At 63.7% G+C, this 56439-nt stretch carries 52 protein-coding genes and 2 pseudogenes (2 of these 54 running past the window's edge); 31 read left to right on the top strand and 23 right to left on the bottom strand.

What is annotated here, in order from left to right:
* The 4 genes from purH to htpX form a co-directional block, all read right to left on the bottom strand.
* Positions 1–1482: the 5' portion of a bifunctional phosphoribosylaminoimidazolecarboxamide formyltransferase/IMP cyclohydrolase gene (gene purH, locus AC1DXM_RS19550; protein WP_477235313.1), read on the bottom strand. 135 nt of this gene lie to the left of the window's left edge; 1482 of the gene's 1617 nt are visible here — the first part of the coding sequence; it begins with the start codon at positions 1480–1482; its stop codon lies off the left edge, out of view.
* 106 nt (positions 1483–1588) lie between these two features.
* Positions 1589–3313: a heparinase II/III family protein gene (locus AC1DXM_RS19545; protein WP_477235311.1), complete on the bottom strand. Its 1725-nt coding sequence runs from the start codon at positions 3311–3313 to the stop codon at positions 1589–1591.
* Between the two features lie 287 nt (positions 3314–3600).
* Entirely contained in the window at positions 3601–4986 is a 1386-nt protein-coding gene (locus AC1DXM_RS19540) for an RsmB/NOP family class I SAM-dependent RNA methyltransferase (RefSeq protein WP_477235309.1), read from the bottom strand.
* Entirely contained in the window at positions 4977–6002 is a 1026-nt protein-coding gene (gene htpX / locus AC1DXM_RS19535; RefSeq protein WP_477235307.1) for a zinc metalloprotease HtpX, read from the bottom strand. The genes AC1DXM_RS19540 and htpX overlap by 10 nt, the downstream gene beginning before the upstream one ends.
* 105 nt (positions 6003–6107) lie before the next feature.
* Between htpX and AC1DXM_RS19530 the strand changes: the two genes are divergently transcribed.
* Positions 6108–6329 carry a DUF1674 domain-containing protein gene (locus AC1DXM_RS19530; RefSeq protein WP_477235305.1) on the top strand — a complete coding sequence of 74 codons (222 nt, stop codon included), beginning with the start codon at positions 6108–6110 and terminating at the stop codon, positions 6327–6329.
* A gap of 153 nt (positions 6330–6482) precedes the next feature.
* Here the strand turns inward: AC1DXM_RS19530 and AC1DXM_RS19525 are convergent, their stop codons facing one another.
* Entirely contained in the window at positions 6483–7148 is a 666-nt protein-coding gene (locus AC1DXM_RS19525) for an HAD-IA family hydrolase (RefSeq protein WP_477235303.1), read from the bottom strand.
* Positions 7149–7328: 180 nt separating this feature from the next.
* Here AC1DXM_RS19525 and AC1DXM_RS19520 point away from each other — a divergent pair, with 180 nt between their 5' ends.
* The 3 genes from AC1DXM_RS19520 to AC1DXM_RS19510 all read left to right on the top strand — a co-directional run bounded on the left by AC1DXM_RS19520 (position 7329) and on the right by AC1DXM_RS19510 (position 11593).
* A complete protein-coding gene (locus tag AC1DXM_RS19520) occupies positions 7329–8198 on the top strand; it encodes a transglutaminase-like domain-containing protein (RefSeq protein WP_477235301.1) in 870 nt (289 codons plus the stop codon).
* 294 nt (positions 8199–8492) lie between these two features.
* Positions 8493–9968 (top strand): TadE/TadG family type IV pilus assembly protein, encoded by a 1476-nt coding sequence (locus AC1DXM_RS19515; RefSeq protein ID WP_477235299.1) that lies wholly within the window; start codon positions 8493–8495, stop codon positions 9966–9968.
* Positions 9969–10324: 356 nt separating this feature from the next.
* Entirely contained in the window at positions 10325–11593 is a 1269-nt protein-coding gene (locus AC1DXM_RS19510; RefSeq protein WP_477235297.1) for a class I SAM-dependent methyltransferase, read from the top strand.
* A 30-nt stretch (positions 11594–11623) separates the two neighbouring features.
* Here AC1DXM_RS19510 and AC1DXM_RS19505 read toward each other — a convergent pair whose 3' ends face one another.
* Both AC1DXM_RS19505 and acs read right to left on the bottom strand, forming a co-directional pair.
* Positions 11624–12367: an MOSC domain-containing protein gene (locus AC1DXM_RS19505; protein WP_477235295.1), complete on the bottom strand. Its 744-nt coding sequence runs from the start codon at positions 12365–12367 to the stop codon at positions 11624–11626.
* Positions 12368–12375: 8 nt separating this feature from the next.
* Entirely contained in the window at positions 12376–14331 is a 1956-nt protein-coding gene (gene acs, locus AC1DXM_RS19500; RefSeq protein ID WP_477235293.1) for an acetate--CoA ligase, read from the bottom strand.
* 303 nt (positions 14332–14634) lie between these two features.
* Between acs and AC1DXM_RS19495 the strand changes: the two genes are divergently transcribed.
* Complete coding sequence (locus AC1DXM_RS19495; protein WP_477235292.1) at positions 14635–14907, top strand: usg protein; 273 nt, start codon at positions 14635–14637, stop codon at positions 14905–14907.
* Positions 14908–14940: 33 nt separating this feature from the next.
* Here AC1DXM_RS19495 and AC1DXM_RS19490 read toward each other — a convergent pair whose 3' ends face one another.
* From AC1DXM_RS19490 to AC1DXM_RS19480, 3 genes are all read right to left on the bottom strand, one after another.
* Complete coding sequence (locus AC1DXM_RS19490; protein WP_477235290.1) at positions 14941–15975, bottom strand: aldo/keto reductase; 1035 nt, start codon at positions 15973–15975, stop codon at positions 14941–14943.
* A 44-nt stretch (positions 15976–16019) separates the two neighbouring features.
* Positions 16020–17309 (bottom strand): SGNH/GDSL hydrolase family protein, encoded by a 1290-nt coding sequence (locus tag AC1DXM_RS19485; RefSeq protein WP_477235288.1) that lies wholly within the window; start codon positions 17307–17309, stop codon positions 16020–16022.
* A 77-nt stretch (positions 17310–17386) separates the two neighbouring features.
* Positions 17387–18580 (bottom strand): MFS transporter, encoded by a 1194-nt coding sequence (locus AC1DXM_RS19480; protein ID WP_477235286.1) that lies wholly within the window; start codon positions 18578–18580, stop codon positions 17387–17389.
* Positions 18581–18706: 126 nt separating this feature from the next.
* Here AC1DXM_RS19480 and AC1DXM_RS19475 point away from each other — a divergent pair, with 126 nt between their 5' ends.
* Entirely contained in the window at positions 18707–19615 is a 909-nt protein-coding gene (locus tag AC1DXM_RS19475; protein ID WP_477235284.1) for a LysR family transcriptional regulator, read from the top strand.
* Positions 19616–19664: 49 nt separating this feature from the next.
* Here AC1DXM_RS19475 and AC1DXM_RS19470 read toward each other — a convergent pair whose 3' ends face one another.
* From AC1DXM_RS19470 to AC1DXM_RS19455, 4 genes are all read right to left on the bottom strand, one after another.
* Positions 19665–20714 carry an aldo/keto reductase gene (locus AC1DXM_RS19470; RefSeq protein ID WP_477235282.1) on the bottom strand — a complete coding sequence of 350 codons (1050 nt, stop codon included), beginning with the start codon at positions 20712–20714 and terminating at the stop codon, positions 19665–19667.
* 135 nt (positions 20715–20849) lie between these two features.
* Positions 20850–21251, bottom strand: a complete 402-nt coding sequence (locus AC1DXM_RS19465) for a PIN domain-containing protein (RefSeq protein WP_477235280.1) — start codon at positions 21249–21251, stop codon at positions 20850–20852.
* The gene (locus tag AC1DXM_RS19460) at positions 21251–21505 is read right to left on the bottom strand and encodes a type II toxin-antitoxin system Phd/YefM family antitoxin (RefSeq protein WP_477235278.1); all 255 of its coding nucleotides are present in this window, start codon (positions 21503–21505) and stop codon (positions 21251–21253) included. Before AC1DXM_RS19460 ends, AC1DXM_RS19465 begins: the two co-directional genes overlap by 1 nt.
* A gap of 70 nt (positions 21506–21575) precedes the next feature.
* On the bottom strand, positions 21576–22238 hold the full coding sequence (locus tag AC1DXM_RS19455) for a YggS family pyridoxal phosphate-dependent enzyme (protein WP_477235276.1): 663 nt from the start codon (positions 22236–22238) through the stop codon (positions 21576–21578).
* Positions 22239–22386: 148 nt separating this feature from the next.
* Between AC1DXM_RS19455 and leuS the strand changes: the two genes are divergently transcribed.
* Together leuS and lptE are read left to right on the top strand one after the other, a co-directional pair.
* Complete coding sequence (gene leuS, locus AC1DXM_RS19450) at positions 22387–25014, top strand: leucine--tRNA ligase (RefSeq protein ID WP_477235274.1); 2628 nt, start codon at positions 22387–22389, stop codon at positions 25012–25014.
* Positions 25001–25576, top strand: a complete 576-nt coding sequence (lptE, locus tag AC1DXM_RS19445; protein WP_477235272.1) for an LPS assembly lipoprotein LptE — start codon at positions 25001–25003, stop codon at positions 25574–25576. The genes leuS and lptE overlap by 14 nt, the downstream gene beginning before the upstream one ends.
* Before the next feature lie 218 nt (positions 25577–25794).
* Here the strand turns inward: lptE and fsa are convergent, their stop codons facing one another.
* Complete coding sequence (gene fsa, locus AC1DXM_RS19440; RefSeq protein WP_477235270.1) at positions 25795–26451, bottom strand: fructose-6-phosphate aldolase; 657 nt, start codon at positions 26449–26451, stop codon at positions 25795–25797.
* A 90-nt stretch (positions 26452–26541) separates the two neighbouring features.
* On the opposite strand from fsa, the gene AC1DXM_RS19435 reads away from it, so the two are divergent.
* The 8 genes from AC1DXM_RS19435 (at position 26542) to AC1DXM_RS19400 (ending at position 35366) form a co-directional block, all read left to right on the top strand.
* A complete protein-coding gene (locus tag AC1DXM_RS19435) occupies positions 26542–28725 on the top strand; it encodes a primosomal protein N' (RefSeq protein ID WP_477235268.1) in 2184 nt (727 codons plus the stop codon).
* A gap of 37 nt (positions 28726–28762) precedes the next feature.
* Complete coding sequence (locus tag AC1DXM_RS19430; RefSeq protein ID WP_477235266.1) at positions 28763–29458, top strand: aspartate/glutamate racemase family protein; 696 nt, start codon at positions 28763–28765, stop codon at positions 29456–29458.
* Between the two features lie 95 nt (positions 29459–29553).
* Positions 29554–29949, top strand: coding sequence for an AGROH133_08824 family phage infection protein (locus AC1DXM_RS19425; protein ID WP_112559758.1), 396 nt, complete (start codon positions 29554–29556; stop codon positions 29947–29949).
* A gap of 247 nt (positions 29950–30196) precedes the next feature.
* Positions 30197–30757, top strand: coding sequence for a F0F1 ATP synthase subunit delta (locus tag AC1DXM_RS19420; RefSeq protein WP_142869119.1), 561 nt, complete (start codon positions 30197–30199; stop codon positions 30755–30757).
* Complete coding sequence (gene atpA, locus AC1DXM_RS19415) at positions 30757–32286, top strand: F0F1 ATP synthase subunit alpha (protein ID WP_023822025.1); 1530 nt, start codon at positions 30757–30759, stop codon at positions 32284–32286. The genes AC1DXM_RS19420 and atpA overlap by 1 nt, the downstream gene beginning before the upstream one ends.
* A 31-nt stretch (positions 32287–32317) precedes the next feature.
* Entirely contained in the window at positions 32318–33202 is an 885-nt protein-coding gene (locus AC1DXM_RS19410) for a F0F1 ATP synthase subunit gamma (protein ID WP_436262367.1), read from the top strand.
* A 70-nt stretch (positions 33203–33272) separates the two neighbouring features.
* Positions 33273–34856 (top strand): F0F1 ATP synthase subunit beta, encoded by a 1584-nt coding sequence (gene atpD, locus AC1DXM_RS19405; protein WP_477235263.1) that lies wholly within the window; start codon positions 33273–33275, stop codon positions 34854–34856.
* Between the two features lie 102 nt (positions 34857–34958).
* Positions 34959–35366 (top strand): F0F1 ATP synthase subunit epsilon, encoded by a 408-nt coding sequence (locus AC1DXM_RS19400; RefSeq protein ID WP_454572870.1) that lies wholly within the window; start codon positions 34959–34961, stop codon positions 35364–35366.
* A gap of 57 nt (positions 35367–35423) precedes the next feature.
* Here AC1DXM_RS19400 and AC1DXM_RS19395 read toward each other — a convergent pair.
* Positions 35424–35603: pseudogene (locus AC1DXM_RS19395) on the bottom strand (ABC transporter permease); the annotation flags it as partial.
* A gap of 122 nt (positions 35604–35725) precedes the next feature.
* Here AC1DXM_RS19395 and lepB point away from each other — a divergent pair.
* Positions 35726–36700, top strand: a complete 975-nt coding sequence (gene lepB, locus AC1DXM_RS19390; protein WP_477235260.1) for a signal peptidase I — start codon at positions 35726–35728, stop codon at positions 36698–36700.
* A 21-nt stretch (positions 36701–36721) separates the two neighbouring features.
* On the opposite strand, the gene AC1DXM_RS19385 is transcribed toward lepB, so the two are convergent.
* Entirely contained in the window at positions 36722–38224 is a 1503-nt protein-coding gene (locus tag AC1DXM_RS19385) for a mannitol dehydrogenase family protein (protein WP_477235258.1), read from the bottom strand.
* 173 nt (positions 38225–38397) lie between these two features.
* Here AC1DXM_RS19385 and uxaC point away from each other — a divergent pair, with 173 nt between their 5' ends.
* The 9 genes from uxaC (at position 38398) to recQ (ending at position 47634) form a co-directional block, all read left to right on the top strand.
* On the top strand, positions 38398–39807 hold the full coding sequence (gene uxaC / locus AC1DXM_RS19380; RefSeq protein ID WP_477235256.1) for a glucuronate isomerase: 1410 nt from the start codon (positions 38398–38400) through the stop codon (positions 39805–39807).
* Positions 39808–39844: 37 nt separating this feature from the next.
* Positions 39845–40822 (top strand): TRAP transporter substrate-binding protein, encoded by a 978-nt coding sequence (locus AC1DXM_RS19375; protein WP_477235254.1) that lies wholly within the window; start codon positions 39845–39847, stop codon positions 40820–40822.
* Between the two features lie 67 nt (positions 40823–40889).
* Positions 40890–41453, top strand: coding sequence for a TRAP transporter small permease (locus AC1DXM_RS19370; protein WP_477235252.1), 564 nt, complete (start codon positions 40890–40892; stop codon positions 41451–41453).
* Complete coding sequence (locus tag AC1DXM_RS19365; protein ID WP_203280293.1) at positions 41454–42734, top strand: TRAP transporter large permease; 1281 nt, start codon at positions 41454–41456, stop codon at positions 42732–42734.
* Positions 42735–42767: 33 nt separating this feature from the next.
* Entirely contained in the window at positions 42768–43544 is a 777-nt protein-coding gene (locus AC1DXM_RS19360; RefSeq protein WP_477235250.1) for a FadR/GntR family transcriptional regulator, read from the top strand.
* A gap of 20 nt (positions 43545–43564) precedes the next feature.
* The gene (gene kduI / locus AC1DXM_RS19355; protein WP_477235248.1) at positions 43565–44422 is read left to right on the top strand and encodes a 5-dehydro-4-deoxy-D-glucuronate isomerase; all 858 of its coding nucleotides are present in this window, start codon (positions 43565–43567) and stop codon (positions 44420–44422) included.
* Positions 44419–45186, top strand: a complete 768-nt coding sequence (gene kduD, locus AC1DXM_RS19350; protein ID WP_477235246.1) for a 2-dehydro-3-deoxy-D-gluconate 5-dehydrogenase KduD — start codon at positions 44419–44421, stop codon at positions 45184–45186. The genes kduI and kduD overlap by 4 nt, the downstream gene beginning before the upstream one ends.
* 10 nt (positions 45187–45196) lie before the next feature.
* A complete protein-coding gene (locus AC1DXM_RS19345; protein WP_477235244.1) occupies positions 45197–45535 on the top strand; it encodes a cupin domain-containing protein in 339 nt (112 codons plus the stop codon).
* Positions 45536–45795: 260 nt separating this feature from the next.
* A complete protein-coding gene (gene recQ / locus AC1DXM_RS19340) occupies positions 45796–47634 on the top strand; it encodes a DNA helicase RecQ (protein ID WP_477235621.1) in 1839 nt (612 codons plus the stop codon).
* A gap of 119 nt (positions 47635–47753) precedes the next feature.
* Here the strand turns inward: recQ and AC1DXM_RS19335 are convergent, their stop codons facing one another.
* Both AC1DXM_RS19335 and AC1DXM_RS19330 read right to left on the bottom strand, forming a co-directional pair.
* Positions 47754–48524 carry an SDR family oxidoreductase gene (locus tag AC1DXM_RS19335; protein ID WP_477235242.1) on the bottom strand — a complete coding sequence of 257 codons (771 nt, stop codon included), beginning with the start codon at positions 48522–48524 and terminating at the stop codon, positions 47754–47756.
* Positions 48525–48746: 222 nt separating this feature from the next.
* A pseudogene (locus tag AC1DXM_RS19330) lies at positions 48747–48881 on the bottom strand (peroxiredoxin); the annotation flags it as partial.
* A 233-nt stretch (positions 48882–49114) separates the two neighbouring features.
* Between AC1DXM_RS19330 and AC1DXM_RS19325 the strand changes: the two are divergent.
* Complete coding sequence (locus AC1DXM_RS19325; protein ID WP_477235240.1) at positions 49115–50161, top strand: alpha/beta fold hydrolase; 1047 nt, start codon at positions 49115–49117, stop codon at positions 50159–50161.
* Between the two features lie 292 nt (positions 50162–50453).
* Entirely contained in the window at positions 50454–51092 is a 639-nt protein-coding gene (locus AC1DXM_RS19320) for a glycoside hydrolase family 25 protein (RefSeq protein WP_477235238.1), read from the top strand.
* Between the two features lie 29 nt (positions 51093–51121).
* On the opposite strand, the gene AC1DXM_RS19315 is transcribed toward AC1DXM_RS19320, so the two are convergent.
* The gene (locus AC1DXM_RS19315) at positions 51122–52063 is read right to left on the bottom strand and encodes an AraC family transcriptional regulator (protein ID WP_477235236.1); all 942 of its coding nucleotides are present in this window, start codon (positions 52061–52063) and stop codon (positions 51122–51124) included.
* A gap of 127 nt (positions 52064–52190) precedes the next feature.
* Here AC1DXM_RS19315 and AC1DXM_RS19310 point away from each other — a divergent pair, with 127 nt between their 5' ends.
* On the top strand, positions 52191–53084 hold the full coding sequence (locus AC1DXM_RS19310; RefSeq protein ID WP_477235234.1) for an SDR family oxidoreductase: 894 nt from the start codon (positions 52191–52193) through the stop codon (positions 53082–53084).
* A gap of 6 nt (positions 53085–53090) precedes the next feature.
* Here the strand turns inward: AC1DXM_RS19310 and AC1DXM_RS19305 are convergent, their stop codons facing one another.
* Together AC1DXM_RS19305 and AC1DXM_RS19300 are read right to left on the bottom strand one after the other, a co-directional pair.
* Entirely contained in the window at positions 53091–53465 is a 375-nt protein-coding gene (locus tag AC1DXM_RS19305; protein ID WP_477235232.1) for a hypothetical protein, read from the bottom strand.
* A gap of 85 nt (positions 53466–53550) precedes the next feature.
* Positions 53551–53838, bottom strand: coding sequence for an Atu4866 domain-containing protein (locus tag AC1DXM_RS19300; RefSeq protein WP_477235230.1), 288 nt, complete (start codon positions 53836–53838; stop codon positions 53551–53553).
* A gap of 112 nt (positions 53839–53950) precedes the next feature.
* On the opposite strand from AC1DXM_RS19300, the gene AC1DXM_RS19295 reads away from it, so the two are divergent.
* The gene (locus tag AC1DXM_RS19295) at positions 53951–54844 is read left to right on the top strand and encodes a LysR family transcriptional regulator (RefSeq protein WP_477235229.1); all 894 of its coding nucleotides are present in this window, start codon (positions 53951–53953) and stop codon (positions 54842–54844) included.
* A 44-nt stretch (positions 54845–54888) separates the two neighbouring features.
* Here the strand turns inward: AC1DXM_RS19295 and AC1DXM_RS19290 are convergent, their stop codons facing one another.
* Positions 54889–55935 (bottom strand): class I SAM-dependent methyltransferase, encoded by a 1047-nt coding sequence (locus AC1DXM_RS19290; protein ID WP_477235227.1) that lies wholly within the window; start codon positions 55933–55935, stop codon positions 54889–54891.
* Positions 55936–56204: 269 nt separating this feature from the next.
* On the opposite strand from AC1DXM_RS19290, the gene AC1DXM_RS19285 reads away from it, so the two are divergent.
* A protein-coding gene (locus AC1DXM_RS19285) for a putative bifunctional diguanylate cyclase/phosphodiesterase (protein ID WP_477235225.1) crosses the window boundary here: on the top strand, positions 56205–56439 show its 5' end (the start). It continues 1745 nt past the right edge of the window; only the first 235 of its 1980 coding nucleotides appear in the window; the start codon lies at positions 56205–56207; its stop codon lies off the right edge, out of view.

Below are 56439 nucleotides of genomic sequence, written 5' to 3'. Positions count from 1 at the left end.
CAGCCCATCGGCGAAGGGGAAGAAGGCATCGGAGGCAACCACCGAGCCTTTGGTCAGCGGCTCCGCCAGGCCAGCCGCTTCCGCCGCGTCGAGCGCCTTGCGGGCGGCGATGCGCGAGGAATCGACGCGGCTCATCTGGCCGGCGCCGATTCCGACGGTGGCGCCGTCCTTAGCGTAGACGATGGCGTTCGACTTGACATGCTTGGCGATGCGGAAAGCGAATTTCAGGTCGGCCATTTCAGCCGCCGTCGGCGCGCGCTTGGTCACCACTTTGAGTTCGAGGTCGTCGACCACCGCATTGTCGCGGCCCTGGACGAGCATGCCGCCGGCGACGGATTTCACTGTGGTGCCGGCAGAACGCGGATCGGGCAGGCCGCCGGTGACCAGCAGGCGCAGGTTCTTCTTGGCGGCGACGATGCGGACGGCGTCTTCCGAGGCGTTCGGCGCGATGATCACTTCGGTGAAGGTTTTGACGATCTCCGCGGCCGCCTCGGCATCGAGGATGCGGTTCATGGCGACGATGCCGCCAAAGGCCGAGACCGGGTCGCAAGCCAGCGCCCTTGCATAGGCCGCCGTCAGCGAAGTGCCTTCGGCGACGCCGCACGGGTTGGCGTGCTTGATGATGGCCACCGCTGCGCAGCGGTTGGGATCGAACTCACCGACCAGTTCAAAGGCCGCGTCGGTGTCGTTGATGTTGTTGTAGGACAACTGCTTGCCCTGCAACTGCCGCGCTGTCGCGACTCCCGGCCGCTTGTAGCCATTGACGTAGAAGCCGGCGTTCTGATGCGGGTTCTCGCCATAGCGCATGACGCTCTCCAGCCGGCCGCCAAAGGCGCGCCAGGTCGGATGCTCGATCTCCAGCGTCTCGGCGAACCAGCCGGAAATCGCCGCATCGTAGCTGGCGGTGCGGGCAAAGGCCTTGGCCGCCAGCTTCTTGCGGAAATCCAGCGACAGTGAGCCGATGTTCATTTCCAGCGCATTGAGCACCGAGGCGTAGTCGCCGGGATCGGTGACGATGGCGACATAGGCGTGGTTCTTGGCCGAGGCGCGGATCATCGCCGGGCCGCCAATGTCGATGTTCTCGACGATCGCCGCATAGTCGGCGCCGGAACGGCGGACCTCTTCGAACGGGTAGAGGTTGGAGACGAGGAGATCGATTGGCTCGATGCCGTGATCGTGCATGGCCTTGGCATGTTCGGGGTCGTCGCGCACGCCGAGCAGCGCGCCATGCACCGACGGATGCAGCGTCTTGACGCGGCCATCCATGATTTCGGGAAAGCCGGTCAGCTCGGAGACGTCGCGCACGGCCAGCCCCGCTTCGGCGATCGCTTTTGCCGTGCCGCCGGTCGACACCAGCTCGACGCCGGCCGCGGCCAGGCCTTTGGCGAAGTCGATCAGGCCGGTCTTGTCGAAAACGGAAAGCAGGGCGCGGCGGACCGGAACGAGGTCGGGTGCCGGAATGTTCTTGGCGGCGACGGCCATGGGCTGGCGGCCTTTCAGGGCTGATTGGAGAGCGTTGCGGGGCCGTAGCACATGAGGTCAGGAAATCAAGCCGGAAGCTCGATCAAGCCGGTGCCGGCAACGACGCTCAGTTGTTCTCGGGGTAGCCGGCGATGCCGGTACGCGTCAGCTGCCAATGCACCTCGGCAATCTCCGAGGCCTTGAAGGCAAGCACGATCTGGCGGCTGCGCCGCGGACCGCCAAGGCCGGCGAAATAGATCGATTCCTCCACCTCCGGCGCCACCTCGGTGCAGGTGAACACCCAGGTGTCGGCCTGGTCGGCGGTCAGCACCAGTCGGTCATGCTCGTCTTGCAGCAGGTTGATGTCGGGATGAACGTGGAAGCGCACCACGACGAAGTCGCGGCCATTGTTGCGGATCGCCGCACCGCCGGGGCGCAGGAAGCGGTCCCGTCCGGCAAGCACATTGCCCTCGCTCGACAGTTTCAGCTCACGCTCATGCTGGAAGCCGAAGCGCTGGACGTAGCCGTCATGGCGGGCGACAAAGCCTTGCGCGCCCTTCTGGTCGATGCGCTTGCACGGCACATGCTGCGGGCCACCGAGCAATGGGGTGCCGAGCAAGTCGTTGACGCGCAGCGAGTGGGAAAACCGCGCCGACGAGGTGTCGTTGATGGTGGCGGTCGAATGCGCCGCCGTGGCGCGGGCCAGTGGCCGGAATTCGGCGGCGCCATAGGTGTCGATACCGGCATTGACGACATAGTGCTGGCGGCCCGAGGACAGTTCGAAGGCGAGGCAGCCGGCATGCGCAGCGTTGGAGACGTCGATGGGCGGCGACGCGCCGGTATCGGCAATGACGGTCACGCCGCCCATAGACAGCCGCTCATAGCCGGAATGCGGCGCATGCAGCAGCGGTGCGCCGGCGGTGTCGTCATGGCGCAATATGGTGGCGATGCGGTCGTGGATGGTTGCGCCCATGCCGTTGAAGCGGGCGAGGCTGCCGTCCTGGTGACGGAAGAAGCGCAGCGCCGGCAGCATGCGGTCGATGGCACCCATCAGCGCTGCCGGCGGCGTTTCGGCCTGGTTGGCATAGGTCTGGCGCAGCGGCAAAAGGTCGGCGAGCAGTTCGAGCACGGCCATCGGATTGCGCGAAATATGGCCGCCGTCGGGAAGGATCTGGCGGTCGAGTTCTTCCGCCAGATTGCGGGTGGCGCCGCGCAATGCCGAGGCCGGCGCCGGCAGCGACAGCGCGGCGAAGGCAAGCGCGATGCGGGTGCGCAGCCTGTCCTTGCCGTCCGGCATTTCGCGCGCCATCGAGCGCAGATAGCGGATCTGCACGGCAAGCGATTTCAGGAAGGCGCGATAGAACGGAAACTCGGCGCCTTGTAGGACAACCGAGGAATGTTGCAGCCAGGCGATGACGCGCTTGGCGGTCGTGCCGGGCTCCCAGGCGATGCCGGAAATCTGGTTGCCATGCATGGCGATCCAGTCGGAAACCAGCGCCCGGGCGTTGGCTGCGGCCAGCTCGGTGCCGGCGGCGCGCATGTGACGCAGCCAGCGGAAACCGTGCAGCGTTTTCACCCAACCACGATTGGCAACGTCGATCTGGAACGGCGATTTGCCGCCGGTCTCGACCAGATGGCCCGACAGCGGATAGCGACCGTAATAGATTTCGAGCGCGATCTGCGGGTCGGCGAGCCTGAGATCCGGCGGCGCAATCAGGACGCGCTCCGGCGTGCGTCCGGAATAGCGCCAGCGATAGACTGGCCCTGCCCGCAGGCGCCGGCGCGTCTTGCGCCAAAACTCCTTGGCGACAAGCGTCCACAGACGTGTCGTACTGCCGGCAGCCAGTGCCAAAACCTCTCCTCGTCGTCCACTTCCCAAGCACAAGCTTATATGATTCAAGAACTTATGCGAAGTCGAATTCCGCCGACGTGAAGGGCTTCACGCTGCCGGCAGCTGACCACCCCCGAAAAAAGTCGAGCGATTTCCGGGTTAAAGGCTGCAATCCGGTGTTGTCTTGCAGTTGTAGAGCGAACGAAACTCGCCCGACAAAAGTTTTGCGGTCGGCCGAACAGCGCAAACGAACATAGACCACGGCATGGATTCCGGAGTTTGCGGTCCACAGCCTGTGGCGACAAATCCTAGGCCGCGCGCCGCATGCGGGCGGCGAAGAAGCCGTCCAGGCCGGAAATCCCCGGCGAACCTAGGTCGAAATCGGCGGGCGTTGTGCGCAGCGTGCCCTGGCTGGTCAGGAAAGCATCGATGCCGTCGATCTCGCCCGGCTGCAATGGATCGTCGGCGATGGTTTTGTTTCCGGCCAGAAAGACGCGATAAAGATCTTCGCCTTCGATCGGGTCGAGCGAGCAGTTGGAAAAAACAATCCGACCGCCCGGTTTGACCAAGGTGACGGCGCGGGCGAGCAGCCTTGCCTGGAGGTCGGCAAGCTTTTCGACGTCGGCCATCGTCTTCGTCCACGGCACGTCGGGATGCCGCCGCACCGTGCCGGTGGAAGAGCAGGGCGCGTCGAGCAGGACGGCGTCGAAAAGCTCCGCCGGCTGGTACTTCAGCAGATCGGCCTGGACGATGTCCGCCGACAGGCCGAGCCGCTCGAGGTTCTGCGTCAGCCGCGCCAGCCGGCTCTTCGATGTGTCGATCGCGGTGACTTTTGCGCCGGCAAGGATCAGTTGGGCGGTCTTGCCGCCCGGGGCGGCGCAGAGGTCGGCGATGCGCAGGCCTTTGACATCGCCGAACAGCCGCGCCGGAAAACTGGCGGCGGCGTCCTGGACCCACCAGGCGCCTTCGCCGAAGCCGGGCAGCTCGGTGACGGAGGCGCTGAGCTTTTCCACCCGGATCGTGCCGGTCGGCAGCACGAGGCCACCGAGCTTTTCGGCCCACAGTTCGGGATCGGCCTTGACCGTGAAGTCGACCGGCGCCTCAACGCGATGCGCCGCGAGAATCTGCCTCGTCTTGTCGATGCCATAGGCTGATATCAGCCGGTCGGAGAACCACTTTGGCGCTTCGTCGGTGGCGGCGAGGGCTGCCGGCAGTTCGGTTTCCTTGGCGCGTGCCAACGTGCGCAGCACGCCGTTGACGAGGCCGGAAAAGCGCTGCGTGCGTGGATCGGACTTGGCGTGGGTCACGGCAAGGTCGACGGCGGCGCTATCAGGAATGTCGAGGAACAGGATCTGCGCCGCCGCGACATGGAGGATGTGCGACAGAGCCGTGGCGTTGGGTGGCAGCGGCTTTTCGAGGCGCTTGGCCAAAAGCCCGGCAATTGTCATGCGGTAGCGCAGCGCGGTGACCAGTATGGCGCGCACCAGGCCACGGTCGCGCAGGTCGAGCGCCTTGTATTGCGGATGGCCGTTCTCGTGGTCGGTCAGCCCGTCGAGTGGCGTCCTGGCATCGATGACGGCGGCGAGCAGCCGCGCCGCCGCCTTGCGCGCCGCGAGGCCGGCGACCGATTCGTCGGAGCTGTTTTCGCGATTGCCTGAATGTGCGGGCCGGCCTCTGGCTTCGCTCACGACCACGGATCCTTGGGTCCGGTCGGGTTGCGGCCCCACGGGTTGGGCTTTGGCTGTTCCGGTTCGGCCGGCGGCTCAGGCTCTGCCGGCCTGCCCCATGGGCCTTGCTGGCCATCGGCCTGCAGTTCTTCGGTGGGCACGGGCGCCTGGCGCGGCGCCGGCTGGTTGGTGCGGCCAGCCATGTCGCGCGCCATCGCTTGCAGCGCGGCGATGCGGTTGTCGGTGTTCGGGTGGGTCGAAAACAGGCTGTCCATGCGCTCGCCGTGCAGGGGATTGATGATGAAGAGATGCGCGGTCGCGGGGTTGCGTTCGGCATCCGGGTTGCGGATGCGTTCTGCGCCGCGAGCGATCTTGTCAAGCGCTGATGCCAGCCAAAGCGGATTTCCGACGATTTCGGCGCCGCGCCTGTCGGCCTCGTATTCGCGCGTGCGGCTGACCGCCATCTGCACGATCATGGCGGCGAAAGGCGCGACCAGTATCGCCACCAGCACGCCGACAAAGCCGAACGGATTGTTGTTGTCGCGGCTGCCGCCGAAGAAGAAGGCGAAATTGCCGAGCATCGAGATGGCGCCGGCGAGCGTGGCGACGATGGTCATGGTCAGCGTATCGCGGTGCTGGATGTGGGCGAGCTCATGCGCCATGACCGCTGCCACTTCCTCATGCGAAAGGCGCTCCAGCAGGCCGGTCGAGGCCGCGACGGCAGCGTTCTCGGGATTGCGGCCGGTGGCGAAGGCGTTGGGCTGCGGGTTGTCGATCAGATAGGTCTTCGGCATCGGCAGGCCGGCCTGCTTGGCCAACGCCTCGACGATGGCGTAAAATTCGGGCGCATTCCTGGCGTCGACCTCGACGGCGTGGTTCATCGACAGCACCATCTTGTCGGCGTTCCAGTAGCTGAACAGGTTGGTGGCGGCGGCGACCAGGAAGGCGATCATCATGCCGCCGGTGCCGCCGATCAGAAAGCCGACGCCCATGAACAGCGCCGTCATCGCGGCCAGAAGCATGGCGGTGCGTAGCGTGCTCATCGTCTGCTCCGCTTGCGGCCGTGGTAGAAAGGGGTCGATCCGGGTGTCATCATCGCTATATGATGGGAAACGCCGCCTCTCGTTTCAATCCGCCGGAACTATCGCATGACCGACGAAACCAGCAAAGCCGATGCCGATCCGGATGGCGCAGCGCCTCCGAAGGACCTGACAGCCGCCGCCCGCCGTGCGCTGGCCGAAGCCAAGGCGCGCCGTGACGAGTATCGCCAGAAGGAAGCTGCGCTGCCCAAGGAAATCGGCGGCCGCGGCGGCAAGGAACCCGGCCGCTACGGCGACTGGGAAGTCAAAGGCCTGACCAGCGATTTCTGAGGATATGCCGGGATTCAGGTGATGCCGGCCTGCGAACAACCGTTTCCTGCGCTTCCGGTACTCACGGACCCGAACGTCCGCTCCGTTCCGGTTCTCGGAACCGATCGTTCTCGGCTCGGCCTGACCTGAATCGCGACACACCCTAAGGCGATGCTAGGCCGCGCTGCGCTGCGGCTCCAAGGTCATCCAGCCACCGTTATCGACGGCGATGCCTACAGCGTCGTAGCCGGCTATCGCGGTATGCGGCGTCGCCATCGGGTGCTGGTGGGTGGCGCTGATCACCATCACCGACGCTCCTGCCGCCTCGGCGGCGGCGATGCCGGCCGGGGCATCCTCGAAGACCAGGCAGTCGGCGATATCGACGCCGAGCCGTTTTGCCGCGAGCAGGAAGCAGTCGGGCGCCGGTTTGCCCCGCGAAACATCCTCGCCCGCGACCATCAAGGCCGGAACCGGGATACCGGCAGCCTGCATGCGCAGCAGCGCCAGCGGGCGCGGCGCCGAAGTGACGATCGCCCAGCGCTCGGGCGGCAGCGCGTTGAGAAACGGCACGGCGCCGGCGATCGGAAGCACGCCTTCGACGTCGTCCGACTCGGCCTGCAACAGCACATGCGCCTCGTGCACGGGGTCGACGCCGGGTAGCGCCAGCCTGGTGATGGTCTCGACGGCGCGTACACCGTGGATCGTCGGCAGGAAGGCTTCGACGTCGAGACCGTGCCTAAGCGCCCGCGCCGCCCAGACCCGCTCGGCCGAAGCAATCGAATTGAGCACCGTGCCATCCATATCGAAGAGGAAGGCGGCGAATTTTCTGCCTGCAAACATAAAGATTTTCCAATAGGGTCAGGGAACGTTCAGGAGGGTCAAAACATGTCGTTCGACCGTAACGTCGCCACGCCCGCCTGGGAAGGCGTGGGCGGTTCTTTTCGATAGTTCCAGGGAACCATGGTCCCGCTTCTGGCGTTTGAGCAAAACTGTTTTCCACGAGATCGAGGGGGACTTGCGATGCTGATCCGGCTTGGCTACGAAATCGCCATTGACTGTGTGGACGCCACGCCGGTCATCTCGCTGCTCGAGATCCATGCGGACCGGCAGGCCGACATCAAGCGGCAGACGCGCGTGCTGACCTCGCCTTCGGTGCCGAGCAAGGTCTATCACGACCTGTTCGGCAATGCCTGCCGCCGCTTTGTCGCGCCCGCCGGCAATTTCCGCATCCTCTACGACGCCGCCGTCGAGGACAGCGGCAAACCTGACGAGGTCAACACGCTGGCCAGGGAAGTGCCTGTGGCGGAACTGCCGGACGATGTGCTCGGCTATCTCCTCGGCAGCCGCTATTGCGAGACCGACCATCTGGGTGGGCTGGCCTGGCAGCTTTTCGGCCATCTGCCGTCCGGCTGGGCGCGGGTGCAGGCGATCGTCGACTATGTCCATAACCGGCTGTCCTTCGGCTATGGCTATGCCCGTCCGACGCGCACGGCCGCACAGGCGAATGAGGAGCGGGTCGGTGTCTGCCGCGACTTCGCCCATCTGGCGATCACGCTGTGCCGTTGTATGAACATCCCGGCCCGCTATGTGAACGGCTATCTCGGCGACATTGGCGTGCCGGTCGATCCGGCGCCGATGGATTTCTCGGCCTGGATGGAAGTCTACCTCGACGGCAAGTGGTACACGTTCGACCCCCGCCACAACACGCCCAGGATCGGCCGTGTCGTCATCGCGCGCGGCCGCGACGCCACGGATGTGCCGCTGCTGCACAGTTTCGGCCCGCATCGGCTCAGCCTGTTCAAGGTCTGGACCTATGAGCAGGAAGGCAAGCTGTTCAATCCGCCCTACCACGGCGTCGACAAGACCGTCAGCGCGCACATGCTCGCGTAGAGCGGTTCTTGGCCCGGATTCTGATCCGCTTCGACACACTGCATCTTCCGGACATCTGTGCCGGATCGGGACCGGCATTCGGCATGCAGTGGATCATGGTAAGCACTTCGTAAACGAAGTCGCTTGCGTGAATTTCCGTTTACCGCGCGTTCACTTTGCTGCGATGCAGAACCCAGCAAAAACAACGGCTTGAATGATGGTTGGCTGCCTTCGCGGAGGCAACCGCGCGATCCGGCCGGAATTCTGCATTGGCCTTCCTGCGGCGACTGGGCCGAGGCGAACGGAGGCTGAAGGATGCGGAATTACGGGGGTCTTGTTCACGCGGCTGGCGCTTTCGCCAGGGATCGCAGTGGAAGTTTCGCGGTGCTGTTCGGCCTCGCCGCTTCGGTCCTGGCGCTCGGCGTCGGCTTTGCCGTCAACATCTCCCAGATCTACAACGCCAAATCGAGCCTGCAGGGCGTGGTCGATGCCGCTGTCACCTCGATCGCGCGCGACCTGACCACCGGGGTGATCAGGGAAGCCGATGCCAACAAGTCGGTGCAGGCCTTTCTAGACGCCAACAGCATGGCCGGCATACTGCAAACCAACCAGATCGTTCTCGACAAGCTCACCGTCGACAGGACCGCCAACACGGTCACGGCCGACGCCCACGTCGATGTCGGGCTCTACTTTCCGCTGTTCAGCGTCGGCGACATGCAACGCGTCGGTGCTTCCACCTCCGCGCTCTATTCGGACAAGCAGGTCGAGATCGCCATGATGCTCGACATAACGGGATCGATGGCGAAGCGGGGCAGTGTCGACAAGATCGGCGATCTGAAGGCCGCCGCGAAAAACGCCGTCCAGACGATGCTGCGGAACCAGGATCCGAAGAACCCCCGCATCCGCGTCGCGATCGTGCCTTACGCATCTGGCGTGAACGCCGGCAAGCTGGCGGAAAACGTCTATGCCGAGAAGGCAGGCAGTTCTGAACTGCCGCCTGTCGCCGGCAGTTCGCTTCTCGTCGCCAAGACGGGCAAGAACCTGCTGCCGTCCTTTAGCGACTATATCTCCATTGTTGGCGCGGCGGTGCCAAACCCCGATAATTGCGCCACGGAGCGCAAGGACAAAAACGGCAATGCCGATTTGAGCGCCGATGGCCCGGACACGATTCGCACGGACAAGAGCGGCAAGAAATATTATGCCCTGGTCAACCGGGATGATCATCTCGGTGGCGGAGGCATGAACAGGTGCCCCGATGCGGAAGTGATCCCGCTGACCGCCGATTCCGGGGTACTGCTCGATTCGATCGACGACTTCCGGGCCGATGGTTATACGGCCGGCGCGATCGCCATTCAGTGGACCTATTATATGCTGTCGCCGCAATGGCGTACCGCGATCAAGAATGCGGGTCTCGGCAAGGGTGCGGCGGATGCCAATGCCAAGAAGATTGCCAAGGTCGCGATCCTGATGACCGATGGCCAGTTCAACACCGCCTTCGCCGGCGCCACCGGCAACTACAACAGCCAAGGCAACCTTACGCGCAGCAACGCCCAATCACTGTGCGGCAATATGAAAAATGACGGCATCGAGATTTTCACCATCGGCTTTGATCTAAACGACAAAGCCATGTCGGCAACCGAGCGAGACCAGGCAAAGGCGGTGCTGAAGGACTGTTCGTCGAAAGACACTTCCGCCGCCAAACATTATTTCGAGGCGTCCACCGGAGCAGAATTGGACGCCGCCTTTCAGGAAATCATCAGCAACACCGAAAAGGTCGCACTGACCCAGTAACGCTCCAAAGGAAAAGGCCGCCGCTTCTTGACGAAGCCGGCGGCCTTCCGTGTTTCCGTCCATGGCGCGGCCGATGGCGGTGACCGTAGTCACCCACCGCGCTTCTCGCGCCTTAACGGGAAGACTGCTTCCCGAAAGTGCAATCCGCTGAGGCCACGTTCTGGAAAACGAAATCACTCGACATCGGATCACCTCCTTTCGATTTGTTGAACACACCGTCATGATGGGGTGCGTTGCAGCAAAAGACAAGATGCCGGTTTGAAATAGCCGGCGGGCCGGCTTTTCCGGGGTCGGGTTGCGATCGGCCGTCCAGCCGGGCAAACTCCCGCTGGGAGACCAGCATTCGGAGGAATGGCATGGAGGCAGCCGAGAAGGCCGCGCGCATCGTTCGCACTGTGATCGAAACGCTGAAGCCGGGTTTTGCGGTCAGGCTGTGGACCGGCGAGCGGATCGGCCCCGCCACCGGTCCGGTGCTGACCATCAACGACCAGGACATCGTCTGGCAGGTGGTGAAGCGGCCGTCGTTGTCGACGCTGATCGAGATGTGGATTTCCAAGACGATCGACATCGAAGACGGGACGATTTTCGATTTCTACGCGCTGCCGTCGCAAGGCAAGCTCAGAACCAAGATCAAGTCGCTGCCGAAGCTGGCGATCCTGCGCGACCTGCCGGCGGTGCTGTTGTCACGCAAGCAGATGAGTGCGCGGACCGATCTGTCGGGGCGCAATCCCTATGTCAGCGGCTCGAGCCAGGAAGCGATCCAGCATCACTACGACATTTCGAACGCCTTCTACCGGCTCTTCCTCGACGAGCGCATGGTCTACAGCTGCGGCTATTTCACGGATTTCGCCAACGGCATCGACCAGGCGCAGGCCGACAAGCTCGACCATATCTGCCGCAAGCTGCGGCTTAAGCCGGGCGAAAAGCTGCTCGACATTGGCTGCGGCTGGGGCGCCATGCTGATCCATGCGGTGAAGCATTACGGCGTCGTTGGCCACGGCGTGTCGCTGTCGCAGGCGCAGACCGATCTTGCTCGCGAGCGTATCCGCGCCGAAGGGCTGGAAGACCGCATCACCATCGAGATCAAATCCTATACGGAGCTCGAAGGCAGCTTCGACAAGATATCGTCGATCGGCATGTTCGAGCATCTCGGGCTCGCCAACCACGCCACCTATTTCAAGACCGTCCATCGCCTGCTCAAGCCGGGCGGCATCTATCTGCACCATGCGATCACAAGGCGCAGCAAGGGCGATTTGAAGAAGACGCTACGCAAGGGTCCCGAGTTCAAGGCGCTGCTCAAATACATTTTCCCCGGCGGCGAACTCGACACGATCGGCATGACGCTCGGCAATTTCGAGGCGCATGGCTTCCTGGTCTACGACGTCGAGAATTTGCGCGAACACTATGCGCGCACTTGCCGGCTGTGGGCCGAACGGCTGCAGGCCCGTTTCGACGAGGCGGTCGCCGAAGTCGGAGAGGCCAAGGCGCGGCTGTGGCTGCTCTATCTCACCGGCTGCTCGATCACCTTCGAGCGCGCCTCGGCGCAGATTTTCCAGACCGTCGTCACCAAACGCGCGCGCGGCTCGAGCGGCCTGCCGCCGACACGGGCGGATCTGTATCGTTAGTGATCTGTCTGATCCGGGGCTGGCCCGGCGCTAATCCTGAACGAACCGCATCGGCGCGCCGATCTCGACGCTGGCTGGCCTGTCCACCGTGCAATAGACGCCGAGATTATGGGCGTTGTGGCGGACCAGATTGCGCAGGATGCCGGGGTCGTGGTCGAAGCCGTCCTGGGAGATGATGGTGAAGCCGCAGCGGCGGCACGGTGCCGAGATGGTCACCAGCAGGTCGCCGATGGCGAGCTTGCGGCCGATCCATTCGGTCTCGGGAAACGAACCTTCAACCGCCGCCGTGTCGACGACGATGTTGGGGCGGAAGCGGCGGGGGTCGGGGGTGCCTTCCGGGTGCAGTGCCTTCAGCCGCGCCAGCGATGCGGTGGTCAAAAGATGGATCGGCGCCTTGCGGTAGCGCTCGGCGGTCAGCGGGCCGGTGTAGCCGGGCGCGCTGTCCTGGCTGAACGGCCGGATCGACGCGGCGAAGCCGAGATAGGCCGAGACGGCGCTGTCGCATTCAGCACCTGGTGCTGCCAGCCAGTCGCCGTCGGGAACGGCGATCTCAAGCTTCCGGTCGTTGGTAAGCCGGGTGCGGATGCGCGGTACTTTGTGCCACTTCGCGTCGCGGTCGGGCCGCGCGATCTCGTTGTCCGAGACATCGACGAGGCCGAACAGGCGGTCACCGCCGATGGTCTCAGGGCCGACCGAAATGGCGTCCCGGCGCTCGCCGGCAAGCGAGCTTGCGGGGTAACGCCAGAGTTCCGTGACCGCCCCCAGTGCAGCCATCAAACGCGTCAGCTCTTCTTGTTCTGACGGTTGGCGATCAGGTCGTCGACCACGGCCGGGTCAGCCAGTGTCGAGGTGTCGCCAAGTGCGCCAAAATCGTCCTCGGCGATCTTGCGCAGGATGCGGCGCATGATCTTGCCGGAGCGCGTTTTCGGCAGGCCGGGAGCGAACTGGAGCTTGTCGGGCGACGCGATGGCGCCGATCTCCTTGCGGACATGGCCGATAAGCTCCTTGCGCAGTTCCTCGCTCGGCTCCACGCCTTTCATCAAGGTGACGTAGCTGTAGATTCCCTGGCCCTTGATGTCGTGGGGATAGCCGACGACGGCGGCCTCCGAAACCTTGTCATGACTGACCAGTGCCGATTCGACTTCCGCGGTGCCCATGCGGTGGCCGGAGACGTTGATGACGTCGTCGACGCGGCCGGTGATCCAGTAATAGCCGTCGGCATCGCGCCGGCAGCCGTCGCCGGTGAAGTACTTTCCCTTGTAGGTGGAAAAATAGGTCTGCACGAAGCGGTCGTGGTCGCCATAAACGGTGCGCATCTGGCCGGGCCAGGAATCGGTGATGCAGAGATTGCCGTCGGCGGCACCCTCCAGCACCTTGCCCTCGCCGTCGACCAACTGCGGCTTGACGCCGAAGAAGGGCCGCGTCGCCGAACCCGCCTTGAGGTCGGTGGCACCGGGCAATGGCGTGATCAGGATGCCGCCGGTCTCAGTCTGCCACCAGGTGTCGACGATCGGCACCTTGCCGTTGCCGACGACGTTGAAATACCACTCCCAGGCTTCCGGGTTGATCGGCTCGCCGACCGAGCCCAGCACGCGCAGCGATTTGCGCGATGTCTTCTTCACCGGTTCGTCGCCGGCGCCCATCAGGGCGCGCAGCGCTGTTGGCGCGGTGTAGAAGATGTTGACCTTGTGCTTGTCGATGACTTCCCAGAAGCGCGACTGCGAGGGGTAGTTGGGCACGCCCTCGAACATCAGCGTTGTGGCGCCGTTGGCGAGCGGTCCGTAGACGATATAGCTGTGGCCGGTCACCCAGCCGACATCGGCGGTGCACCAGTAGATGTCGCCGTCATGATAGTCGAAGACATATTGGTGCGTCATCGAGGCATAGACGAGATAGCCGGCGGTGGTGTGCAGCACGCCCTTCGGCTTGCCGGTCGAGCCGGAGGTGTAGAGGATGAACAGCGGATCCTCGGCCTTCATCTTCTCCGGCTTGCACTCCGCCTTCACCGAGGCGATTTCGTCGTGGTACCAGACGTCGCGTCCCGGTGCCCAGCCGACCTTGGCGCCGGTGCGGCGCACGACGACAACCTTGTTGACCATGACAAAATTCTTGGCGGCGATATCGATCGCCTTGTCGGTGTTCTCCTTTAGCGGGATGGCCTTGCCGCCGCGCAGGCCTTCATCGGCGGTGATGACGAAGGTCGATTCGCAGTCGACGATGCGGCCGGCAAGCGCGTCGGGCGAGAAGCCGCCGAAGACGATCGAATGGATGGCGCCGATGCGCGTGCAGGCAAGCATCGCATAGGCCGCTTCCGGAATCATCGGCATGTAGATGGTGACGCGGTCGCCCTTCTTGACGCCGTGCTTCTTCATCACGTTGGCGAGCCGGCAGACATGCTCGTAAAGCTCGTTATAGGTGATTTTCTTGTCGTCGTAGGGATTGTCGCCTTCCCAGACGATGGCGGTCTGGTTGCCGCGCTTCTTCAAATGGCGGTCGATGCAATTGTAAGAGACGTTGGTCAGCCCGTCCTCAAACCATTTGATCGAGACCTTGCCGTCGAAGGAGGTGTTCTTGACCTTGCTGAACGGCTTGAACCAGTCGATGCGCTTGCCGTGCTTGCCCCAGAACTTGTCCGGATTCTTCACGCTGTCGGCATACCATTTCAGGTAGGTGTCGTTGTCGATCAGCGCGTTCTTCTTCCACGCCGGCTGGACGCGGTGGACATGGGCCTCGGACATTTCTTCACTTCCTCCCCAAACTATCCGCCGATTTGATCATTGGCGGGATCGCGGCGATGCCGCCGCGAATTCGCGCGCATTATTAACAGTTCCGGGATGACGGCAACATTAGACGTTGGATTCGCGCGGCGGGATGCCGCAGGGGCGTCGTCCGGTGCTGTCAGCACTCGCACGGCGTCGCTGCTAACTGCATGTTTTAGCGTGGAAAATGCCCGGTGTGATCAAAAAAAATCAATAGACAGTTAAGCAAGTAAGCGCAGAATCCGACATTGGGAGGAAAGGAGATCGACGCAGGGGGCTGCAATGCGTGACCATGCCGAAATGGACTTGATGCTCAAAGGCTATGGGCTGACCACGGCCAAGATTCTCTATCACTTCCCCGACCATCCGCACCTGCTGCAGAGCTTCATCTGGCAGGACTACGACCTCGCACCGAAATTCCCGGTGCTGATCCGCTTTATCGAATTCTGGCAGGCCAAGCTCGACGGCCCGCTGCATTCGGTGACCTACACGCATCAGAAGCTGATCGCGCCGAATGAATGGCGGAAGGTCGATGGCGAATTCGTCCTTCATTGAACGGTGGCGAAGCCGTTCAATGAAGAGCCAGGTTCACACTGCCGGCGGATTGAGCCGGGCAAAGCCTTCCTGGCGGCGATAGGGGAAGTACGGGTAGGGCGCGGTGACTTCGCTTGCCGCGTCGAGCTTCTTCACCTGCTCCGGCGTCAAGGCCCAACCGACGGCGCCGAGGTTCTGGCGCAGCTGCTCCTCGTTGCGGGCGCCGATGATGACGGAGGACACGGTCGGGCGCCGCAAGAGCCAGTTGATGGCGATCTGCGGCACGGTCCTGCCGGTCTCTTCGGCCACGGCGTCGAGCGCATCCATGACCCGGTAGAGGTGCTCGTTCGCGACCGGCGGGCCGAAATCGGCGGTGTCGTGCAGCCGGCTCTTGTCCGGCAGCGGCTGGCCACGGCGGATCTTGCCGGTCAGCCGGCCCCAGCCGAGCGGGCTCCACACCAGCGCGCCGACGCCCTGGTCGAGGCCGAGCGGCATCAGCTCCCACTCATAGTCGCGGCCGACCAGCGAGTAGTAGACCTGATGCGCGGCGTAGCGGGGATAACCGTGCTTGTCGGCTTCCGCCAGCGACTTCATCACTTGCCAGCCGGAGAAGTTGGAGACGCCGACATAGCGCAGCTTGCCGGAGCGAACGAGATCGTCCAGCGTCGACAGCACCTCCTCGATTGGCGTGCCTGCATCGAAGGCGTGCAACTGCAAAAGGTCGATGTAGTCAGTGCCGAGGCGCTTCAGTGCGGCGTCCACGGATTTGATCAGCCGCGAGCGCGACGAGCCGTAATCGGCCGGGCCGTCGCCCATCGGCAAGGACGTCTTGGTCGAGATCAGTACCGCGTCTCGGCGGCCCTTGATGGCTTCGCCCAGCACCTCTTCGGAAGCGCCATTCGAATAGACATCGGCCGTGTCGAACAGATTGACGCCGGCCTCGAGACAGATGTCGATCAGCCGCCGCGCCTCCATGGCGTCGCTGTTGCCCCAGGCGCCGAACAGCGGGCCGGAGCCGCCGAAAGTGCCGGCGCCGAAGGAGAGTGCGGGCACTTTCAGGCCCGATGCGCCGAGACGTCGATAATCCATTTTATGTCCTTTCAAAGTGTGAACCGAAGCAGCGGATGCGTCGCTCAGTTTTTGACCAGTGTGGCGAGATCGATGGCGTCGGCCATGGCCTGGTTTCCCTCGTCACCCGGATGCAGATGGTCGCCGGAATCGAATTTGGGCAGCAGACGTGTCGGATGCGCCGGATCGCGCAGCAGGAGATCGAAATCGACCACGGCATCGAAGGCGCCGCTGGTGCGGATCCAGTCGTTGACCTTTTGGCGCAGCGCATCCTTTTCCGCCGTATAGTAGGCATCGAGCGGCGTCCCGCTCAATGCGCCTTCGAAGGGCGTCAGCGTGGCGCCGACAATGCTGAGATTGTGGGCGTGGGCCTGGGCGGCGAGCTGCAGGTAGGCGCTTGTCAAGGTTTCGAAAGCGGGCAGGGATTTTTCGCGCACGAAGGGCGTGCCTGGCCAGCTGATGTCGTTGATGCCGATGAGCAGGATCACCGCCTTGACGCCGGGCTGGGCCAGGACATCGCGGTCGAAGCGGGCGGATGCCTTCACGCCCATGGCGTCGTCCAGCAGCCTGGCGCCGGATATGCCGGCGTTGAGCACCGCCACCTGTTTCGGGGCGAGGCGAGCGGCCAGGAAATCGGGCCAGCGGTTGTCGGCACCCAGAATGGCGCCGGCGCCGTCGGTGATCGAATCGCCGATAGCGACGACAGCGCCGTCATTTGCGGGTGCGTCGACCAGGATTTCGCTGAGCAGGATGCGTGCGTCGGTGGTCTGCGTGGCCGCGAACGCGTCCGAAGCCGTCTGGTTGCCGCCGCCGATATAAGCGGTCTGCTTGCCGTCCCAATGGAAGGTGGCGAGCGGCGTTTCCTGCGGCAGATAGACCGACACCGAAAGCCGGCTCAAGGCATCGAGCGGCAGATCCACCGGGTCACTGATCAGAGACGTGCCCGGCGCGATTGCGGCCTTGGCCTGTCCGCCAAAGGTCAGCGCGCGATCGGCGCCGGCGATGATTTTCGGCCCCTCACCGGCAACGGCCACACGGGCCTCGCCGATCTGGACCGGCGTGCCGGCATACTCGTTCGACAGGACGACACGGAATTTCTCGCCACCAAGGCTGATCCGGACCGTCTGGCGAATGGTCTGGTTCTCAAGCTGCGGCGGTATCTTCACCGGCAGGGCAAAATCGGCGCCCCATGTCGATTGCGGACTGGCCAGCCAGGTGCCAACCCACCCTTGCTTTTCGCCGGCTATCGCCGGATCGAACATCAACGAAGCCGCCAAAGCGAGCGGAACGAGCTTCAAATGCCCGATCGCATTGGCAAGGATGGCGTGGCGAACCGGATTTTTGCTGTTGGTCACAACGGTTTCTCCTGTCGGGTTCGTGTCTTGGGTTCTGTCGGGGTCGGGATGTTTCGGAGTTGCGGTCACTCTGCGGGTCACTCCGCGGCGCTTGGGCAGACGGCGGCAGGCACCAATCGCTCGCCGTTTCTGTCGAGGCGCAGCGCCAGGGCGGCGACGCCGAGTGCCGCGACCGGCAGCAAGGCGGCGACCCAGGTCAGCGAGCCGAGGCCAAGGCCATGGGCGATCACCGCGCCACCAAGCCAGGCGCCGGCGGCATTGCCGAGATTGAAGGCGGCGATGTTGAAGGACGAGGCGAGGCTCTGGCCGGCACCTTGCGCCTTTTCCAGCACCCACATCTGCAGCGGCGCCACGGTGGCGAAGGCGGCGGCACCCAGCAGGCCGACATAGATCACGGCCAGGACCTGGCTGTGGACGGCAAAGGTCATGGTTGCCAGCACCAGGGCCAGCACCACGAGGCTGCCGAGCACCGCCGGTACCAGCCAGCGGTCGGCGACCTTGCCGCCAAGCAGATTGCCGGCGATGAGACCGCCGCCGAAGACGAGCAGGATCGGCGACACGGCCGCTTCCTTGAAGCCGCTGATCTCGGTCAGCAGCGGGGCGATGTAGGTGAAGACGGCGAAGACACCGGCATAGCCGAGCACGGTGGTGGCAAGGCCGAGCAGCACCGGCGTGCGGCGCAGCACGGCAAGATCGGCGCGCAAATTGGTCTTTTCGGGCACCGTCTGGCTGCGCGGCACCAGGAGGAGGATGACGGCGAAGGCTGCGAGGCCGACCAGGGTTACCGCCCAGAAGGTGGCGCGCCAGCCGAAGGCCTGGCCGAGCCAGGTGCCGAAGGGCACGCCGAGAATGTTGGCGATGGTCAGGCCAGTGAACATCAGCGCGATCGCCGAGGCCTTCTTGTTGGGTGCGACCAGACCGGTGGCAACCACCGAGCCGACGCCGAAGAAGGTGCCGTGGGCAAAGGCGGTGATGATGCGGGCGCCCATCAGCGTCCAGTAGTCTGGCGCCAACGCACAGGCGAGGTTGCCAATCGTGAAGATGGCCATCAGCGCCAACAGCACGGTCTTGCGCGGCCAGTTGCCGGTGGCGATGGTCAACAGCCGTGCGCCGATGACGACGCCAAGTGCATAGCCTGAAATCAGTTGGCCGGCGGCCGAGATCGAGACGCCGAGATCTTTGCTGACATCGATCAGGAGGCCCATGATGACGAATTCGGTGACACCGATGCCGAAGGCGCCGGCGGCGAGGGCGTAGAGAGCAAGAGGCATGGCGGTTTCCACTTCCAAGACGATGAGCGCCTTGGTCCAATCCGCGCCCCGACCCAAGAGATCGTGCACCCACGCCTTGTGAACCAGACTTGCCTTAGGCATATTTCCTGTGAAATAGATTCACAGATGGCCAGGTCCGACATCAACCGCTCCGGCGAGATCGAAGTGTTCGTGCGCGTCGTCGAGGCGGGCAGCTTTTCGGCTGCCGCTCGCGCGCTGCGCATGACGCCGTCGGCGGTCAGCAAACTGATCGCACGGCTGGAGGCAAGGCTCGGGGCGCGGCTGGTCAGCCGCTCGACACGCAAGCTGCAACTGACGCCGGAAGGGACGGCCTTCTACGACAGCGGGCTGCGCATCCTGGCCGACATGGCGGCGGCCGAACGCGAGGCCGCCGTGGGTGCGGCACCGCGCGGACGGCTGCGCGTCAACAGCTATGTGCCCTTCGGGGTGCACCGGCTGATCCCGCTGCTGCCGCGCTTCCTCGAACGCTATCCTGAGATTTCGGTCGATCTCGCGCTGACCGACAGCGTCATCGACCTGATGCAGGAGCGCGCCGACGTCGCCATCCGCGCCGGCCCGCTCGGCGAATCGCGGCTGGTGGCGCGCAAGCTCGGGCAATGCCGGATGGTGGTTGTTGCCGCACCGTCCTATCTTGGCACCCACGGCACGCCGCTGACACCGGCCGATCTCGACCGGCACAATCGCATGGCTTTCGGCTTTGTCAGGCATGTCGATGGCTGGCAGTTTGTCGACGCAGCCGGCAACGCCGTCATGGTGCCGATCATGGGAAACACGGTGGTCAGCGATGGCGAGACGATGCGGCTGATGGCGGTTGCCGGCGCCGGCATCGCCCGGCTTGCACATTGGCATGTGGCTGATGACATTGCGGCGGGCCGGCTGACGGCGCTGCTGGAGGATTTCAATCCGGGCGACGAGGAGCCTAGCCACGCCGTCTATGTCGGCCAGGGCCGGCATTTGCCGGCACGGGTGCGGGCCTTTCTCGACTTTCTGGTCGAGAGCGTGCGGATGGCCTGACAGACGTTCGGGAGCCAAATGGCTCCCGAAGCATCAGGCCGAGATGTGCCTATTTCTTCGGCACGAACGGCGCCGGGCGGCGGCCGGCACCCTGGCGCTCCAGCATCCAGCCGGGATATTCGGAGGGCAGCGCGCTGACCTCGTCCAGTTTGGCGAGATCGTCGGCGTCGAGCTTCACATCGGCGGCTGCAAGGTTCTGCTCCAGCTGCTCCATGCGGCTGGCGCCGATGATGACGCTCATGACGAAGGGTTTGGCCAGCACATAGCCGAGCGCCACCGTGGCGACGCTGACGTCGTGCTTCTTGGCGATGTCGCGCATGACGGCGACAGCTGCCCAAGCGCGGTCCTCATTGACCGGCGGGAAGTTGAAGGCGGCGCGGCGGCCTTCGCCATTGCCGGGCGCGCCGGGGCCGTATTTGCCCGACAGCAAGCCACCGGCCATCGGCGACCACACCATCAGCCCGAGCTTCTCCTCGTTGATGAGCGGCACGATCTCGCGCTCGAGGTCGCGGCCGGCGATCGAATAATAGGACTGGATGGTCTCGAAGCGGGAAAAGCCCTTGCGCCCGGCAATGCCCAGCGCCTTGGCGATGCGCCAGGCCTGCCAGTTGGAGACGCCGATATAGCGAACCTTGCCGCTGGCGACGAGATCGTCGAGCGCCCGCAGCGTCTCGTCGATCGGCGTCACCGTGTCGGTGCCGTGCAACTGGTAGAGGTCGATATGGTCGAGCTGCAGCCGCTCCAGGCTGGCGTCGACCGAATCCATGATGTGGCCGCGCGACGAGCCGCGCTCGTTTGGGCCCTGGCCCATGGCGCCGTGGACTTTGGTGGCGATGATGACGTCCGAGCGTTTGACGCCAAGATCCCGGAGCGACTGGCCGAGCAGGCGTTCGGAATCACCGAAGGAGTAGACGTCGGCCGTGTCGAAGAAGTTGACGCCGGCGGCGATGGAGCGGGCAACGATGTCGTTGACGCCTTTCTGGTCGAGGCTGGCGATCAGGCCCCATTGGGCATTCTCGCCGGCGGCGCCGAAGGTCATGGTGCCAAGGCAAAGTTCGGAGACGAACATCCCCGTATTTCCGAGTTGATTGTAGCGCATGGGTAGCGGCTCCAGCAGATGTGTGATGACGCCAATCAAATAGGAACGGTACGTTTCGTTTCCAGTGGTGGCGCAACGACAGGCTTGCGATTGGTCCAAGCATGCCAGCTCGCGTTCGTCAGGTAACGGAGGCGGTTAGTCGTCCCAAGGGTTAAGCACCGTGACGCCTGTATCATCGAAATCAGTGACGTTGCGCGTTACAAGGATGAGATCATGGACGAGCGCGGTTGCTGCGATGAGCGTGTCCGCGCTGCCTCGTGTGCGGCCGGCGGTGATGCGGCCCCAAGCCAATGCGACATCTTCCGTAACAGCAAGAATACGGTCGGCATTGTCCCGCCGAAGCGCGCGTAGCCAAAGATCGAGGCGTGTTGCCTTTTCGGAGTCGACCTTGCGCAACTTGACGATCCCACGCTCGATCTCTCCAAGCGTTATGACGCTGAGACTCACCGATGTGGGATCCACCGAAGCCAGCCATTCGGTAGGCTTGGGCAGTCGCCTCTGCACATCCGAAACGATGTTCGTATCGAGCAGATACATCAGAGGTCGATATCCCGGATCATCGTATCCGGGCGGCGGTTGACCTCTTCGGCGAAATCATCATCCCAAACCGGGCCGGTCAAAAGATACTCGGCCAACGACTTTTTCTTTCCAGCCAGACGGTCATAATCTTCGGCGGAAAGCACCACTGCGGCACGCTCGCCGCGCAACGTCACCGTCTGCGGTCCTTCGCTGCGCGCGCGTTGAACCACCTTGGAGAAATTGTTCTTGGCGTCCTGAAGGTGCCAGTTCATGAATGCTTCCTAGCTAGCTTGGCTAGATATAGCATTCGGCCGACGACGCGGCAAGGAGCGCAGGGCGAAGCTACCGGCTGCCGAAGATAGCCGACCCAACCCTGACACTGGTGGCGCCGAAGGCGATGGCGGTCTCGTAATCGCCAGACATGCCCATCGACAGCTTTTCCACCCCGGCCTCGCGCGAGAGCTTTTCCAGCAAAGCGAAATGCGGGCCGGGGTTTTCGTCCGCCGGCGGAATGCACATCAGGCCTTCGATGGCCAGTCCGTGAACATCACGGCAACGGGCGACGAAGGCGACGGCGTCGCGTGGCTCGATGCCGGCCTTTTGCGGCTCCGAGCCGGTGTTGACCTGGACATAGAGTTTTGGCGTCCGGCCTTGCCTTGTGATCTCTTTGGCAAGTTCGGCGGCGATCTTCTCGCGGTCGACGGTCTCAATGACATCGGCCAAAGCGACAGCTTCCTTCGCCTTGTTCGACTGCAGCGGGCCGATCAGATGCAGCTCGATATCGGGGAATTCGGCTTTCAGCGCCGGCCATTTGGCCTGCGCTTCCTGCACGCGGTTTTCGCCGAAGACGCGCTGGCCGGCTTCGATGACCGGTCGGATGGCGTCGGCCTCAAAAGTCTTCGACACGGCCACCAGGGTAACGGAACCGGCGGCGCGGCCGGCCTCGCGCTCGGCAACGCCGATCCTCGTCTTGACGGCGAAAAACTGTTCGACGGCGCTGGCCATGCCTATATCCTGCCTGTCTTTAATCGCCCTCGCCGGCTCGTCGCAGTTGACGGGTCCGGCAATCCATGGTGAACACCGCGACGACATTTACCTTGGCCACCGGGCCTTGTCCGGCGGTCTGCGCCTGCTTTTAAGTGAAAATCATCCGATGGCAACCGAACGATACAATCCGCGCGCGTCTGAGCCCAAATGGCAGAAAGCCTGGGCCGAAAAGAAGCTGTTCGAAGCGCACAATGACGACCCGAAGCCGAAATACTACGTGCTGGAGATGTTCCCCTATCCGTCGGGGAAGATCCATATCGGCCATACCCGCAACTACACGATGGGCGACGTGGTGGCGCGCTACAAGCGGGCCAAGGGTTTCAACGTGCTGCATCCGATGGGTTGGGATGCTTTCGGCATGCCGGCCGAAAATGCCGCGATGCAGAACAAGGTCCACCCCAAGGAGTGGACCTACGCCAACATCGCCGCCATGCGCGAGCAGCTCAAGATGATGGGCCTGTCGCTGGACTGGTCGCGCGAATTCGCCACCTGCGACGTCGACTATTACCACCGCCAGCAGATGCTGTTCCTCGATTTCGTCGAGAAGGGGCTGGTGACGCGCAAATCCTCCAAGGTCAATTGGGACCCGGAGGACATGACGGTGCTCGCCAACGAGCAGGTCATCGACGGGCGCGGCTGGCGCTCGGGCGCGCTGGTCGAGCAGCGCGAGCTGACGCAGTGGTTTTTCAAGATCACCGATTATGCGCAGGACCTCTTGGATTCGCTGAACGGTCTCGGCGAGTGGCCGGAAAAGGTCAAGCTGATGCAGCAGAACTGGATCGGCCGCTCCGAAGGGCTGCTGATCCGCTGGCCGCTGGCAGCACCCGTCGGTGACGCGCACGAACTGGAGGTCTACACGACCCGGCCCGACACCATCTTCGGCGCCTCCTTCATGGCGGTCGCTGCCGACCATCCGCTGGCCAGGAAGGCCGCGGAGAGCAATGTCGAGCTGGCGAAGTTCATCGACGAGGTGCGCCATATGGGCACGTCGGTGGCGGCACTTGAGACGGCCGAGAAGAAGGGCTTCGACACCGGCATCCGCGTCGTCCATCCGTTCGACGATTCATGGACGCTGCCGGTCTATGTCGCCAATTTCGTGCTGATGGAATACGGCACCGGCGCCATTTTCGGCTGCCCGTCTGGCGACCAGCGCGACCTCGACTTCGCCAACAAATACGGCCTGCCGGTGACCCCGGTGGTGATGCCGGAAGATGCCGACGCAAAGACCTTCCAGATCACGGAAGAGGCCTATGTCGATGACGGCGTGATGATCAATTCGCGCTTCCTCGACGGCATGAAGCCGGAGCAAGCGTTCGACGAAGTCGCGAAGCTGCTGGAGCAGAAAAGCATCGGCGGCCGGCCGATGGCCGAGCGCAAGGTGAACTTCCGCCTGCGCGACTGGGGCATTTCGCGCCAGCGCTACTGGGGCTGCCCGATCCCGATGATCCATTGCGAGGATTGCGGCGTGGTGCCGGTGCCGAAGGCCGACCTGCCGGTCAGACTGCCCGACGACATCGAGTTCGATCGTCCCGGCAATCCGCTCGACCGTCACCCGACCTGGCGGCATGTGAAGTGCCCGCAATGCGGCAAGAATGCGCGGCGCGAGACCGATACGATGGACACGTTCGTCGATTCGTCCTGGTATTTCGCCCGCTTTACCGCGCCCTGGGCCAACGAGCCGACCGAGCCCAAGGCGGCCGATGACTGGCTGGCGGTCGACCAGTATATTGGCGGCATCGAGCATGCGATCCTGCATCTGCTCTATTCGCGCTTCTTCACCCGCGCCATGCGCGAGACCGGGCATCTGGACCTCGCCGAGCCGTTCAAGGGTCTGTTCACGCAAGGCATGGTGGTGCACGAGACCTACCGCGTCGGCGGCGCGTCGACCAATGGACGCTGGCTGTCGCCGGCAGAGGTCAGGATCGAGGATGCCGGCGGCAAGCGCCGCGCCATCGAGATCGCCACCGGCGAAGAGGCGGCGATCGGCTCGCTCGAAAAGATGTCGAAGTCGAAGAAGAACACCGTTAGCCCGGAAGACATCACCGACGGCTACGGCGCCGACACGGCCCGCTGGTTCATGCTGTCGGATTCGCCGCCGGAGCGCGACGTCGAATGGACCGACGATGGCGCCGCCGGCGCGCATCGCTTCATCCAGCGCGTCTGGCGCCTGCTGTCGATCGCCGCCGAGACGCTCGACGGCGTCAAGCCGCAAGCGGCGAAGGAGGGCGAGGCCGGTGCCGTTTCCAAGACCGCGCACAAGATCCTGAAGGCCATCGGCGAGGACATCGAGAAGCTCGGCTTCAACCGCGCCATCGCCCGCATCTACGAGCTGGCCAACGCCTTGACCACGCCGCTCAATGACGTCGCCGAGGGCAAGTCCGATGCAGCGCTCAGAGGCGCCTGCCGCGAGGCGGTGGAGATCCTGGTGCATGTGGTTGCGCCGGTCATGCCGCATCTGGCGGAGGAGTGCTGGCACACGCTGGGGGGCACCGATCTGGTCGCCGAACGGCCGTGGCCGGTCTACGATCCGGCGCTGGTCGTCGACAACGAGATCGTGCTGCCGGTCCAGGTCAACGGCAAGAAGCGTGGGGATTTGACAATTGCCCGCGACGCGGACCAAGGTGCGGTCGAAAAAGCGGTGCTGGCCCTCGACTTCGTGCAAAAAGCGCTGGAAGGTAAGGCGCCCCGCAAGGTGATCATCGTGCCGCAGAGGATCGTCAATGTCGTTGCCTGATCTGGAAAAGACGACGCATTTGCTGCGCCGCGCCGCGCTGTACGGCATGGTCGCCTCGATGGCGCTGGTTTCGGCCTGCACGGTCAGGCCGCTCTATTCCAGCGCGCCGTTGACGGCAGGCTCGACGGTTAGCGCTTCAGCCGAACTGGCGTCGATCGCGGTCAAGCCGGTCAAGACCCGCTACGCCCAGCAGGTCCGCAACAATCTGATCTTTGCCTTTGGCCAGGGCGCCGGCGAGCCGCCAGCGCCGGTCTACACGCTCGATCTCGGCGTCACCGAACTGGTCGAATCGGCCGCGGTGGTGCAGGTCCAGACCGACGAGGATGAGCCGACCGCAGGCACGGTGACGCTGACGGCGAACTATGTGCTGACCGATGCCAAGACCGGTGCGGTCATCGCCACCGGCAAGCGCTCGATCCCGTCATCCTTCGACAAGCCAAGGCAGGAGTTCGCCTCCTACCGGGCGCAGCTCGACGCCGAGAACCGCGCCGCGCGCGAACTGGCCGAAATGGTGAGCCTGTCGGTCGCCCAGGACTTGGTCAGGCACGGCAAAAAGGCCTGAGAGACCGTTTGGAAATTCTACTCCGGCGGTCATCTGATGGCGTTTTCTGCGCTTCCGGTGCTCACGGACCGAAATGTCCGCTGCGCTCCGGTTCTCGAAACCACCACCATATGACTCGCCAGAGCGAATTTCGAAACGGTCTCTGAGCGTTCCCCAATATGCGGATCGCAATAAAAAAGGCCGGTTCCCGGCCTTTTTGTTGATATCGAAGCCTGGTCTCAGCTGATCTTCTGGCCGGTCTTGGCCCAGTCCGCGAGGAATTGTTCGAGGCCCTTGTCGGTCAGCGGGTGCTTGACCAGCGCCTTTAGCGTCGCCGGCGGCGCGGTGATGACATGGGCGCCGATCAGCGCCGCCTGCTTGACGTGGTTCACCGTGCGCACCGACGCGGTCAGGATCTCGGTCGGGTAATCGTAATTGTCGTAGATCTGCTTGATCTCGGCGATCAGCTCCATGCCGTCGGAGCCAGTGTCGTCGATGCGGCCGACGAAGGGCGAGATGAACGAGGCGCCGGCCTTGGCGGCCAGCAGCGCCTGGTTGGCCGAGAAGCACAGCGTCACATTGACCATGCGGTTCATCTCGGTGCGGATCGTCCTGCAGGCGCGCAAGCCGTCCAGCGTCAGCGGCACCTTGATGCAGACATTGTCGGCGATCTTGGCCAGGATCTTGGCCTCGGCCATCATGTCCTTGTATTCGGTGGCCACGACCTCGGCCGAAACCGGGCCCTTGACGATGTCGCAGATCTGCTTGGTGACATCGGCGATCTTGCCGCCGGATTTCAGGATCAGCGAGGGATTGGTGGTAACGCCGTCGAGCAGCCCCAGGTCGTTCAGTTCCTTGATGTCCTTGATGTCAGCGGTGTCGACAAAAAATTTCATGGGGGTCTCCTGAAAGATTTCCATGTGCAGGTCATGCACATTCGGGGTTGCCCTTTGATCTAGACCAAAGTCGGGGCAAGGTCACGCCCGATGATCGAAGATTCGCCCTTTGTCGCAGCCGCGCCGGTGCTGGTGCCGATGCCCGCCGAACGGCCCTACACCTATGCGGTGCCCGCCGGCATGCGCGTGGTGCCGGGCTCGATCGTGCGCGTGCCGCTCGGTCCGCGCCAGGTTGCCGGTATCGTCTGGGACGGCGCGGTCGAAAAGGTCGATGCGAAGAAATTGCGGCCGATCGAGCAGGTTTTCGACTGTCCGCCGATCGACCGCGGCATGCGCCGCTTCGTCGACTGGATCGCTCAGTACACGCTGTCGCCGCCCGGCATGGTGGCGCGCATGCTGCTCAGGGCGCCGGAGGCGTTCGATCCCGAACCATGGATCGAGGGCCTGCAACGGACGCTTCTCATGCCCGATCGGATGACGGATGCGAGGACACGCGTGCTGGAGACGGCGGAAGGTGGCCTCGCCTGGACGCGATCCGGGCTGGCGCATGCTGCCGGCGTGTCGTCGACGGTGATCGAGGGGCTCAAGGCGCAAGGCGTGTTCGAGACGGTGATGATCCCGCCGCGACCGGTGGTCGCAGCGCCCGATGCCTCCTACGCCCTGCCGGAGCTGATGACGGACCAGGCCGATGCCGCCGCCATGCTGCGCGCCAATGTCGCGGCCGGTGTTTTCAACGTGACGCTCCTCGACGGCGTTACCGGATCGGGCAAGACGGAAGTCTATTTCGAAGCGGTGGCGGCGGCTCTCGACCAGGGCAAGCAGGTGCTGATCCTGTTGCCGGAAATCGCGCTGACGCACGCCTTCCTCGAACGCTTCCAGCAGCGCTTCGGCGCCAAGCCGGCCGAATGGCATTCCGACCTGCCGCCCAGAATGCGCGAAAAGGTCTGGCGGCAAGTGGCGGAAGGCGGCGTGCGCGTCGTCGCCGGGGCGCGTTCGGCGCTGTTCCTGCCGTTCCGGCAGCTTGGGCTGATCGTCGTCGACGAGGAACACGACCCTGCCTACAAGCAGGAGGACCGCGTCTTCTACAATGCCCGCGACATGGCGGTGGTGCGCGGCCATATCAGCAGCTTTCCGGTGGTGCTGGCATCAGCGACGCCGTCCGTCGAAAGCCGGGTCAATGCGCAGCAAGGCCGCTACAGCAGGGCGGTGCTTTCGGCGCGCTTTGCCGAGGCCGCCCTTCCCGACCTCAAGACCATCGACATGCGCCGCACGCCGCCGGCGCGCGGCGGCTTCCTGTCGCCGCTGCTGATCGATCAGATGCAGCGCACGCTGGAGAAAAAAGAACAGTCGCTGCTGTTCCTCAACCGACGCGGCTATGCGCCGCTGACGCTGTGTCGGGTCTGCGGCCACCGTTTTGGCTGCCCGGTCTGCTCGGCCTGGCTGGTCGAGCACCGCTTTCGCGGCCAGCTCGTCTGCCATCATTGCGGGCACAATGAGAAGCGGCCGGAGGCCTGTCCCGAATGCGGCACGCTCGACCATCTCGTCGCCTGCGGGCCGGGCGTGGAGCGCATAGCCGAGGAGGTCGTGGCGCATTTCCCCGATGCGCGCACCATCGTCTTGTCCTCCGACCTGATGGGCGGCGTGCGGCGGCTGCGGCTGGAGCTCGAGGCCATCGCCAATGGCGAGGCCGACATCGTCATCGGCACGCAGCTGGTCGCCAAGGGGCATAACTTCCCCAACATGACCCTGGTCGGTGTCGTCGATGCGGATCTCGGTCTCGCCAATGGCGATCCGCGCGCCGCCGAGCGCACCTTCCAGCTGCTCAGCCAGGTGACAGGGCGCGCCGGGCGCACCGGCAAGAAGAGCCTTGGCCTGCTGCAGACGTTTCAGCCCGACCATCCGGTGATGCGGGCGATCGTCTCGGGCGATGCCGAGGCGTTTTACGAGCGCGAGATCACTGAGCGCGAACGGGCTGCACTCCCACCCTTCGGGCGGCTCGCCGGCGTCATCGTCAGCGCCGTGACGCGAGCGGAGGCCGAAGGGCATGCGCGCGGCCTGCGGCGTGCAGCACCGCAGGCCAGCGACCTGTTCGTGCTCGGCCCGGCCGAGGCGCCGCTGTCCCTGCTTGGCGGGCGCCACCGCTTCCGCTTGCTGATCCAGGGCGAGCGGCGGGCCGACATGCAAGGCTTCATCCGCACCATGCTGGCCGAAGGGCCGAAGCAGCGCGGCTCGGTCCGCGTGCAGGTCGACATCGACCCGCAGAGCTTTTTGTAAGATTGATCGTGCACATATTCGACGGAGCGAAGACGCCATGAAAACCCTTGGCCTCATCGGTGGCATGAGCTGGGAATCCACCGCCATCTACTATCGCTTGCTCAACGAGATCGTACGCGAGCGGTTGGGCGGGTTGCATTCGGCCAAGCTGCTGCTCCATTCCTTCGACTTCGCCGAAATCGCCGAGCGGCAGCATCACGGCGACTGGGACGGCGCGGGCGTGCTTCTTTCGGATGCCGCGCGCAAGCTGGAGACGGGCGGCGCCGAAGGGCTGCTGATCTGCACCAACACCATGCACAAGCTCGCCGACCATGTGCAGGCGGCGGTGTCGATCCCGCTCATCCACATTGCCGATGCCACGGCAGTGGCGGTCAAGGGCGCCGGCGTCAGGCGGCCGGCGCTGCTGGCGACGCGCTTCACCATGGAGCAGGATTTCTACAAGGGACGGCTGGCCGACAAATATGGCCTCGAGCCGGTGGTGCCGGATCAAGCCGGGCGCGACATGGTGCACCGCGTGATCTATGACGAACTCTGCCAGGGCATCGTCAGCGTGCCATCAAAGGCGGCCTATGTCGATGAAGTCACGCGCCTGCGGCGCGACGAAAAGATTGACGGCGTCATCATGGGCTGCACCGAGATCACCATGCTGATCGGCCAAAGCGATTTCGACATTCCGGTTTTCGACACCACGCGCATCCATGCCGAGGCCGCAGTCGAGTTCGCCCTCGCTTGATGCGCCGTTGCTAAACTGCCCACCGCCATCTGGCGCACAGTCTTTCCTTCGCTAGAATGGCCGTGATTTCAGACAGCCATTTGCGAGGGGATAAGATGGAATTTGCGTTTCCGTGGCCAACCAGCCAGGGCGAGTGGCTGGCGTGGTCGAGCGCCGTGGTCACCTTGGCGCTGGGCCTCATATTCTTCCTCGCCCCGGGGCTCGCCTTTCGCATCCTCAGGCTACAGGTCAGACCGGAGAAGGCAGCGGCCATCGCCGAAGGGCGCGGCCGCATGTCCGGCTTCTATCTCGGCGTCAGCCTGTGCTGCATTCTTTTGGCGCAGCCATGGCTCTATATGGCGCTCGGCTTCTCCTGGCTGTTCACCGCTTTCGGCCGTTTGCTGTCGATGATGTCGGACGGCGCCAACACGCCTTTCAACTGGGCGTCGATCATTGTCGAGCTGGTGCTGGCCGCGCTGCCGCTCGCCTTCGTCTTCGGCTTTCTGCCCTGAATCGGCGGCCAATCCGAAGGCTTTGGTTGAACTCTGCCGCCGGATGCGACAATAGTGCCTGAAAAGCATGCGGAACGACGCATTGCGGTCTTAAAATGCCTGTGCTAGACGGCAATCGACTTTCGGCCGGGGATAGCGGAAGCCGCGTCTTCGTGCTTGGAAAAACTTAGTAAGGTCAAAGATTTAGCCAGAGTTTTTTGCTCGCGCCAACAATCTGCGGCCTGTCAGACAAGAGAAAAGACGGTCCGTGGCTCAATCGTCATCGCCAATCTCAGGTGTCGCAGAACGCTACGCGGGTTCGCTGTTCGAACTCGCACTGCAGTCCAATTCAGTGGCCAAGGTCGAGGCCGACCTCAACAGCTTCGCAACGATGCTGGACGGCAGCGCCGACCTGACCCGCCTCATCAACAGCCCGGTGTTCTCCAGCGAGGACCAGGCCAAGGCCATCGCGGCGATCGCCGACAAGGCCGGCATCACTGGTCTCACCGGCAATTTCCTGCGCGTCGTCGCCCGCAACCGCCGTCTCTTCGCGGTACCCGGCATGATCAAGGCGTTCCGCCAGATCGCCGCCGAGCATCGCGGCGAGACTGCTGCCGAGGTCACTTCGGCGCATGAACTGACGGCAGCGCAACAGACAGAACTCAAGGCTGCGCTGAAAAGCGTCGCCGGTAAGGACGTGGCCATCGCCGTCACCGTCGATCCGTCGCTGCTCGGCGGGCTGGTGGTCAAGATGGGCTCGCGCCAGATCGATACGTCGCTCAAAACCAAACTCAATTCGCTCAAGCTTGCACTGAAAGAGGTCGGCTGATGGACATCCGCGCCGCGGAAATTTCCGCAATTCTGAAAGACCAGATCAAGAATTTCGGCAAGGAGGCCGAGGTCTCCGAAGTTGGACAGGTTCTGTCCGTCGGTGACGGTATCGCCCGCGTCTACGGCCTCGACAATGTCCAGGCCGGCGAAATGGTCGAATTCCCCGGCGGCATCCGCGGCATGGCGCTCAACCTCGAAGCCGACAATGTCGGCGTCGTCATCTTCGGCGCCGACCGCGACATCAAGGAAGGCGACACCGTCAAGCGCACCGGCGCCATCGTCGATGCGCCAGTCGGCATGGGCCTGCTCGGCCGCGTCGTCGACGCGCTCGGCAACCCGATCGACGGCAAGGGCCCGATCAAGGCGACCGAACGCAAGCGCGTCGACGTCAAGGCGCCAGGCATCATCCCGCGCAAGTCGGTGAATGAGCCGATGTCGACCGGCCTCAAGGCTATCGATGCACTGATCCCGGTCGGCCGCGGCCAGCGCGAGCTGGTCATCGGTGACCGTCAGACCGGCAAGACCGCCATCATTCTCGATACGATGCTCAACCAGAAGGCCGTGCACGACAACGGACCCGAGAAGGAAAAGCTCTACTGCGTCTATGTCGCCATCGGCCAGAAGCGCTCGACCGTCGCGCAGTTCGTGAAGGTGCTCGAAGAGCGCGGCGCGCTCGACTATTCGATCATCGTCGCCGCAACCGCTTCCGATCCGGCGCCGATGCAGTTCCTGGCGCCGTTCACCGCCTGCACCATGGGCGAATATTTCCGCGACAACGGCATGCACGCGCTGATCAGCTATGACGATCTGTCGAAGCAGGCCGTCGCCTATCGCCAGATGTCGCTCTTGCTGCGCCGCCCGCCGGGCCGCGAAGCCTATCCGGGCGACGTGTTCTACCTGCATTCGCGCCTGCTCGAGCGCGCCGCCAAGCTCAATGACGACAATGGCGGCGGTTCGCTGACCGCGCTGCCGATCATCGAGACGCAGGCCAACGACGTCTCGGCCTACATCCCGACCAACGTGATCTCGATCACCGACGGCCAGATCTTCCTCGAAACCAATCTGTTCTTCCAGGGCGTTCGCCCGGCCGTCAACGTCGGTCTGTCGGTGTCGCGCGTCGGTTCGTCGGCGCAGATCAAGGCGATGAAGCAGGTCGCCGGCTCGATCAAGGGCGAGCTCGCGCAGTACCGCGAAATGGCGGCCTTCGCGCAGTTCGGCTCCGATCTCGACGCCGCCACGCAGCGCCTGCTCAATCGCGGTTCGCGTCTGACCGAACTCCTGAAGCAGCCGCAGTTCTCGCCGCTCAAGGTCGAGGAACAGGTCGCGGTGATCTTCGCCGGTGTCAACGGCTACCTCGACAAGCTGGCGATCAATCAGGTCGGCAAGTTCGAGCATGGCCTGCTCAGCCACATGCGCTCGGCCGGCAAGGACGTGCTTGACGGCATCCGCAAGGAGAAGGCGCTGTCGGACGATCTGCGCGCCAAGCTGAAGGCCGAGATCGATGCCTTCGCCAAGACCTTCGCTTGAGAAGCCGGACGGACGGGATCAGGTTTGAAGCATGCCTTCGTTAAAAGACCTTCGTAACCGTATCGCCTCGGTCAAGGCGACGCAGAAGATCACCAAGGCGATGCAGATGGTCGCCGCGGCGAAGCTGCGCCGCGCGCAGGAAGCAGCGGAAGCCGCGCGCCCCTATTCGGAGCGCATGGGCTTGGTGCTCGCCAACATCACCCAGGCGATCGGCGGCGGCGGCGATGCCCCGGCGCTGATGACCGGCACCGGCAAGGACGACGTGCATCTGCTCGTCGTCTGCACCGCTGAGCGCGGCCTGTGCGGCGGCTTCAATTCGCAGATTGCGCGTCTCGCCCGCGACCACATCCGCCGGCTGTTGGCCGACGGCAAGCAGGTCAAGATCATCTGCGTCGGCAAGAAGGGTTTCGACATCCTGCGCCGCGACTATGGTTCGATGATCCTCGAACGCGTCGATCTGCGCGAGGTCAAAACGCTCGGCTTCGTCAATGCCGACGCCATTGCCCGCAAGGTCATCCACCTCTTCAACGAGGGTGGCTTCGACATCTGCACGCTGTTCTATTCGCAGTTCAAGTCGGTGATCAGCCAGATCCCGACGGCGCAGCAGATCATTCCCGCCGGTGTGGCTTCCGCTCCCGCCGAGGCGACCGCCGGCGGCAACGCCGTCTACGAATACGAGCCGGAGCCGGGCGAAATCCTGACCGACCTCATTCCGCGCAACATCTCGGTCCAGGTCTTCCGCGCGCTGCTCGAAAACGCAGCCGGTGAGATGGGCGCCAAGATGAGCGCCATGGACAATGCGACGCGCAATGCCGGCGACATGATCAACAAGCTGTCGATCACCTACAACCGCCAGCGGCAGGCGCAGATCACCAAGGAACTGATCGAAATCATTTCGGGCGCCGAGGCGCTCTAGGCGCGGCCGCCAGGAGGTCATCGACCTTGTGGTGGAGCGTGAGAAACAAAGGACGAAAAGGGTAAAGACGATGGCGAAAGCAGCGACCCCGAAGGCGGCAGCTCCCAAAGCGGCGGCAAAGGCTCCGGCAGCAGCGGCGAAGGCCGCTCCGGCCAAGACGGCGGCTGCGCCCGCCAAGGCAGCGGCCCCGGCCAAGGCTACGGCAGCGAAGACGACGGCCGCCGTTGTGAAGAAGACCGGCGTTGTCGGCAAGGTCCGCCAGGTCATCGGCGCTGTCGTCGACGTCCAGTTCGGCGATCACCTGCCGGCCATTCTGAACGCCATCGAGACGACCAATGTCGGCAATCGCCTGGTGCTCGAAGTTGCCCAGCATCTCGGTGAAAACACCGTGCGCTGCATCGCGATGGACTCCACCGAAGGTCTGGTTCGCGGTCAGGACGTCTATGACACCGGCGCGCCGATCACCGTGCCGGTCGGCCCGGGCATGCTCGGCCGCATCATCAACGTCATCGGCGAGCCGGTCGACGAAGAAGGCCCGGTCGACGGTATCGAAATGCGCGCCATTCACCAGCCGGCTCCATCCTATGTCGAACAGTCGACGGAAGCGCAGATCCTGATCACCGGCATCAAGGTTCTCGATCTTCTGGCGCCCTACGCCCGCGGCGGCAAGATCGGCCTGTTCGGCGGCGCCGGCGTCGGCAAGACCGTGCTGATCCAGGAACTGATCAACAACGTCGCCAAGGCTCACGGCGGCTTCTCGGTGTTCGCCGGCGTTGGCGAGCGCACCCGCGAAGGCAACGATCTCTATCACGAGTTCATCGAGTCCGGCGTCAACAAGAAGGGCGGCGGCGAAGGCTCCAAGGCGGCACTGGTCTATGGCCAGATGAACGAACCGCCGGGCGCACGTGCCCGCGTCGGCCTGACCGGCCTGACGGTCGCTGAATATTTCCGCGACCAGGGCCAGGACGTGCTGTTCTTCGTCGACAACATCTTCCGCTTCACGCAGGCGGGTTCGGAAGTGTCGGCGCTGCTCGGCCGTATTCCTTCGGCCGTGGGCTATCAGCCGACGCTCGCTACCGACATGGGCGCGCTGCAGGAACGCATCACGACGACGACCAAGGGCTCGATCACCTCGGTGCAGGCGATCTATGTGCCCGCCGACGATTTGACCGATCCGGCGCCGGCGACCTCCTTCGCCCACCTTGACGCGACGACCGTGCTTAACCGCGCGATCTCGGAAAAGGGTATCTATCCGGCCGTCGATCCGCTCGATTCGACCTCGCGCATGCTCGACCCGATGGTTGTCGGTGAAGAGCACTACCAGGTCGCCCGCCAGGTGCAGTCGATCCTTCAGCGCTACAAGTCGCTGCAGGACATCATCGCCATCCTGGGTATGGACGAGCTCTCGGAAGAGGACAAGCAGACCGTGGCCCGCGCCCGCAAGATCGAGCGCTTCCTGTCGCAGCCCTTCTTCGTCGCCGAAGTGTTCACTGGTTCGCCGGGCAAGCTGGTCGACCTCGCCGACACCATCAAGGGCTTCAAGGGCCTCTGCAACGGCGACTACGATCACCTGCCGGAAGCCGCCTTCTACATGGTCGGCGGCATCGAAGAAGCGGTCGAGAAGGCACAGCGTCTCGCGGCTGAAGCGGCATAAGAAGCGAATAGCGAATAGGGAGTAGCGGAATAGGGATTGATGGGTTGAGCGGGTCTTCTTTCCCTACTCGCTACTCACTATTCCCTACTCGCTAAAATGATCATGGCTGAAGCTTTCCAATTCGAACTGGTCTCGCCGGAGCGGCTGCTCGTTTCCGAGCAGGTCGAAGCTGTCGTCATTCCGGGCGCCGAAGGCGAGATGACCGTGATGGCGCATCACGCACCGGTCATGACCACGATCAAGCCGGGCGTCGTCACGGTGAAGACCGCCGGCGGCAAGGAAGAGCGCTATGTGGTGTTCGGCGGCTTTGCCGACATTGTTCCGGCCGGCTGCACGCTGCTCGCCGAATCGGCGGTTGCCGTCGGCGACATCGATCGCGCCGATCTCGCCCGCCGCATCCAGGACGCCAAGGAAGACGCTGCCGATGCCAAGGACGATCAGTCCCGCAGCAAGGCCGAGCAGTTCCTCGCTCAGCTCACCACGCTCGAAAGCGCACTGCTGGCAGCCTAAGCCGCAGAACGACTTGAAGATAAAGCCGGGCTCAGCCCGGCTTTTTTGTTGCGGCCTTCATCCCCGGATCGTTGCGCGCACAGGCGCACGGCCGTGGCGGGATTTCAGGGCGGGCAGCGCCAGCATCAGCAGCACGAACAGGTCGGTGGCCAGCTTCAAGTCGGGCGGCGGCATGCCGGCCGTCAGGCAGAGCGAGATGAGTCGGTACTAGGCGATAGCGCCGGCAAAGGGCGCCAGCCAGAGACAATTCTTGGGTCGGGCGCAACCGCGATTTGGCTGTGGCGGCACAGTCAGGCGGGACTTGCCTCAGGTTTTTGTTTGTCGGACAGTCCGGCTGCCTAGGCATTGAGGGGTGGCCGATGACGGAACAAGCAGCGCAACCGGAAAAGGCCTCGCGATCCCTGTGGACGACGGCGTTGATAGCGGCGTTCGGCGGCCCATTCGCCGGCTTCCTATGGATCGGCGCCGGCCGGCTGGCCTTGATCAGCCTGCTGGTCATCACCGGCGCCACCATCGCGATCTGCTACATCGGGTTTCCGGTGATACCGGGCATGGATCTTGCTGCCGTGGGCACCTACTCGGGTTACGGCCTGATGATCGTGTGGATAGCGATCGTTCTCCCCTTCGCAGGCCGGTTCAAGCCGGACAAATGGTACGCGCGAGGGGTTTCGGTGTTCGTGCTGGTGTTTTACGCCTCGATCGTGGCCGCGCTCGTCACCCGCACGTTCCTGTTCCAGTCCTTTTCCACGCCGTCCGGCAGCATGGTGCCGACGCTGGTGAACGGCGACTACTTTTTTGCCTCCAAGTTCGCCTATGGCTATGGCCGCTACACTGTTCCTCTGGGGCTGCTGCCATTCGAGGGCCGGATCTTCGGCGCCGAGCCCAAGCGCGGCGATATCGTCCTGTTCAGGCCGCCGTCCGAACCCGACATCGATTACGTCAAGCGGGTCGTTGGTCTTCCCGGCGACAAGATCCAAATGGTCGGCGGCGTGCTCCATATCAATGATGCAGCGGTTGGTCTGGAAGACATTGGTCCTTATTCATCGGACGATGGGGCAGGCAAAGAGCAGCGAGAAACTTTGCCAAATGGCGTTTCTTACCTGACCCTCAGTCTGACGGATCGGTCGGTCGGGGATGATACGATGGCGTGGACCGTGCCGGAGAACGAGTATTTCATGCTGGGCGACAATCGCGACAACTCCAATGACAGCCGCTTTCGCATGGGGACGATCCCTTTCGACAACCTGGTCGGCAAGGCCGTGCGATTGTTCTGGAATTCGAAAGGCACGGACTATTCGTCGCGGCAGGCGCTGGACGCTCCGGCAGGACAATAGGGTTGGTGGATGCGACCCTGCTTACTTTGTTTTTCCCGGTATGCCGCGCGCGGCGAGCGCAAGCGCGACCCCGCCTTGCCGGATATGGACGCAATGGGCGGCGACCAGTTCGATGAGCGCCTGCTTCTCGGGCTTGCCGCTGGCGAAGCCGGCGAGGTCGAACACTGCCGCCACCCGTTCCAGCGTCGGCTGGTCGCCGAGCGCGGCCAGCGCTGTGTCGAGCGGGTCGGTGAAGTGGGCTTCCGGCAGGTCCTTGCCGCGCGCCTCGCAGGCCGCGATCCAGGCGGCGATCACCAGAGTCAGATGCTCCGGGACCAGGCCGGACTGGATGCGTTCGATGGCGGAAGCGACAATACGTTGCGGCAGTTTCTGGCTGCCGTCATTGGCGATCTGCGCCGTGCGGTGGGCGAGTGCTGTGTTGGAGAAACGTTCGGCGAGTTCTGCCGTATAGGCTGATGTGTCGAGCCCGGCATCTCCAGGCAAGGTCGGGATCGCTTCAGCCCAGAGCCGGTCGACGAACGCACGGATCGCGGGATCGGCGAAGGCACGGTCGACGGTGGCATGGCCACCGAGCAGGCCGAGATAGGCGATGCCCGAATGGGCGCCGTTAAGCAGCCTCAGCTTCATGTCCTCGAATGGCCTGACGTCCTCGACCATGGTGACGCCGAATTTTTCCCAGGCCGGCCGGCCGGCCGGAAAGCTGTCTTCGATCACCCATTGCCGGAAGGGCTCGGTCATCACCGGCCAGGCGTCCGCGACGCTGAGTTCGCCGGCAATGCGCCCCCGATCGGCATCGGTGGTTGCCGGCACGATGCGGTCGACCATGCTCGAGGGAAACGCGACCTCGTCGGCGATATGGCTCGCGAGTCGCGTATCGCTCGACGCAGCGACCCGGGCGTCGCGCAATTTGGCGAACGCGATCAGCAGCCGGTGCAGCGTGGCGCCGTTGGCCGGCAAATTATCACAGCACAGCACGGTGAAGGGCGGCGTGCCGGCGGCACGGCGGCGTGCCAGCGCTTCAGCCAGGAAGCCATGTGCGGTCTTCGGCGATCCGGGATTGCCGAGATCGTGCACGATCTCGGCATGGGTCGCGTCGAGGCTGCCATCGGCTGCTCTCAAATAGGCTTTCTCGGTGATGGTCAGCGTGACGATGCGGGTGCCCGGATCGGTCAGCGCGGCGAGCACCGCGCCGGGATCTTCCGGCGCCACCAGCATCGACTGGATAGAGCCGATGACCTGGAGCTTTTCGCCGCCGCTATCCCTGACCGCCAGCGTGTAGAGCCCATCCTGCGGCGTCAGCGCATCACGTGTGTCGGGGCTGCGCAGTGACACGCCGATGATGCCCCAGCCGGTCTCGCCGGCCGCCAGGCAGTCATCGACATAGGCTGCCTGATGGGCGCGGTGAAAGGCGCCGACGCCGAGATGGACGATGCCTGGGGCGACGGCGGCGCGGTCATAGGCCGGGATCGCAACCGAGGCCGGCAAGGATTGCACCGTTTCGTTGCAAAGGCGTCTGGTTGTCATGGTTTGGCTTGTCGGGCTCGAATTGATCGGTCGGGAGGCTAGCGGCGTAACATCCGTTCTCTCGCCGCACAATGACCCGGTGTCGGCTAAAAGTCATCATACAACAATCCAATTTTTGTATGTTGACATTACTTCTTCCCAATCCTACCGATAGCGCCCTTGGGAGGAGTGATGTGGCAGGATTGACCGACCCGGATCTGCTTTTTGCCGCTGAAGGGCGCTCGCTTTCGATCGCGCGCGATCTCTATGCCGGGGTCAAGGACCTGCCAATCGTCAGCCCGCACGGCCACACCGATCCGCGCTGGTATGCACTCAACGAGCCGTTTCCGGACCCGGCGCAATTGCTGGTCGTGCCCGACCACTACATTTTCCGCATGCTGTTCAGCCAGGGCGTGCGGCTGGAGGATCTCGGCGTCTCGACCCTCGACGGTTCGCCGGTCGAGACTGACGGAAGAGCGATCTGGCGGCGCTTTGCCGAGCACTATTACCTCTTCCGCGGCACGCCGACGCGGCTTTGGCTCGACCATGTGCTGGAGCATCTGTTCGGCATAGACGAGCCGCTCAGCGCTGAGACCGCCGACCGCCACTACGACACGATCGCTGGCCTGCTCAAGCAGGATGACTATCGCCCGCGTGCACTGTTCGAGCGGTTCAAAATCGAGGTCATTGCGACGACCGACGGGGCGCTGGACGATCTCCAATGGCACAAGGCGATCCGCGACAGCGGCTGGCAAGGCCGCGTGGTCACCGCCTACCGGCCGGATGCCGTCGTCGATCCAGACTTCGAGGGCTTCTTAGGCAACCTCGACCGTCTCGGCGAGGTCAGCGGCTGCGATACCGGCACATGGGCCGGCTATCTCGATGCGCATCGCCAGCGCCGCGCCTTCTTCAAGACGTACGGTGCGACCTCGTCCGACCATGGCCATCCGACGGCCGAGACCGCCAATCTTTCCGACGCTGCATCGGAAGAGCTGTTCAACCGCATCCGCCGCGGCTCTGACGACGAGCGCGAGCGCAAACTGTTTCGCGCCCAGATGCTGACCGAAATGGCCAAGATGAGCCGCGACGACGGGCTGGTGATGCAGATCCATCCCGGCTCGTGGCGCAATCATTCGCCTGGTGTTTTCCAAAAATTCGGTCGCGACAAAGGCTTCGATATCCCGACCCGCACCGATTATGCGGCGGCGCTCAAACCTTTGCTCGACTGCGTAGGACTGGAGCGCGACCTCTCCATCATCCTGTTCACGCTCGACGAGACCAGCTATGCGCGCGAACTGGCGCCGCTCGCCGGCGTCTATCCGGCGCTGAAGCTCGGGCCTGCCTGGTGGTTCCACGACAGCCCGGAAGGCATGCGGCGCTTCCGCGAAATGACCACCGAGACCGCCGGCTTCTACAACACCGTCGGTTTCAATGACGACACCCGCGCCTTTCCATCGATACCCGCCCGTCACGATATGGCACGCCGGGTCGACTGCGCCTTTCTCGCCCGTCTCGTCGCCGAGCACCGGCTACGGGGGGACGAGGCGCATGAGCTGGCGCGGGAGCTTGCCTACACGCTTGCCAAGAAGGCGTACCGGCTCTGAGCTGGCGTCGTGAATTTCAAAAGGGAGGAAGACAGTCATGTTGCATTTTTCAAAACTGACGGCGGCCACATTCGCCTTCGGTTCGCTGATGATCGGCGTTGCCAACGCCCAGACCGTGCTGCGCTCGGCCGACACCCATCCGGATGGATATCCGACGGTCGAGGCGGTCAAATATATGGGCGAACTGATCAAGGAGCGCACCGCCGGTCGTTATTCGGTCGAGGTCTATCATTCGGCGCAACTCGGCGAGGAGAAGGACACGATCGAGCAGACGCAGACCGGCGTCATCGATTTGAACCGCGTCTCGATGGGCCCGTTCAACGGCATCGTGCCGGAAACCGCGGTGCCGTCGCTGCCCTACATGTTCCGCTCGGTCGACCAGATGCGCCATGTCATGGACGGGCCGATCGGCGACGAGATCCTGAAGGCCTTCGAGGCGCATGATCTGGTCGGCCTTGCCTTCTACGATTCCGGCGCGCGCTCCTTCTACAACACCAAGAAGGACATCACCTCGATCGCCGACCTCAAGGGCATGAAGTTCCGCGTCATCCAGTCTGACGTGTTTGTCGACATGGTCAATGCGCTCGGCGCCAACGCCACGCCGATGGCCTATGGCGAGGTCTATTCGGCGCTCGAAACCGGCGTCATCGACGGCGCCGAAAACAACTGGCCGAGCTTCGAATCGGCCAAGCACTATGAGGTCGCCAAGCACTACACCGTCGACCAGCATCAGATCGTACCGGAAGTGCTGGTGATGGCGAAGCCGAGCTGGGACAAGCTGTCGCCGGAAGACCAGGCGATCGTCAAGCAGGCGGCCAAGGACAGCGTCGTCAAGATGCGCGAGCTGTGGGACGCGCAGGAAAAGAAGTCGCGCGACATCGTCGAGAAGGCCGGCGTCAAGGTCAGCGAGATCGACAAGCAGCCGCTGATCGATGCGATGAAGCCGGTTTACGACAAGTACCTGTCGACGCCGGAACTCAAGGATCTCGCCGCGCGCATCCAGGCAACCAAGTAATCTCCTGGCGGGGCGGCAGAGCGCCGCCCCGCCAATCATTTCAGGAACGGAAGGCCGGGAGGATCGGATGACTGCGGGAAATGCCAGGAGCGGCGCGCCGCCGCGCTTCAGCGCGGTGCTCTCGAAGATTTGCGACGGCGCGCTCTATCTCGCCTGTATCGGAATGGTCGTCATGACCGCGCTCGTCGCCTACCAGGTGTTTTCCCGCTTCGTGCTCAACGCGTCGCCGAGCTGGACGGAAGTCACCGCCATCATGCTGATGAACTGGTTCATCTTCCTCGGCGCGGCGGTCGGCGTGCGCGAGAACTACCATATGGGCTTCGACGTGCTGCTCTACATCCTGCCGAAGGGCAGCAAATGGGCGCTGCGCACATTGTCGGACCTGATCGCGTTCGGCTTTGGCTTCGGCATGGTCTGGTATGGTTGCAAGCTGGTCGGGCTGACCTGGCACACCGTCATTCCGGCGCTCGAACTTCCCGGCGGTTTCGACTATCTGCCGCTGGTCGCCGGCGGCGTTTTGATCTGCCTGTTCTCGGCAGAACGCATCGTGCTGCGCTGGTCGGGCGTCGACATCGACAAGGACATCAATCTCGAAGACGTGCCGGAAATGCCGGCCGTGCAGGAGGCCTAGATGGAACTCTGGATCCTGTTCGGCGTCTTTACGCTGTTGATGTTTGCAGGCACGCCGATCGCGTTTTGCCTGGGTGCCGCATCTTTCGCCACCGTGCTCTATCTCGGCCTGCCGCCCCTGGTGGTCTTCCAGCAATTGAAATCAGGCATGTCGGCGTTCTCGCTGATGGCGATCCCGTTCTTCATCTTCGCCGGCGACCTGATGGTGCGCGGCGGCATCGCGCAGCGCATCGTCTCCTTTGCTGGCTCACTGGTCGGCCATGTCAGGGGCGGGCTTGGTCAGGTCAACATCATCGCCGCGACATTGTTCGGCGGCATTTCCGGCTCGGCGGTGGCCGAAGCCGCCGCCGTCGGCGGGCTGATGATCCCGCAGATGAAAGAGCGCGGCTACGGCGCGGACTACGCTGTCAACGTCACCTCGATGGCGGCGCTGATCGCGCTGCTTTTGCCGCCGTCGCAGAACATGATCATCTATTCGATCGCCGGCGGCGGCAAGATTTCGATCGCCGACCTGTTCACCGCCGGCATCCTGCCCGGTCTGCTGTTCGCCGCGTCGCTGATGGTCACGGCCTATTTTGTCGCCCGCAGCCGCGGCTACCCGGTCGAGGCCTTCCCCGGCTTCTCGCGCGTCGGCCAGCTGGCGGTGATCGCCGTGCCCGGGCTTCTGCTCATCGGCATCATCTTCGGCGGCGTTCGCTCGGGCATATTCACGGCGACGGAAAGCTCCTGCATCGCCATCATCTACGCCTTGCTGGTCACCGTCTTCGTCTACCGCTCGATGGCCTGGAGCGATTTCGTCCACGCCACCAAGGGCGCGGTGCGCACGACCTCGATGGTGCTTTTGATCATCGGCACGGCGGCCTCGTTCAGCTGGCTGATGGCCTATCTCAAAGTGCCGGTGCTGCTGATCGCCGGGATGAACGCCATCTCCACCGACCCGCTGGTGGTGCTGCTTCTGCTCAACGTCCTGATGTTGCTGCTCGGCACCTTCATGGACATGGGGCCGATGATCATCATCTGCACGCCGATCTTCCTGCCGCTGGTCACGCATTACGGCGTCGACCCCGTGCATTTCGGCGTCATCACCATCCTCAATCTCGGCATCGGGCTGAACACGCCGCCGGTCGGCACGGTGCAGTTCGTTGCCTGCGCCGTCGGAAAGATCACGGTGTGGGAAGCGATGCGATCGATCTGGCCGTTCTATGGCGCGGGTATCGTGGTCCTGGGACTGGTGACGTATATTCCGGCGATCTCGCTCTGGCTGCCGAGTGTCTTCAAATAGGGCAAATAGGGCGTCTTCAAACAGGGGTGCGACATGGCATCGGATAGCGCTGTTGATCTCAGGGTCGAGAGAAAACCCAAACTGTCGGAGACCGTCGTCGCGGCCATCCGCAAGCAGCTGCATGCGGGCGAGATCCTGCCGGGCCACAAATTGCCGACCGAGGGACAGTTGACCGAGACTTTCGGCGTCAGCCGCACCGTCATCCGCGAGGCACTGGCCAAGCTTGCCGCCGACGGCCTGGTCGAGGCGCGCCAGGGCGCCGGCGTTTTCGTCACCGAGCACATCTCGACGATGTTCGGGGCGCTCGCCGCCGACATGGGCAGCAAGGATTCCATCGCGCTCAACGTGCTCGAAGTGCGTCTGGCCGTCGAAATCGAATCGGCCGGGCTCGCCGCCATCCGCCGCAACGCCGCGCAGGAGGCGGCGATCCAGGAAGCCTTCTTCGAGTTCGAGCGCCTGCTGCTCAACAGCGAGCCGACCGGCCCTGCCGATCTCGCCTTCCACCGGGCAATCGCCAGCGCCACCAACAACCCGTTCTATGTCGAGATGCTCGATGTGCTTGGCCGCCGCGCCATTCCTTGCGACGTGACCTCGCCCTGGTCGACCGAACTGGTGCAGTCCGATAGCTATCAGCGCGGGCTGCAGCGCGAGCATCTGGTGATCCTGAACGCGATCACGTCGGGTGACGCCGAAGCCGCGCGCGAGGCGATGCGCGCCCATCTCACCGCCAGCCAGCAGCGCTACCGCGAGCGCCTGCACGCCCGCCAGGTGTTTTATGCCGACTCGGTCAAGGCGGCGGAAACCGAATAGACGAATCAGCTGGAGCAGTAATGTCTCAAAGTCACCCGCATACCGATTTCACCTCGCGTTTCGCCATCGACCCGGTAGCCGCGGCGTCCATGGGAACCGACGAGTTACGTCACAACTTCCATATCGACGACCTGTTCCAGCCGGGGCGCGTCAGCCTGACCTATACCCATTATGACCGCATGATCGTCGGCGGCGCCGTGCCGGCGGCAGCGCCGCTGCCGCTGGAAGCGATCAAGCCGACGGGAACGAAGAATTTTCTCGACCGCCGCGAGCTGATCATCGTCAACATCGGCGGCGCCGGCTCGGTGACAGCGAACGGCGAGGCCCATCCATTGCAGCCGCGCGACATGCTCTATCTCGGCATGGGCAGCACCGATGTGTCGTTCGCTTCGGCGGATAAGGGCACGCCGGCCAAATTCTATCTGCTCAGCGCGCCGGCGCATCACGCCTATCCGAACCGGCTGATCCGCATCGGCGATGCCAAGCGGCTCGATCTCGGCAGCAAGGAGACCTGCAACGAGCGTTCGATCTTCCAGTTCATCCATGCCGACGGCGTCAAGACCTGCCAGCTGGTGGTCGGCATGACGCAACTGGCGCCGGGCTCGGTGTGGAACACCATCCCTTGCCATGTGCACGACCGGCGCATGGAGGCCTATCTCTATTTCGATCTGCCGGAGACGGCGCGCGTCTTTCACTTCATGGGCGAGCCGGACGAAACCCGCCATCTGGTGATGGCCAACGAAGAGGTGGTGCTGTCGCCGGGCTGGTCGATCCATTCGGGCGCCGGCACCTCCAACTATGCCTTCATCTGGGCGATGGCCGGCGACAATGTCGACTACACCGATGTCGATCCGGTGCCGCTGGGCGAATTGCGTTGAGCGCCGCTTCCGCCTTCAGCCTCACCGGCAGGCGCATCCTGGTCACCGGCGCCAACACCGGAATCGGCCAAGGCATCGCTATCTCGATCGCGCGCGCCGGCGGCACCGTCATCGGCGTCGGCCGCTCGGCGATGGACGACACGGAAACAAAGGTCAGTGAGGCCGGCGGGCAGTTCGAGGCCGTGCACAGCGATCTTTCCGATCATGCCGCCGCGAAAGCCATGCTCGACCAGGTCTGGGAAAAGACCGGCCCGATCGACGGCCTGGTCAACAATGCCGGCATCATCCGCCGCGCCGATGCGGTCGATTTCACTGAGGCCGACTGGGACGACGTCATCGACGTCAATCTGAAGACGCTGTTTTTTCTGAGCCAGGGTTTTGCCAGGCGCGTGCTGGCCGACCCCGGCCGGCGCGGCAAGATTGTCAACATCGCCTCGGTGCTGAGTTTCCAGGGCGGCATCCGCGTGGCATCCTATACCGCGTCGAAACATGGCGCGCTCGGCATAACAAAGCTGCTCGCCTGCGAATGGGCGGCAAAAGGCATCAACGTCAACGCCATTGCGCCGGGCTATATCGAAACCAACAACACCGAGGCGCTGCGCGCCGATCCCGACCGCAGTGCGGCCATACTGGCGCGCATCCCGGCCGGTCGCTGGGGCGGGCCGGAAGACATAGGCGACGCCGCCGTCTTTCTGCTGGCGCCGGCGTCCGACTATATGCATGGCGCGGTGGTTCCGGTCGACGGCGGCTGGCTGGCGCGATGAGGAGACAACAATGACCGAAGCCAAGATTTTCGCCCATCCCGGCGAGAGCGCCTGGACGCCGACACCGGACGGAAACAGGCGGCGCGTTCTCCTGCATACGGACGAACTGATGATGGTCGAATTCGGCTTCGACAAGGGTGGCGTCGGCGCGCTGCATTCGCACTCGCATGTCCAGGCCAGCTATGTCGCCGAAGGCCGCTTCGAGGTGACCATCGACGGCCGGACTGAAACAATCGAGACCGGCGGCAGCTTCATCGTGCCGTCCAACCTGGTGCACGGGGTCAAGGCGCTGGAGGCCGGGCGGCTGGTCGACAGTTTTACCCCGCACCGGGCTGATTTCCTGACCTGAGCCTTCTCGCCTGCTCCAGAAACGGAAAACCCGCGCCTCCTGGAGGCGCGGGCCTGTTGCCTGTGCGCTCTTAGCGCAGCGGTACTCGAAACATCGCCGCAGGGTTTGGACGGTGCCGCAACTTGGTGAAGATAGGTTTAACGGTGCCAGCCCGGTCAATCATCGGTGGGATGTTGCTGCTGCTTGTTGTGGTCGGACGGGGGCTGCGCTAATCGTTGCCCCATGCCGCTGCTTCGGGCGGCCGATCGAAAACATCCGTGATGCAGATATCGACGACGAGCGTTTCGGCGCACGATCCCAAACGGCGCGTCCTCAAGGACGTGTTCGGCTTCGACGATTTTCGCCCCGGCCAAGCGTCGGTGATGGAGGCGCTGCTTGCCGGCCGTCATGTGCTGGCGGTCATGCCGACGGGTGCCGGCAAGTCGCTCTGCTACCAGGTCCCGGCGCTGGTCAAGGGCGGGCTGACCATTGTCGTGTCACCGCTGGTAGCGCTGATGCAGGACCAGGTCGCGGCACTCCGCCTTGCCGGCGTTGCCGCCGATACGATCAATTCCTCGATCGATCGTGACGCCAATGTCGCGGCGTGGCGCCGCGTCGCGTCGGGGCAGACGCGTCTGCTCTACCTCGCCCCGGAACGGCTGATGACCGAGCGCATGCTCGATGCGTTGGCCAGGCTCGATGTCAGCCTGATCGCCATCGACGAGGCGCATTGCATCTCGCAATGGGGTCCGGCGTTTCGGCGCGAATATGAAGATCTGTCGCAGCTGCGTGGCATCTTTCCCGATGTGCCGATCATCGCGGTGACGGCGACGGCGGACGAGACGACGCGGGCAGACATCGAGACGCGGCTGTTTGGCGGGCGTGTGGAAACGCAGGTGCTTGGCTTCGACCGGCCCAACATCAAGCTTGCCATCGAGCCCAAGCAGGACAGCAAGCGGCAATTGCTCCATTTCATCGAGCGACATCAGGGCAAGAGCGGCATCGTCTACTGCCTGTCGCGCAAGAAGACCGAAGAGATGGCGGCCTTCCTCGAAAAGAACGGCGTCACCGCGCTTGCCTATCACGCCGGGATGAGCAAGGAAGCGCGTGACGCCAACCAGAACGCTTTCATGACGCTGTCGGGCGTCGTCATGGTTGCGACCATCGCCTTCGGCATGGGTATCGACAAGCCTGACGTCGCCTATGTCTTCCACACCGATCTGCCGGGCAGCCTGGAGGCCTATTACCAGGAAATCGGCCGCGCCGGCCGCGACGGGCGAGCAGCGGAAGCGCATATGCTGTACGGCCTCGGCGATATCCGCATGCGCCGCATGTTCATCGACGACGAGGACGCCGCCGTCGAGCACAAGCGCCGCTCGCATGGCCGGCTCGACACGCTGATCGGCTATTGCGAGACGGCCGAGTGCCGCCGCCAGGTGCTGCTCGGCTATTTCGGCGAAGAGGCTTCGCCTTGCGGCAATTGCGACAATTGCCTGGAGCAGGCGCCGCGCGCCGACGGCACGGCCGAGGCGCGCCTTATCCTGGCGGCGGTCGCGCAGAGCGGCGAGCGCTTCGGCGCCGGCCATGTCATCGACATCCTGCTTGGCCATGAAACCGAAAAGGTCGCCTCCAGAGGTCATCACCGGCTCGCCGCCTTCAGCAGCGGCGCCGCGCACAAGAAGGACTTTTGGCTGTCGCTGATCCGCCAATTGGTCGCGAATGGTTTCCTGATGCCGGATCCGGGCGGTCATGGCGGCCTAGCCATCGCCGAAAAAGGCCATGCGCTCGGCCGTGGCGAGGTGCCGTTCCAGTACCGCGTCGAGACGCGCACGCGCGCCGCGCGTCGCGCAGCTCGTGCCGGCCAGACTCCCCAGGGCGAAAATGTCGATGCGTCGCTGCTCGTCGCGCTCAAGACGCTGCGGTTGCGGCTGGCCAAGGAGCGTCAGGTTCCGGCCTATGTGGTGTTCTCCGACCGCACGCTGATCGACATGGCGGAGCGCCGCCCGCACGACCTTGATGCCTTCGCCGAAGTGAACGGCGTCGGCGCGGCCAAGCTCAAGGAGTTCGGCAAGGCGTTCCTGAGCGCCATTGCCGCGCATCAGTCGGGTGGGGCGGTCTAGAGCGGTTCACCGTTTCACGGAAACAGCCAACCGCTCTATGTCTTTGTTTTACGCAATTCCGGACGGAAAACCCGCTCACACTTTTCCTGGAATTGCTTTAAGGACCTGCCGTGCGATCGTCACATCTGCACGGACATACCGCCATCGACAGTCAAGACATGTCCGTTGACGAAGGAGGCCGCATCGCTGGCGAGGTAGAGTGCAGCGCCGGTGATTTCATCCGGCCGTCCCCAGCGCTGCAGCGGAACCCGCTGGCGGGCGAAGGCAACCATATCGGGATTTTCCGCCAGTGCGGCATTGGTCTCGGTGGCGAACATCCCTGGCGCGATGGCATTGCTCGTCACCCCATATGCGCCGTACTCGACAGCCATGCTGCGCATCAGCCCGGTCAGTCCCTGCTTGGCGGCGGGATAGATGGCATCGCCGAGCCGCGCCATCTCACCGACGATCGAGGTCACCGCGATCAGGCGGCCATGGCCTTGGGCTTTCATAATCTCTGCCGCATCGCGCGATAGTGAGATCGCCGACAATAGATCCGTCCTGATCAGATCGAGGATAGCGTCGTCGTTGAAGGCGGCCAGCGGCCTCCGGTCGCGGGCGCCGACATTGTTGACGAGGATATCGAGGCGGCCACGGGCCTTGGCTAGATCGGCGATCGCGGTGCGACCTGCCTGAATGTCCGCTATGTCGAAGATCGCCGCTTGCGCGCTGCCGCCGCCTTTGACAATGGCGGCGACAGCGGCGTCGAGCGTCGCGGCGGTGCGCCCGGTCACGACGACATGGGCTCCGGCTTCGGCAAAGGCACGCGCGATCTCGAAGCCGAGCCCGCGCCCGCCTCCGGTGATCAGCGCCACGCGCCCTGCCAGGGAAAATCTGTCGAAAATGCTCAAGCGGGCCTCGTCGCGCCTGGGAACGGCAGTGCCGACCCCATGCGGCAATCGACGGCTTAGCCTACTGTTCAATCGAGGCCGGCGAAAATACAACTTAATGCGCAGACGACCATGGCAGGCCTGCAATCGCGATGCATTTGTCAGAGGCGAAAGGCTGAGACGCTTTTGCCGGACCAAAGCTTTGATCGGGTATCAGTCCGGCCGCTCAGTAATGCAGATCGCCGGATTGGTGCCGGCGCCGGTACCGGGCGGTGAAAGCCTGATGTCGAGATGGCTGTCCGAGCTGCGGGAGGCGCCGTCGCGGCCGCCCGTGGTGTGGGTCTTGCCGGTGTAGAGGACTTTTTCGATCGTGGTCATGGGGATAATTTCCTTAGGGGAGGATAGCGTTGCGCCGCAATGGGCCGGAGGCCAGCGACATCAGCATAAGAGGTACGCGACGTATCCCGAATGTGTGCCGATCGGCCGGAAATGTATCTCAGTGTCCGGGTGCCGGCTTGCTACATCCGCTTTCAATTTGAACGGATGGGGACACATGGGAGATACACCCGGGCCATCCTTTCCAGCCGGTATCAAATCAGTAGGAGAAACCCATGACCGACGAAATCAACCACGACCGCCGCTGCTTCTTTGGTGCGGCGGCCCTGACCCTCGCCGCCGCAGGCCTGGCCGGCGCGACCAGCGCGCTGACCGGCACGGCAAAGGCGGCGGCCCTGCCTACGGTCAAGCCGGGCACCAACACGTCTTTCGCGGCGCTGAAGCAGGTCAAGGCCGGCGTTCTCGACATCGGCTATGCCGAGGCCGGTCAGGCGGACGGTCCGCCGGTCATTCTGCTGCATGGCTGGCCTTACGATATCTATGCCTTTGTCGATGTCGCGCCGCTGCTGGCGTCGGCGGGTTACCGGGTGATCGTGCCCTATCTTCGCGGCTACGGCACGACGCGCTTCCTGTCCGCCGACACGATGCGAAACGGCCAGCAAACGGTGGTCGCCCAGGACATCGTCGCGCTGATGGATGCGCTCAATATTCCGAAGGCGATCCTTGCCGGTTTCGACTGGGGCGCGCGCTGCGCCTGCATCATCTCGGCGCTGTGGCCGGAACGCGCAAAGGCGCTGGTCTCGGTGAGCGGCTATCTCGTCAGCAACATAAAGACGGGCAAGGTGCCGCTGCCGCCAAGTGCCGAGCATGACTGGTGGTATCAGTTCTATTTCGCCACCGAGCGCGGCGCGGCCGGCTACGACAAATACCGGCACGATTTCGCGAAGTTGATATGGCAGACGGCGTCGCCGAAATGGAACTTTGACGACGCCACGTTCGACCGCAGCGCCGCGGCCTTCGATAATCCTGACCATGTCGCCATCGTCATTCACAATTACCGCTGGCGCGGCGGACTGGCGGCGGGCGATCCGCAATATGACGAGCTGGAAAACCGGCTTGCCGACGGCCCTGTCATCAGTGTGCCGACCATCACGCTCGAGGGCGATGCCAATGGCGCGCCGCATCTCAACCCGACGGCCTATCGCAACAAGTTTTCGGGCAAATATGCGCATCGGACCATCGAGGGCGGCATCGGCCACAATCTACCCCAGGAAGCGCCGCAGGCTTTCGCCCAGGCGGTGATCGACGTCGATGGATATTGATCCTGTCGCGGGAAACGAAACGGGCGGCCAGTGGCCGCCTGTTGTGGAAGGACGCAAAGCCCGACGCTGTCAACGAGCCGATCGCCAGCTTCCTGCAAAGCAGGACTGTGTGAAGGGGTTCACAGAGGCGAACTTAGATAGGGCTAATATGCCCTAACTTAGCGAAGACGAGGCAGCCGGTTTCTCCATTCCGCATCTGTCCTCGCCGAGCTTCGGGGGACTCTACAACTTGCATGAAACGAACGGGGCGCGCCGAATTTTTCGGCGCCCGCCTGGCTGTGGGAGCAGGGGCATGCCGACGCGTGAGGGGATCGACGTTTCGCATTATCAGAACGAGGCCGGTGGCAGCGGCGCCAGCGCCATCAAGTGGACGCGGGTCGCAAACGCCGGGGTCAAGTTCACCTTCGTCAAGATATCCGACAAGACCGGCAAGGACGCATTCGCGGTGCGCAATGTTGCCGATGCCAAGGCGGCGGGATTGCTGGTGGGGGGATATCACTTCCTGCGCAACACCGCTTCGGGCGCCGACCAGGCGCATGCCTTCCTCAACACGGTGTCGTTCGGCAGCGGCGACCTCATTCCCTCGCTCGACATCGAACTCATTCCGGCAACACCGGCGGCAAGGGCCGCCTATGTCCAGAAGGCGAAGGATTGGGTGGCGGCGGTGCGGTCTGCCCATAATGGCCGCTGGCCGTTCATCTATACCCGCGCCAACATCTGGCAGGCGCTGGGCAACCCGAGCGGCTTCGGCAACTGCCCGCTCTGGCTCGCCCGCTACGGCTCAAATCCACCGCCGATACCGTCGGGCTTCACCAATTATGCCATCTGGCAATTCAGCCAGTCGGGCAGCGTCGACGGGATCACCGGCAAGGTCGACGAGAACCATCTGGCGATGACCTTCGCCGAGTTTCGCTCGCGCTACAGCCTGTAAGCAAGGTGATCCGGCATCGGATCGCCTGCTCAGGCGGCTTCGCGTTCGCCCTGCGCCGGCGAGTCCGTTTCCAGGCGCCGGCTGTACTGGCGCGGCGAACAGCCCATGACGCGCTTGAACGCCGTGCTGAAGGCGCTTTCGGATTCATAGCCAAGCGCCAGCGCAATGACCGACACCGGATCGCCGGAATGCATCAACCGGTCGCCGGCGAGCATCATGCGCCAGCGCGTCAGATAATCCAGGGGTGAGGCCCCGACCGTCTGCTTGAACTTCAGCGCAAAGGTCGATCGCGACATGCCGGCGCGCTCGGCCAGCGTCTGCAATGTCCAGCCATGCGCCGGGTCTTCGTGCATGGCGGCGATCGCGGCGCCGATCTGCCTGTCGGTCAGCGCGAACAGCCAGCCGACACTGTCACGAGCCCCCATATGCAGGCGCAAGGCCTCGATCAGAATCATATGGGCGAGATGCTCGACGATGAGAAAGCCGCCGGGACGCCGCTGGCGCAATTCCTGCATCATCCGCTCCACCGGCCAACGCAGCGCCGAATGGTCGCTGTCCCCACGGATATGGACGATGGGCGGCAGCATCCGCAGCAGAATGCCGGCATGGTCGCCGGACAGCGCGAAGCGGCTGCTGACCAGCAGGAAATCGCCGCCGCCATTGTGGGTGGTGATGCCGCCGGTGCGCGTCGGGGAAAAGATCGTTCGGGCGTCGACCGTCGGCAGGCCGAGATCGCTGGCAAGGCGGAAAGGCCGGCCGCGCGGCAGCAGGAAACAGTCGCCGGCGTCAAGGCGCACCGCGTCAGCGACGCCTTCGACCGACAGCCAGCATTGGCCGGAAACCACGGCGCCGCATTTGATGGCGGCCTGCTGGTCGGGAAACTGGATCGCCCAGTCGCCACCGGCCTCCAGCCCGGCCGAGAGATAATTGCGCGGCTTCAGCAGCGACAGCACGTCTGACAGCGGATCCATGAGCATTCCCGGACGATTGCGAAGATATTTCGGATTCTACAGCATAGATCGTATGATCTCAACCTTCTATCTCCTTCGGCAACAGGGCTGCCCCAAGCGGCTCGGCAAAAACCAAGGAGAAATCATCATGCGTGTGTTCGTTACCGGCGCCAGCGGTTTTGTCGGTTCGGCCGTTGTGCGGGAATTGCTCGGGGCGGGCCATCAGGTGCTTGGCCTCGCGCGCTCGGAAGCAGGTGCGAAGTCGATCATCGCCGCAGGGGCCGAGGCGCATCACGGCGATATCGAGGATCTGGACAGCCTGCGCAGCGGTGCCGAGCAATCGGATGGTGTCATCCATACGGGCTTTAACCACGACTTTTCGAAATTCGCCGCCAGTTGCGCAGCCGACCAGCGCGCCATCGAAACGCTCGGCGCGGTGCTGGAAGGTTCGGAGCGACCGCTGCTTGTCACCTCTGGCCTCGCCGGCTTTGCACAGGGAAGGGCAGCGACCGAGGACGACAAACCTGCGCCGCCATCGGCCGCGATGCCGCGCGCTTCCGAAGCGACGGCCATGGCGCTGGCCGCACGCGGCGTGCGCGCCTCGACCGTGCGGCTGGCGCCGACCGTCCATGGCGACGGCGACCATGGCTTCGTGCCAATGCTGATTGCCATTGCGCGTGAAAAGGGTGTGTCGGCCTATATCGGCGATGGGATGAGCCGCTGGGCGGCGGTGCATCGGCTCGACGCCGCGACTTTGTACAGGCTGGCGCTGGAGAAGGGGACGGGCGGCACCAGCTATCACGCCGTTGCCGAACAGGGCGTGGCGACCAGGGAGATCGCCGAGATCATCGGCCGCCGCCTCAACCTGCCGGTCGTTTCCAAAAGCCCCGAGGAGGCGGCCGGACATTTCGGCTTCCTCGGCCATTTCATCGGCAGGGACCTGTCGGCTTCAGCTGAGCAGACCCGCAACACGCTTGGATGGTTGCCGACCGGGCCGGGGCTTATCGCCGATCTCGACCGTGCCCGCTATTTCGAGAGCTGAATGGGGTCACGGCCAATTGCGTTGCATGGCATTGACCGACAGCCAGGCGATCAGTGGCAGGGCCAGCAGAAGGGCCATCCGCAATCCCGCTGATCGCGCTCCGTCCACGTCGCCTCGCTGGAGCCGCAGCCAGGCCTGCACGGCTGCGGCAAGGACGAACACGGCGTAAAGGCCGACCAGAGTCCAGACGAGTTGCTCGCCCGTCACCGGAATGCCGGCCCGATGCAGCGCGTCGCCGATGGCCGCTCCCGGTATCGCGATGAAGAAGGCGACCGTGATGCCGAACAGGAAGCCGATCATCGCGCCGGGAAACGATGCTGCCGACAGCGCGACAAGCACCGCCAGCAGGATCAGCAGGATGATGAATGCGCGCTGCGACACTGTCGGGAAACTCCGCCCACCGACGATTGAGTACCAGCAAAGGCTTAGAAATCCGTTCCAGCCGATCGGCCTGGCGGGCGGCTCGTCATTTGTCCCGGTACAAGATCATGCCGGCGTGGTGCAGCACGTCGTCGACGAAGTCTCCGTCGGCGGTGAAGCCGGTGTCGTCCCAATAGTCGATGTGGTTGCCGGTCACGACATAGCGCCCGAGATAGGCGCGCTCGCGCTTTCCCCTTGCCTCGACATAGCGGCCGCTCGGCAGGAGTTCGTGGCGGATGTGGCGATCGGCCGTGACCCACATGCCGACGTAAGGATGGGTCTGGCCGACGCCGCTGGAGGCATCGGTGCTGAGAAAGACTTTGTCGAGAGACATGGCAACTTTCCTTTGATGTTCGGGCTGCGAGGTGGTTGCCAAGGAGATAGCGCAGAGGCATTGTTGCGATAAGGCGCCCAGTTCGATACGCCGTGGAAAGCTGAGCTAACCAATGTCGCCCGATATCAATGCGCTGGTGGTCTTTGCGCTTGTGGCCGAGGAGCGGAATTTTCGTGCTGCAGCCGACCGGATGGGCGTCAGCCGCTCGGCCGTCAGCCAGACCATCAAACGGCTGGAGGAGAGCCTCGGCATTGCCCTAATGCAACGCACCACGCGCAGCGTCAGCCTGACCGAGGCGGGCGAAAGGCTTTTTGCCGAGGTCGGACCGGCCATTGCCGACATGCGCGCCGCCCTCGATGTGACACAGGCCTTGCGCGACCGTCCGCGCGGACAATTGCGACTGGCCGTATCGTCGATTGCCGAACGCTTCCTGTCGGGGCCGTTTCTTGGCGGGTTTGCCGAAGCCAATCCCGAGATCCAGCTCGATATCACGGTGACCGACGAAGAGTTCGACATCGTCGTCGAAGGCTACGATGCCGGGGTTCGGCTGGGCGAGGTCATCGCGCAGGACATGATCGCGGTGCCGGTTGCCGGCGACGAGCGGCAAATTGCCGTCTGCTCGCCCGGCTATCGCGATCGCTTCGGCGTGCCTTCGCATCCCGCCGACCTTGCCCGCTATCGCTGCATCGGCTGGCGTCCGGCGCCCAAGGCCGCGCCCTATCGCTGGGAGTTCGCAGAGAACGGCAAGGAGGTCCGGGTCGACGTCGCGCCGGAGATCACAACGAATGACATGGCGTTGATGGTCAAGTTGGCGGTGGCCGGGGCTGGCATCAGCTTCGGCATGGAAGAGAGTTTTCGCCCCGCAGTGGAACGGGGCGAACTGTTTCCGGTGCTCGAGGATTATTGCCCGCGCTTTGCCGGCTTCTACCTCTATTACCCAAGCCGCAGGAACGCCGCGCCGAAACTGCGCGCGCTGATCGATCATCTGAAGCGCTGGCAACGATGATGCCGAAAATGGGCGACTCGCGCGATTTCCTGCACTGTGGCCAGTTAGAGGTCGCCTTTCCTGACTTTGCCGTAAACGATATTTCGGTTCGAGCCATAATATACTTGCGCTTCGAAAGAGCTCCCGCCGAGGGCGGCATTGATGATGTCCCGCATATCGTCAGCCGACCGTAAGATGAGTGGCCAATCCATGAAGGTCTCCATGTAACCATCCGTCGTGATCTCGTCGCTGAAATTGGCAAACAGGAATTCGCCACCAGGCTTGACGAGTTCCATGGCTCTTTGCAGCAGGCGGACGCCGATGGCACGCGGCAGGTAATCGTAAAGCCCCGATGCGTAGACGAGATCGAATGCGCCAAGAGCGTAGGCGCGGCGAAGAATGCCGCGTACAGAGCCCTGGAGTGCCTCGACTGCCGTGCCGGCAAAGTCGTGATTCACTGTGGCAACGCTGACAGGGTCCTGGTCCAGGCCGACCCAGCGTTGCAGTTTGCCCTTGGCCAATGCGTCGGAGCGTTCGGCTTCCCGCAGGTGGCCGCAGGCAATCGCCAGCACCTCCGCCTTTTCCGTCCTCCTGGCCGTCTCGTCCACCGTCCTGGTCAGAATATCCCGCCGCTCGCGCCCGGCCACCGAACTGGCAGCTTCACTGGTGTACGCGTAAATTTGCCGACCAAGCAAGGTCGACGAAGCCACGGTCTCGTCGGCAGTGGGATGCTTGTAGTAAATGTCCAGCAGGCCTGCATCGCCTGAATACCCGCGCGGCTTTTCGACCGACCAACGTGTGAACGGGTCCTGGATCAAGTATTCCGCGACACGATGCTGCTGAGCCATGGGGACGAGTTTCTGCCAGACCGCGGGAGCAACCTGGCGGCGGAGCTTATGGAGTCTGCCCGCCAGGCGATGGACGGTGAGGGCGGCCGGTTTGTGCCGCGCGAAGGCTTGATGAGCAAGATCCAGTATCAAGGCGAGCTGGGCCGTGCTGTTCCTCAACTCGTCGGCGTCAGCCGTCTCTTCCGAGGTCGCGGCATGTTTTTTCATCAGTCTGGTGGTGACGAGGCTGTATTCGTCTAGCTGCAATTTTGGGTCGATAGGCATGCCGTTTACCCTCAGGTTTAGCCCCCCGGCCCAACGGCAAACAGCATAGGTGCGTCGCCGCATGATGCGAACTATTTTAATAAAATTTTAATAAAACTTTAGCCAATTGGGCGGTCATCCACCCTCCTTAACTGGCTAAATCCGGACCGCCTGTTTACCGTCGGTTAGCGACATCCGACGTTTCCTGCGGACAGTGGCGCCTTCATTCTCCGATGGCAGGCAACCTCGGCTATTGCATTCGCTACTGCAGATCGCAGAGGAGCGTTGCAATGCAACTGAGCGAGGACGTTGCCCAGAAGGTGGCCGTGGCGATTGCACGCCCGCGGTGGCATTCGGCCGATCCGGAACTCCTGGCGCTGTTCCTGCAGAAAGATGCCGATGAAAATCGCAGGCTCGTGCGATGGGGTATTGCGGCTGCTGTAGTCAGCTATGTGGCCTACGGCCTCTTCGATTGGTTTCTTTTTCCGGATATCGCCGATCGGCTTGTTTTGACCCGCGTTGTGC

Source organism: Mesorhizobium sp. P3_A2 (genome assembly GCF_056403115.1).
The sequence above is the reverse complement of the archived record's forward strand: the minus strand, read 5'-3'. Positions and strand labels throughout refer to the sequence as shown.

What these genes read in the sequence shown, in the direction of transcription:
- htpX (WP_477235307.1), bottom strand. Translation starts at nt 6,002, where the DNA reads ATGAGCACGCTACGCACCGCCATGCTTCTGGCCGCGATGACGGCGCTG.
- AC1DXM_RS19530 (WP_477235305.1), top strand. Translation starts at nt 6,108, where the DNA reads ATGACCGACGAAACCAGCAAAGCCGATGCCGATCCGGATGGCGCAGCG.
- AC1DXM_RS19525 (WP_477235303.1), bottom strand. Translation starts at nt 7,148, where the DNA reads ATGTTTGCAGGCAGAAAATTCGCCGCCTTCCTCTTCGATATGGATGGC.
- AC1DXM_RS19520 (WP_477235301.1), top strand. Translation starts at nt 7,329, where the DNA reads ATGCTGATCCGGCTTGGCTACGAAATCGCCATTGACTGTGTGGACGCC.
- AC1DXM_RS19515 (WP_477235299.1), top strand. Translation starts at nt 8,493, where the DNA reads ATGCGGAATTACGGGGGTCTTGTTCACGCGGCTGGCGCTTTCGCCAGG.
- AC1DXM_RS19510 (WP_477235297.1), top strand. Translation starts at nt 10,325, where the DNA reads ATGGAGGCAGCCGAGAAGGCCGCGCGCATCGTTCGCACTGTGATCGAA.
- AC1DXM_RS19505 (WP_477235295.1), bottom strand. Translation starts at nt 12,367, where the DNA reads ATGGCTGCACTGGGGGCGGTCACGGAACTCTGGCGTTACCCCGCAAGC.
- acs (WP_477235293.1), bottom strand. Translation starts at nt 14,331, where the DNA reads ATGTCCGAGGCCCATGTCCACCGCGTCCAGCCGGCGTGGAAGAAGAAC.
- AC1DXM_RS19495 (WP_477235292.1), top strand. Translation starts at nt 14,635, where the DNA reads ATGCGTGACCATGCCGAAATGGACTTGATGCTCAAAGGCTATGGGCTG.
- AC1DXM_RS19490 (WP_477235290.1), bottom strand. Translation starts at nt 15,975, where the DNA reads ATGGATTATCGACGTCTCGGCGCATCGGGCCTGAAAGTGCCCGCACTC.
- AC1DXM_RS19480 (WP_477235286.1), bottom strand. Translation starts at nt 18,580, where the DNA reads ATGCCTCTTGCTCTCTACGCCCTCGCCGCCGGCGCCTTCGGCATCGGT.
- AC1DXM_RS19475 (WP_477235284.1), top strand. Translation starts at nt 18,707, where the DNA reads ATGGCCAGGTCCGACATCAACCGCTCCGGCGAGATCGAAGTGTTCGTG.
- AC1DXM_RS19470 (WP_477235282.1), bottom strand. Translation starts at nt 20,714, where the DNA reads ATGCGCTACAATCAACTCGGAAATACGGGGATGTTCGTCTCCGAACTT.
- AC1DXM_RS19465 (WP_477235280.1), bottom strand. Translation starts at nt 21,251, where the DNA reads ATGTATCTGCTCGATACGAACATCGTTTCGGATGTGCAGAGGCGACTG.
- AC1DXM_RS19460 (WP_477235278.1), bottom strand. Translation starts at nt 21,505, where the DNA reads ATGAACTGGCACCTTCAGGACGCCAAGAACAATTTCTCCAAGGTGGTT.
- AC1DXM_RS19455 (WP_477235276.1), bottom strand. Translation starts at nt 22,238, where the DNA reads ATGGCCAGCGCCGTCGAACAGTTTTTCGCCGTCAAGACGAGGATCGGC.
- leuS (WP_477235274.1), top strand. Translation starts at nt 22,387, where the DNA reads ATGGCAACCGAACGATACAATCCGCGCGCGTCTGAGCCCAAATGGCAG.
- lptE (WP_477235272.1), top strand. Translation starts at nt 25,001, where the DNA reads ATGTCGTTGCCTGATCTGGAAAAGACGACGCATTTGCTGCGCCGCGCC.
- fsa (WP_477235270.1), bottom strand. Translation starts at nt 26,451, where the DNA reads ATGAAATTTTTTGTCGACACCGCTGACATCAAGGACATCAAGGAACTG.
- AC1DXM_RS19435 (WP_477235268.1), top strand. Translation starts at nt 26,542, where the DNA reads ATGATCGAAGATTCGCCCTTTGTCGCAGCCGCGCCGGTGCTGGTGCCG.
- AC1DXM_RS19430 (WP_477235266.1), top strand. Translation starts at nt 28,763, where the DNA reads ATGAAAACCCTTGGCCTCATCGGTGGCATGAGCTGGGAATCCACCGCC.
- AC1DXM_RS19425 (WP_112559758.1), top strand. Translation starts at nt 29,554, where the DNA reads ATGGAATTTGCGTTTCCGTGGCCAACCAGCCAGGGCGAGTGGCTGGCG.
- atpA (WP_023822025.1), top strand. Translation starts at nt 30,757, where the DNA reads ATGGACATCCGCGCCGCGGAAATTTCCGCAATTCTGAAAGACCAGATC.
- AC1DXM_RS19410 (WP_436262367.1), top strand. Translation starts at nt 32,318, where the DNA reads ATGCCTTCGTTAAAAGACCTTCGTAACCGTATCGCCTCGGTCAAGGCG.
- atpD (WP_477235263.1), top strand. Translation starts at nt 33,273, where the DNA reads ATGGCGAAAGCAGCGACCCCGAAGGCGGCAGCTCCCAAAGCGGCGGCA.
- AC1DXM_RS19400 (WP_454572870.1), top strand. Translation starts at nt 34,959, where the DNA reads ATGGCTGAAGCTTTCCAATTCGAACTGGTCTCGCCGGAGCGGCTGCTC.
- lepB (WP_477235260.1), top strand. Translation starts at nt 35,726, where the DNA reads ATGACGGAACAAGCAGCGCAACCGGAAAAGGCCTCGCGATCCCTGTGG.
- AC1DXM_RS19385 (WP_477235258.1), bottom strand. Translation starts at nt 38,224, where the DNA reads ATGACAACCAGACGCCTTTGCAACGAAACGGTGCAATCCTTGCCGGCC.
- AC1DXM_RS19375 (WP_477235254.1), top strand. Translation starts at nt 39,845, where the DNA reads ATGTTGCATTTTTCAAAACTGACGGCGGCCACATTCGCCTTCGGTTCG.
- AC1DXM_RS19370 (WP_477235252.1), top strand. Translation starts at nt 40,890, where the DNA reads ATGACTGCGGGAAATGCCAGGAGCGGCGCGCCGCCGCGCTTCAGCGCG.
- AC1DXM_RS19365 (WP_203280293.1), top strand. Translation starts at nt 41,454, where the DNA reads ATGGAACTCTGGATCCTGTTCGGCGTCTTTACGCTGTTGATGTTTGCA.
- AC1DXM_RS19360 (WP_477235250.1), top strand. Translation starts at nt 42,768, where the DNA reads ATGGCATCGGATAGCGCTGTTGATCTCAGGGTCGAGAGAAAACCCAAA.
- kduI (WP_477235248.1), top strand. Translation starts at nt 43,565, where the DNA reads ATGTCTCAAAGTCACCCGCATACCGATTTCACCTCGCGTTTCGCCATC.
- AC1DXM_RS19345 (WP_477235244.1), top strand. Translation starts at nt 45,197, where the DNA reads ATGACCGAAGCCAAGATTTTCGCCCATCCCGGCGAGAGCGCCTGGACG.
- recQ (WP_477235621.1), top strand. Translation starts at nt 45,796, where the DNA reads ATGCAGATATCGACGACGAGCGTTTCGGCGCACGATCCCAAACGGCGC.
- AC1DXM_RS19325 (WP_477235240.1), top strand. Translation starts at nt 49,115, where the DNA reads ATGACCGACGAAATCAACCACGACCGCCGCTGCTTCTTTGGTGCGGCG.
- AC1DXM_RS19320 (WP_477235238.1), top strand. Translation starts at nt 50,454, where the DNA reads ATGCCGACGCGTGAGGGGATCGACGTTTCGCATTATCAGAACGAGGCC.
- AC1DXM_RS19315 (WP_477235236.1), bottom strand. Translation starts at nt 52,063, where the DNA reads ATGGATCCGCTGTCAGACGTGCTGTCGCTGCTGAAGCCGCGCAATTAT.
- AC1DXM_RS19310 (WP_477235234.1), top strand. Translation starts at nt 52,191, where the DNA reads ATGCGTGTGTTCGTTACCGGCGCCAGCGGTTTTGTCGGTTCGGCCGTT.
- AC1DXM_RS19300 (WP_477235230.1), bottom strand. Translation starts at nt 53,838, where the DNA reads ATGTCTCTCGACAAAGTCTTTCTCAGCACCGATGCCTCCAGCGGCGTC.
- AC1DXM_RS19295 (WP_477235229.1), top strand. Translation starts at nt 53,951, where the DNA reads ATGTCGCCCGATATCAATGCGCTGGTGGTCTTTGCGCTTGTGGCCGAG.
- AC1DXM_RS19290 (WP_477235227.1), bottom strand. Translation starts at nt 55,935, where the DNA reads ATGCCTATCGACCCAAAATTGCAGCTAGACGAATACAGCCTCGTCACC.